The sequence below is a fragment of the Acidovorax sp. 56 genome, assembly GCF_002749705.1.
Lineage (GTDB): Bacteria > Pseudomonadota > Gammaproteobacteria > Burkholderiales > Burkholderiaceae_C > Acidovorax.
The window spans coordinates 1,285,001-1,340,683 of the sequence record NZ_PEEV01000001.1 but is presented as its reverse complement, the minus strand read 5'-3'; the positions used below and the strand labels follow the sequence as shown (position 1 = coordinate 1,340,683).

Genomic DNA, 55,683 nt, shown 5'->3' with positions numbered 1-55,683 from the left:
CCTGCTGCGCCCGCCAGCGCTCGACTATGGCGCGCTGGCGCCCGGCTGATGCGCCCTGGCCGCAGCGGTCGGTGCCTTTGAACAGGTTCTTATGCGGCAGCTGCGCTGGCCTCCGCCCCAGCAAACACTTCACGTGCTGCGGCCAGCCCGTTCAGTGCGGCCGGAAAGCCCGCGTAGACGGCCATCTGCATGAGGACTTCGACAATCTCTTCGCGGGTAACGCCGACGTTCAGTGCGGCCTGCAAATGCACTTTGAGTTGGGGTGTGGCGTTGCCTAGTGCCGTGAGCGCGGCCACCACGGCGATCTCGCGGCTGCGCAGGTCCAGGCCGGGGCGCGAATAAATGTCGCCAAACGGGAACTCGATCAGATAGCGGGCGAAGTCTGGCGCAATGTCGGCGAGGCTTGCCACGACGTGCTCACCGGCTTGGCCGTCGATTTCGCGCAGCTTGGCGAGGCCCTGGAGGTAACGGGGGTTGGTGTGTGGAGACATGGGGGCTTCCTTGGCGGGTGGACGATGGTGTGTGGCGAAGGGAAGCTTCCAGGCCCTGGTAATGCCCGATCTTGTCTTGCAGCACCTGCGCGGCTTGCTGCATCGCCGTGATCGTTGCCAGCACCTGCGCAAGATGCTGCTCCAGCAATTCGCGCCGCTGCGAGGCGGTTGCATTCCCCTCGCTGCGCAGCCGTGCGAAGGCCTGCATCTGCCCAATGGGCATGCGGGTCTCGCGCAGGCGCAGCAGGAATCCGATCCATTCCATGTCCGACGCCGCATAGCGCCGCTGGCCACCGGGCGCACGCGCCACAGGGGCAATCAAGCCTGCGCGCTCGTAGTAGCGCAGCGTGTGGACGGACAAGCCAGTGCGTTGAGCGACGTCGGTAATGGTGAGGAAGGATGCCATGGGAGGAATTCTCGAAGTTGGAGTGCACTCTAAGTCAAGCCCTTTGAACAGGCTCTTTGAGCTCCTTACCCAAATCAGCGCACCAGCCCTGACCCCTCGGCCCATCGCAGCCTGTCAACGCTTTGCAAGCCCAAGGGCAAACCGGGGCAGCGATGCCAGGGTGCGGGGCGCCGCTTTTCCCGTGTCAGTGGGTGTTGGCGGGCTACCGCTGTGGTGCAAAAGGGGTGGGGGGCGCCGCCCTTCCCAGGCTGCGCCAGTCTTTGCCCCTTGCGCCGAAGCCCTGCGGGCCTGCCCGCTTGCCACGCAAGGGCGCTTTACTGCGGCACCAGCCCCGCCGCCTTCACCAGCTCGGCGTGGACCTTGATCTCCTGCGCGATGGCGTCCTTGAGCTGCTGGCTGGTGCCTGGCGCCACCTCCATGCCGCTGGCGGCGAGCTTCGCCCGGGTGTCCGGGTCGGCCAGCGCGGCGTGGGCGGCGCGCTGCAACTTGTCGACGATGGGCTGGGGCGTCTTGGCCGGGGCCAGCAGGCCGACCCAGGCGGAGAGGTTCATCTCTGGCGCACCCGCTTCGGCCATGGTGGGCGTTTGCGCCAGGGTGCCGGTGCGTTGCGCGGCCATCAGCCCCAGCGCGTGCAGCTTGCCCGACTGGATGTGCGGCAGAGCCTCGGGCAGCACGGCAAACAGCATGTCCACCGTGCCCGCCAGGGCGTCGTTGATGGCCGGGGCACCACCCTTGTAGGGCACGTGCAGCAGATCGGTTTGGGTGCGAGTGGTAAACATCAGCCCCGCCAGGTGTTGTGGGCTGCCGTCGCCTGATGAGGCATAGGTCAGCTTGCCCGGTACCGCCTTGGCGGCGGCGATCACGGCGGCCACGGTGGGAAACTTCTGCTTGTCCTTGACCACCAGCACCATGGGCTGGTTCACGAACTTGGTGATGGGAACGAAGTCGGCCTCGGGGTCGTAGGGCAGGGTCTTGAAGATGCTCTTGTTCGTGGTGAGGAACGACGCGGGCGAGACCATGAGCGTGTAGCCGTCCGGCGCTGCGCGCGATACGAGCGGCGTACCGATCTGGCCTGAGGCCCCCGCCTTGTTGTCCACCACAAAGGCCTGGCCCAGTTCGGCCGCCATCTTCTGCGTGACCACGCGCGCAATCATGTCGGCACTGCCGCCTGCTGGCAGGGCCACGATGACTTTGACGGGGCGATCGGGGTAGTTGCTTTGGGCCGAGGCAGTGGCTCCCGAGCACAGGGCCACCAAGGTGCAGGCCAGGGCCGGGATGAGACGCAGAAAGGGCATGGAACAACTCCCAAAGGTAGACGAACACACAAGCCGGGTGCGCCCGCTGATGGGTGGGCTGGCGTCCCCCGTTGCGGAGAAACCGCGTGTTCCGCTCTCAAGCAATTCCTGCACCAGACAGGTTTCGCCTGCTGGGTCGTGCCTTCTGTGTGTCTTTGGATGCTTCTCTTTTGATAGCTACTAGCGCTTGTTGAATAAGCGCTTCAGCCCTTTTTGGCGTGCAGGTAGAGATCATCCGACCAGGTGGCCAACCACCCGGGCTTGAAGGCCACGAACACCGCACACAGCATGCCGGTGACCACCGCATCCCCCCAGGCCATCAGCCAGCGGGCGACCAGCGAGAGCTGATCGCCCACACCCGGCAGCGTATGGCCTGCCCATTGCGACAAGGTTCCCGCCACAAACAGGCACAGCGCCGTGCCCAAAAAACCCCGGCCCAGCACATACACGAAGGCGCGCACGCCCGCGAGCGGCCGTGCCCCCGCCAAGCGGCGCAGCACCACGCCCAGCAGCAGCGCCAGCGTGGCAGGCACCACGCCCTGCCACACGGCCATGCCCAGGGCGTCTTCCCACGCCAAGCCCGGCGAAAGCAATGCCGCGGTGGCGCCCACCGCGAGCAGCGTGGGCACCGCCAGCGGCCAGCCCAGCATGAGCAGCACCAGGCACGCGCCGGACCACTGCAGTTGCAGCGGCATGTGGTGCAGCGTGGGCAGGGCCCAGGCCCAGGGCAGCAAGACAAGGGTGGCGAGCAGCGGAGTCCACAGCGTGGCAGGTGCGCCCTGCGCCTCGTGCGCCAAGGGTTGGCGGCTGACCAGCAGCCGCCAGGGGCGGGCCAGCAGCGCGACAGCCAGGGCGATCAGGGCCAGAGCAGCTTCCATTTAAATACTATGATTTTGATAGCTTGTAGCGCTTGATGGATAAGCGCTAGGGGCTATTTTTAGTCATATTTGTGAGGCGCTACGCCGCCACCGGCTGCCCTAGCGAGCGCAGGATGTCCCGCACCATCTGCGCGCGGTCCTTGGGGTCTTTGAGCTCGCGCTCAATGCGCAGCTTTTCGTTGCCCGCCAGCTTGATGTGCTTGTTCTTCTGGATGAGCTCAATGATGCGCATCGGCTCGATGGGCGGCTGGGGCTTGAAGGTGATGTTGATCACCCCGGGGGCTGCATCCACTTTCACCACGCCGTAGGGTTGGCTCAGCACCCGCAGGCGGTGCACGTCGATGAGGGTCTGGGCCTGCGGCGGCAGCTTGCCGAAGCGGTCCACGATTTCTTCGAGCAGGCCGTCGATCTGGTCGGGCGTCTTGGCGGTGGCCAGCTTCTTGTAGAACGACAGGCGCAGGTGCACGTCGCCGCAGTAGTCGTCGGGCAGCAGGGCGGGGGCGTGCAGGTTGATGTCAGTCGTGACGGACAGGGGCGAGAGCAAATCAGGCTCCTTGCCGGCCTTGAGCGCCTTCACCGCTTCGTTGAGCATCTCGTTGTACAGCTGAAAGCCCACCTCCAGCATGTTGCCGCTCTGATTCTCGCCCAGCACCTCGCCCGCGCCGCGGATCTCCAGGTCGTGCATGGCCAGGTAGAAGCCGCTGCCCAGCTCCTCCATCTGTTGAATGGCGTCCAGCCGCTGCTGCGCATGTTTGGTCAGCCCTTCAATGTCGGGCACCATCAGGTAGGCGTACGCTTGGTGGTGGCTGCGGCCCACGCGGCCGCGCAGCTGGTGCAGCTGCGCCAGGCCGAACTTGTCGGCGCGGCTCATGATGATGGTGTTGGCCGTGGGCACATCGATGCCGGTCTCGATGATGGTCGAGCACAGCAGGATGTTGAAGCGCTGGGCCACGAAGTCGCGCATCACGCGCTCCAGTTCGCGCTCGGGCATCTGGCCGTGGGCCACGGCGATGCGGGCCTCGGGCAATATCTCTTCGAGCTTCTGGCGGCGGTTCTCGATGGTCTCCACCTCGTTGTGCAGGAAGTAGACCTGCCCGCCGCGCTTCAATTCACGCAGCACCGCCTCGCGGATCACGCCCGTGCCCTCGTTGCGCACAAAGGTCTTGATCGCCAGGCGCCGCTGCGGCGCGGTCGCGATGACCGACAGGTCGCGCAGCCCTTCGAGCGCCATGCCCAGCGTGCGCGGGATGGGCGTGGCGGTCAGCGTCAGCACGTCCACCTCGGCGCGCAGGGCCTTCATCTGCTCCTTGTGGCGCACGCCAAAGCGGTGCTCCTCGTCGATGATCAAGAGGCCCAGGTTGTGGAACTTGGTGGATTCGCTCAATAGCTTGTGCGTGCCCACCACGATGTCCACCGTGCCGTCGCCAATGCCCTTGATGGCGGCGGTGATCTCCTTGCCCGAGCGAAAGCGCGACACCTCGGCCACCTTGACTGGCCACTTGGAAAAGCGGTCCACCAGCGTTTGGTAGTGCTGCTCTGCCAGCAGCGTGGTGGGCGCGAGGAAGGCCACCTGCTTGCCGCCCGTGACGGCCACGAAGGCCGCGCGCAGGGCGACCTCGGTCTTGCCGAAGCCCACGTCGCCGCAGACCAGCCGGTCCATGGGGCGGGGGCTGATCATGTCCTGGATCACCGCGTGGATGGCGGCGTTCTGGTCGGCGGTCTCGTCAAAGCCAAAGTCGTTGGCAAAGGTCTCGTAGTCCTGCGGGCTGTAGCGGAAGGCATGGCCCTGGCGCAGTGCGCGGCGGGCGTAGATGTTGAGCAGCTCGGCCGCGCTGTCGCGTACCTGCTCGGCGGCCTTGCGCTTGGCCTTTTCCCACTGGCCGCTGCCCAGCTTGTGCAGCGGTGCCTCGTCGGCGCTCACGCCGGTGTAGCGGCTGATGAGCTGCAGCTGGCTCACCGGCACATACAGCACGGCCTTGTCGGCGTATTCGAGGTGCAAGAACTCCTGCATGGCGGGCGTGCCGTCGGGGTTCTTGTTGCCCACGTCCATGTTGACGAGGCCCCGGTAGCGGCCGATGCCGTGCGCGCTGTGCACCACGGGGTCGCCCACGTTGAGCTCGGCCAGGTCCTTGATCAGCGCCTCGACGTCGCTCACCTGCTCCTGCTTCTTGCGCCGGCGCGTTGTGGGGCCGGCGGCGAACAGCTCGGTCTCGGTCACGAAGTCGATGCCGTCCTCGATCCAGCTGAAGCCCACGGTGAGGCCGGCGGTGGCGATGCCCACCTTCTCTTCATGGGCGCCCTGGAACTCGACCAGCGAGTCGAAGGCCGGTGGGTTCACCCCGCTGGCGCGCAGAAAGTCGAGCAGGCTCTCGCGCCGGCCATCGCTTTCAGCCAGCAGCAGCACGCGGTGCTGGGTGTTGCGGATGTGGGCGTGCAGGCGGGCCAGCGGGTCTTCGGCCCCGCGCACTACTGACAGGTCGCCCAGCTTCTGGAAGTGCGGGTTGTCGGCAATGTCCTCCACTCCGGGGCGGATGGACAGCTGCGCATGCTCCTTGGCGCGCGTGTAGAACTGGTCGGCCGAGAGGAACAGCTCCTCGGGCGGCAGCGCCGGGCGCTCGGGGTCGCCCTGCACCAGGCGAAAGCGGTCTTTCGTGTCCTGCCAGAAGCGCTGGAAGGCCGGCTCCAGATCGCCGTGCAGCACCACGGTGGCCTCGCCGCCCAGATAGTCGAACACGGTGGCCGTTTCGTCGAAGAACAGCGGCAGGTAGTACTCGATACCGGCCGTGGCAACGCCCGCGCCCATGTCTTTGTAGATGCGGCTCTTGGTCGGGTCGCCCTCGAGCATTTCGCGCCAGCGGCTCCTGAACTTGGCGCACGCGTCGTCGTCCATGGGGAACTCGCGGCCGGGCAGCAGGCGCACCTCGGGCACGGGGTACAGGCTGCGCTGGCTGTCGGGGTCGAACGTGCGGATGCTGTCGATCTCGTCGTCGAACAGGTCCACGCGGTACGGCACCAGCGAGCCCATGGGAAACAGGTCGATCAGCCCGCCGCGCACCGCGTATTCGCCAGGGCTCACCACCTGCGACACGTGGCTGTAGCCCGCCAGCGTGAGCTGGGCCTTGAACTTGGCCTCGTCGAGCTTTTGCTTGACCTTGAAGTGGAAGGTGTACCCCGCCAGGAAGGAGGGCGGCGCCAGCCGGTACAGCGCGGTGGTGGCGGGCACCAGCACCACGTCGGCGCCGGTGTCCTTGTCCTTCTGGCTGATGCGCCACAGCGTGGCCAGGCGCTCGCTGATCAGGTCCTGGTGCGGGCTGAAGGTGTCGTAGGGCAGCGTCTCCCAGTCGGGGAACAGGGCGCAGCGCAGGCCAGGTGCAAAGAACGCCATTTCCTCGATGAGGCGCTGCGCATCGGTGGCATCGGCCGCCACGATGGCGGTGGTGCGCCCTGCCACCTTGTCGCGTTCGGCCAGGCGGGCCAGCAGCAGAGAGTCGGCGCTGCCCACGGGGCGGGGCAAGGAGAAACGTTTACCGGGAGTGAGTTTGGGGAGTTCCATGCGGGACGGTGTCTGCAGCCCCGGGGCACCCCCTGGGGCGCGGTGCGCGCACGGGCCGGGTGGATCGGGGAGTGGAGATTCTAGAATGAGCCCCTCATGACTGCACCGCTCCTGCCCACAGCCCCTGTTCCTTTGTCTGCCCACGGCCGTTTCTGGGGCCTGGTGCCCTGCGCGGGCATGGGCCTGCGTGCGGTGTCTGCAGGGGGCGTGGCGGGCGCAGTGCCTGCGGCGCAGACGCTTCCCAAGCAGTACCACTTGGTGGCTGGGCAGCCCATGGTGCTGCACACCCTGGCCGCATTCGCCGGGGTGGGGCGCCTGCTGGGCACCTTGGTGGCGGTGGCGGCGGGCGACCATTTTCTGGACGCTTATGCACATCCCTCTTTCTTTAAGGTGGAGTGTGGCGGCCCTACGCGGGCTGATACGGTGCTGGGCGGGCTCAAGGCATTGCGGGAGCGGGGCGCGCAGCCTGAGGACTGGGTGCTGGTGCACGACGCGGCCCGCTGCCTCATCACCACCGCCTTGATCGACACCCTGATCGATACCTGCGCCAACGATGGGGTGGGAGGGCTTTTGGCGCACAAGCTGGCCGACACCCTCAAGACCTCCATCGACGGCCCCGGTGGCGTGCGGGTGGCCACCACGGTGGACCGCAGCGACAAGTGGCTGGCGCAAACGCCGCAGATGTTCTGTATCGGCCCGCTGATGGCCGCCATCGAGCGCATTGGCCCCAGCGTGACCGATGAGGCCAGCGCCATGGAGGCCATGGGCCTGCACCCCCGGCTGGTGCCCGGTGGCGCGCAGAACTTCAAGGTGACCTACCCGGACGACTTTGCACTGGCAGGTGCCGTGTTGGCCCAGCGCGGCCACGGCACCACGCTGGAGCGCTTTGGTGGCCTGCGTGGGTTGCCCCCCATGGATGGGTGACACCCATTTGTGTTCAAGAACATCAAGCCGTTCACGCTGAGCTTGTCGAAGCGCCGCGCAAGGCTTCGACAAGCTCAGCCCGAACGGGTTGGTTTCTGATGGGCTGAGCGCGTATTCGTCTGAGTGGCGCTGCCCGCACAGCGGGCGCAGGTTGTTGTTTTCTTTTTGATTGGCCCTGCAACGGGCAGAGAGCGATGTGATGAATTTCAGGATTGGTGAGGGTTGGGATGTGCATGCCTTGGTGCCTGGCCGCCCCTTGGTCATTGGCGGGGTGACGATTGAGCACAGCATGGGCTTGCTGGGCCACTCGGACGCCGATGTGCTGCTGCACGCCATCACCGACGCCATCTTGGGCGCCGCTGCGCTGGGCGACATTGGCACGCACTTCCCTGACACCGACCCTGCATTTCGTGGGGCCGACTCGTCGGTGCTGCTGGCCGAGGCGGGTCGCCGCGTGCGGGCTGCCGGGTTTGAGATTGCCAATGTAGACAGCACCGTGGTGGCCCAGGCGCCGCGCCTGGCGGCCCATATCCCCGGCATGCGCGCCTGCATTGCGCAGGCGCTGGGCCTGGCGCCCGATCAAGTCAACGTGAAGGCCAAGACGGCCGAGCGCCTGGGGCCGGTGGGCCAGGGCCTGGCGATGGAGGCCCGTGCCGCCACCTTGGTGTACCGCCGCTGAGTAGATGGGGCGAGAGCTCGGTATTATTCCTTGCCAACAAAGTCTGAGACAGTCATACAGGGCGCGGTGGGGCGCGGCAGGACGATCTTTCGCTGCGAACGTCTGAAACAGGTGCTCCTTGGGGACTCACCTATAAGCAGTCGCGGCATCTATGTCTGAGACAGCGCGAAGTTCCGTTTCAGGCTCATAAGTGACGGAGCCGCGAGTGAGTACTATCGGCCAGGAGCAGCCGGTCACTGCAAATGAAAGCGGACGTTCAACGTCGAGGTGATTGGCGCCGGAGCGAAGCGAAGGGAATCACAAGCAGCTTGTGGCCATCCCGCGCGACTGCAGTGTTAGGCAAGTGCCTCATGTGCCCACGCCCTCTGCGTACTTAACTATGGTTCGGTGGCCCCATACACTTGATATGGCACCAACACTAAATTCTTTGGTTTTACTTTCGAGTTCTTGCAAGGCTGAAGAGCCGATATGAGCGGCGACATTACCAACAATTGGAGTGTTGTTCTCTTTGAAGCAGCCAATGTGTAGCAACGCGAAATGCTTGACGGCCAACGAGGGCGGCAACTCATCAGTGCTTGCGTGCTCCACAACTGCATCAAGAAGCCCGCCATAGAAATAACTTTTCTTTCCTTGCGCCCCGCAAAGAAAGGCAAAAGGCACGAACTTTCCGTCACTACGCGGGATAAAGCAAAAATCACCTGGCGCCAGTTTTGCTGTACTTACGGGGATCACGGCAGCCTCGCTTGCCTAACGTTTGACATGACGAGCGTCCAATAGTGATAGCTATTGAGCGCCCCTCTCGATGAAGGTTTGACCTCACTGACTCACCGCTTCTGTCCGTATAGTTTTGCGTATTCAGCGGCCAGCTGACGAGCTTTTTTTTGTTGCGCCGTGTCGAGGATTGTGAGCAGCTGAGCGCGGTTCTTGACGGACTGAGGATTTCCAGCGGAAGCCGGCATGTCGATCCAGGCAAAGGCCTGAACATAGTCCAACGGTACGCCTTGGCCTTGAGCAAAAAGTAGCCCGTATTCGTTCTGTGCTTGCGGCAAGCCTGCCTCCGCAGCTCTTCGATACCAGGACGCGGCCTTCTCGTAGTCTTGCGGCACACCGCTACCCTTTCGATACGCCTGCGCAAGATTGAACTGAGATTGAACATCACCCGCTTCTGCGGCCTTTTGGCCGTACTGGAATGCGACCTTCTGATCTGCAGGAACGCCATCCCCATCTGAATACATGAGGGCTAGGTTTGCCAGCGATGGCGGATAGTTTGCTGCCGCTGCTTCCTTGAAGAGAGAGACCGCCTTCTTCAGATCGCGTTCCACCCCGTGGCCTTGGTAATAAAGACTTGCCAATAGGTGCTTGCCGACCGCGTTTCCTTGGTTGGCGGCAGCCGAGAACTCTTTGAGAGCTACTGCGTAGTTGCCGGAGTTGTAGGCTGCAATCCCATCATTGATAGCGGCGGATACGGGCAAAGACATTGCGATTCCAAGGGCGAGGGCAAGCAGTCGGTGCATGGTGTTGGGTGAGATCTAACGGATACTTAAAGGCACGAGGATTTCTGAGCCCACGAGTTCGACAGTCACGACCTTCTCATCGAGGGCCTGAGTCGCAATGTTTTCCATATAAGCCACGGTGTCGCCTGGTCCGCGTGCAGTCACGGAGAGTGACGTGTCATTGGCAGTCAGCTCAAAGCTCATCTCTTCTTGGGCCGCGATGGAACTACTCCCAGCCCATTCAAGTGGACCGAAAAGTCGTTCCGCAAGCCGTGCATAGGCGGCTCCATCGAACTCTTCGTCTGCTTCAATTTCATCCACGGAACTAGGGCGGCCATGGGTCTTGATGAGAATGAAATCCAGGCTCATTGATTTGCTTCCTTTAGTGTCTGCCTCTGGCCGATAGTACGCATTCGCCGTAGATCAGTGGATGACGGAACCCGCTGCATAGTGATCGCTACTACTGGGTCATGTCTCTCAGACTCTATTGCCAGTGAACCCCTGGGCGATCCCGCATGAGGATCGCCCGTTGCGCTGCCGTGGCTGCCGTGGTCAGGCTTGGTCTTGCGCCCGCTTGCGGGGCAATTGGCGCTTGATGGCCGGGCGCTGCAGGCGCTGCTTGGGGTCTACGCCTGCGGGCAACTCGGTGGCCCGCTGTAGCTGGATGTGGGCCACCAGCCCGCCGGTGCTGGAGTTGGCCAGCGCAAAGATGCCGCCCATGCGCTGCACGGTCTTGTCCACAATCGACAAGCCCAAGCCCGCACCTGCCGCTGCTGTGCGGGCCGAGTCGCCCCGGAAAAACGGCTTGGTGAGGTTGGACAACTGCTCAGGCGGCACGCCCGCGCCGTGGTCGCGCAGCTTGAGCAGTACCCAGCTCTCGCGGCCCTTGGCGGCAATGTCTACGCTGGTCACGCCGGTGTCAGCAGCTTTGCCGTAGCGGCGGGCGTTTTCCAGCAGGTTCGAGATCACCCGTGCCAACTCCACTTCGTCGGCCAGCACGTTCAGGTCTTCGGGCACCTGCATGGTGATTTGCAGCTCCCGGTGGTCTTGCACGGCATAGACGCATGACGACACCACCGCGTGCAGGTTCACCGGGGTCAGCGTCACATGGTCGGGGCGGGCGTAGTCCAGGAACTTGTCGATGGTGGCGTCGAGCTGCACGATGTCGGCCACCATGTGCTCGCGGGCGATGTCGTCTGTCACGCTCATCTCGGTTTCCAGCCGCAAGCGGGCAAGGGGCGTGCGCAGATCGTGCGAGATGCCGGCCAGCATCACGGCGCGGTCTTGCTCCAGCTTGGCCAGCTTTTGCGCCATGCGGTTAAAGCCGATGTTCACCTCGCGGATCTCGCTGGTCACCACCTCTTCATCAAGGTGGCTGGCGGCAAAGTCGCCGTCGCGCACGCGGTTGGCGGCATACGACAGTTGCTTGAGCGGGCGGTTGATCAGCCGCGCAATGGCGGCAGCTCCGGCCAGAGACAGGGCTCCGGCGGTGATGAGCCAGATGAGCCAGGTGCGCCCGCCTGCAGGGCTGAAGCGCGAGCGGTCCATCAGCAGCCAGTTGGGGTCGCCATTGATGTTGAAGCCCACCCACAGGCCGTTCTCGCCATTCACGTTCTGGGCCACGATGGTGTCGGGGCCCAGGCGGGCGGTGAGTTCTTCGGTCAGGCGGTTGCCCAGGGCGTTGCCATCGAGCAGCGTGAACTTGTCGCCCGGCTCGCGGGGCAGGATGCGCACGCCTTCCTGGTCGGCCATGGTCTTGATGAGCGAGACGCGCGCGATGGCGTCCGAGTGCACCAGGGCGGCCCGGCTCAGGTTGACCAGCGAAGCGATTTGCTGGGCCGTGTGCAGGGTGCGGGGTTCAAACTCCAGCGCCCGCAAGGTTTGCAGCCATGCCAGGATGCTGCCCACCAGCAAGAGCGCCAGCAAAAAGAAAGTGCGCCAAAACAGATTCAGACCCACGCGAGCGCGTTGCTCGCGTGCGATGCGCAGCGACGACTCCAGTGGTGCAGGGCTGGTGGCGTCGGCGGGCGGTCCTTCGTGTGTGCGCCTGCGGGGCCTGGGCTTGCCTTCAGGCTTGTTCATCGTGAATTAGCTCGTTCCGTCCGGTACAAAAACATAGCCCACACCCCACACGGTCTGGATGTAGCGGGGCGCCGCAGCGTCCACTTCCACCAGCTTGCGCAGGCGCGACACCTGGACGTCCAGGCTGCGGTCAAAGGGCTCAAACTCGCGGCCGCGTGCCAGCAAAGCCAGCTTTTCGCGCGACAGCGGCTGGCGCGGGTGGCGCACCAGGGCCTTGAGCATAGCGAATTCACCGGTGGTCAATGGCAACTCTTCGCCGTTGCGCTGCAGGGCGCGGGTGCCCAGGTCAAAGGTGAAGGGGCCGAAGGTGACCACTTCGTTGTCGCCCGATGGGGCGCCTGGCGCTTCTTGTGCGGGGCGGCGGCGCAGCACGGCGTGGATGCGGGCCAGCAGTTCGCGGGGGTTGAAGGGCTTGCCCAGGTAATCGTCGGCGCCCACTTCCAGACCGACGATGCGGTCCACGTCCTCGCCCTTGGCGGTGAGCATGATGATGGGGGTGCGGTCGTTGGCGGCGCGCAGGCGGCGGCAGATGGACAGGCCGTCTTCGCCAGGCATCATCAGGTCCAGCACGATGATGTCTACGGTTTCGCGCAGCAGCAGGCGGTTCAGCGCCTTGCCGTCTTCTGCCACCATGACTTCAAAGCCTTCTTGCGTCAGGTAGCGGCGCAGCAGGTCGCGGATGCGTGCATCGTCATCCACCACCAAAACTTTGTCGGTGCGATTGGTTGTAGTGGCCATATTGCTCTCAAGTCCAATTTGTAACAGAGCCGATTCTGACCAAGTTGGGCGCCGAAGTTCGGCTTTTACCCCCGGGTTTGACCAACTGTTACAAGTTTTGCCCCAGCGTCAACCCTGTCTGACACAGCTTTGCGGCGCGCGCCTACACACTGAGGTCTGGCGTGCGGATAGGCGTTTTGGGCATGGTGCCCGGGCGGGCTGTTCACCGCACCTGAAAGGTCATGGGTCGATGAAAAATGCTATTCGTTTGGTAGCTGCCAGCGCTTTGCTGGCAAGCGCTGGGGCTGTTTTTGCTCAAAATGGAGCGGCCGTGGCAGTGGCCGCTGAGCCGCGCAATGTGGTGCAGTTGTCTGCCGCAGGGCTGGTGGAGGTGCAGCAGGATGTGCTGGTGATCACTCTCACGGCCAGCAAGGACGCTCCCACACTGGCTGTGGCCCAGACGCAGCTCAAGCAGGCGCTGGATGCGGCCCTGACGGAAGCCAAGGCCAGCGCGCAGGCCGGGCAGATGGACGTGACCACGGGCTCGTTCAGCCTGTCGCCACGCTATAGCAAGGATCAAAAAATCGTGGGTTGGCAGGGGCAGGCCGAGTTGACGCTGCAGGGGCGTGATTTCGCTCGCATCACTACCGTTGCAGGCAAGCTCCAGACCATGGCGGTGAGCAACGTGATGTTCACACTGTCACGGGAGTCCCGTGCCAAGGCCGAGAGCGAGGCCCAATCCCAGGCCATTGAGCAATTCAAGAGCCGCGCAGGGGAGTTGTCGAAAGCCTTTGGCTTTGCGGGCTATGGGTTGCGTGAGGTGAGTGTGTCGGGCCAGGGCGTTGGGGTGACGCTGATGGGCATGGTGGAGCGCTCAAAGATGGCCTCGTTTGCATCGGCTCCCGTGCCCGTGCAGCCAGGGCGTGAGCAGGTCAGCATCAGCGTGTCGGGCACGGTGCAGATGCGCTGACCGGGACGTTGGCCCGCGTGGTTTAGTCCAAAGCTGCGCGCAGCGCCTCATCCACCTCGGCACGGGTGGTGGGGCGCACGGCGCGGGCCCGTTCTTGCCCATCTTTCAAAACGATGAGCGTAGGCCACAGCTTGACCTTGTAGCTGCGCCCCAGGCGCTGGCCGGGCCCGTCTTCCACCTTGATGTGCTGCACTTGGGGCAGGCCTTGTAGGGCCTGTTCGATCAGCGGCTGGGCGCCCGTGCAATGCGGGCACCAGGGGGTGCCGAATTCGAGCACCGTGGTGCCCTGCAGCGCTTCCACCGCAGCGCGGGTGGGCGCCTCGGCCAGGTGTTGGGCGGTATAGGGCATGGCGCGGGTCCTCGGTTAAATGACGCCGTCAAACACCATCACATCCACCGCATCCCCCACCGCCACATTGCCCTGCTGGTGGTGCAGCACGATGAGCCCATTGGCCTGCACCATGGAGCTGAGCACGCCCGAGCCCTGGTTGCCGGTGGTGCGCACTTGCAGGCTGCCGTCGGGGGCGGTGGTGACGGTGCCGCGCTGGTATTCGGTGCGGCCGGGCTTTTTGCGCATGGCTTCGGTACTGATGGCGCGCAGCAGGGGCGGGGCAGGGCGGGTGCTGCCCATCATGCGCAGCAGGGCCGGGCGCACAAAGGCCAAGAAGGTCACCATCACCGCCACCGGGTTGCCCGGCAGGCCAAACAGAATGGCGCTGTCTGGGTTGGTGGTGCTATTTTTTTGATAGCTTTCTGCGCTTGTCAATGGTGCGCTAGAGGCCGATTTTGCTTCAAAACCTTGCGCAGCAATGCGCCCCACGGCCATGGGGCGGCCGGGGCGCATGGCGATGCGCCAGAAGGCCACGTCGCCCAGCTTTTTCATCATGGCGCGGGTGTGGTCGGCCTCGCCCACGCTCACGCCGCCGCTGGTGATGATGGCGTCGGCGCGCTGTGCCGCCTCAGTGAAGGCCGCTTCGAGCAGGGCCGGGTCGTCGCGCACCACGCCCATGTCGATCACCTCCACGCCCAGGCGGCAGAGCAGGCCAAACACCGTGTAGCGGTTGCTGTCGTACACGGCGCCTTCGCGCGGGGGCTCGCCCAGGCTCAGGATTTCGTCGCCGGTCGAGAAGTAGGCCACCCGCAGGCGGCGCGATACCGTCACCGTTTTCAGCCCCAGACTGGCCACCAAGCCCAGCGCGGCAGGGGTGAGTAGCTCGCCCCGCGCCAGGGCCACGCCGCCTTCCAGCAGGTCCTCGCCCTTGAAGCGGCGGTTATCGCCCAGGCGCAGCACATCGGCCGCTATGGTGATGTGCTCGCCCTGGGTGGTGGTGAACTCTTGCGGCACCACCGTGTCCAGCCCGGCGGGCATGATGGCGCCGGTCATGATCTTCACGCATTCGCCCGGCTGCACCTTGCCTGCCCAGGCCTTGCCCGCCAGGGCCGTGCCCACGTTGCGCAGCGTCAGCGGCTGGCCTGCCACCAGTTGGCTGCCCGCAAAGGCATAGCCGTCCATGGCGGAGTTGTCGTGGGGTGGCACGCTGATGGGCGAAATCACATCGCACGCCAGCACGCGGCCCAGGGCCTCGAAGATGCCGACTTCTTGTGTGCCCTCCACGGGCTGCACCAGCGCCTGCAAAAACGCGTTGACCTGGTCTGCGTGCAGGGCCTGGGGGTCGTAGCCTGCCAGTTCGGCGGCAATCTGGGCGATGGATTTCATGCGAAAACGGTGGTTGGGTCGGGGAGTCAAAACGGCGCGTTGCCCCTTGGGCGGGCCGTGCTCTAGGTTGCGGGCGTTGCGGTGGCGATGGTGACCGATGGGGTGGGCGCTGAGGGTAGCAAAAGCAGCATGTGCAGTTTGTCGTATGGCACACCGTTCACAACGATCGCGCCCGGCAGCAGGCCCCAGGCGCGAAAACCTGCCTGCTCGTACAGCCGCACCACATGGGTGTTGTTGGCCGTGACGGTGAGCACCAGTTGCGTCAGCCCCGGCACTTGCCGTGCCAACTGGATGCAGGCTGCCACCAGTTGCTGCCCAATGCCACGGCGCTGGGCCTGGGGCGACACCATCATGCCCACCACCACGGCGCAGTGCCGCTGCTTGGTGCGCTGCTCGCGCTCGCAGCCCACACAGCCCAGCAGGGCGCCGTTGTCGTCAAATGCACCCAGAAAGAACTGGCCCGATGCGGGGTCGCCAAACCGGCCCACATAGCTCTCGGCAGACCGGCCCACCGAGGATTCGTAGTCGGAGGTGAACGCATCGGGCGCGCTGCGCAGGGCTTCGTCGCGCAGGGCCTTGTAGGCCACGGCATCGCTGGCCTGCAGGGGGCGTATCTGCACGGCAGTGCGCTCCAAGGTGGCGCCTGGGTGTGGCATGGTCAGCTGGCGCGTTCCAGCGCCTGCAGCTCGGCCAGCGTGTTGGCGTTGAAGAACGCCTTGGGGTCGTCACCGGGTTGGTCAAACGGCACCACGGCACAGGGGTGCAAGGCCGTCCAAGCGTCAATCTTGCGGCCCCCAGCCTGGGTGAAGCGCACCAGGCTTTCCAGCAGGTCCACCCGCAGCAGGCAAAACACCGGCTGCGTGCGCACGGTGGTGTGGCCCGTGCCGTTGTCCTCAGGGGCCGCCGCCATGGCGATGTCTGCTTGTTGCTCGTCGGCCGCCTGCGCCATGCGGGCGGCCAAGTCCAGCGGAAACAGCGGGGTGTCGCACGGCACCGTCAGCAGCCAGGGGGTTTCGCAATGCTCCAGCCCAGTCAAAAAACCGGCCAGCGGGCCTGCGTAGTCGTTGCTGGCATCGGGCCACACAGGGGCGCCAAACGACTCATAGGCCGCCAGATTGCGGTTGGCATTGACCAGTGAGGCGCCCACCTGCATCTGCAGCCGCATCAGGGTGTGCAACGCCAGCGGCAGGCCGCGAAAGTTCTGCAGGCCTTTGTCCACCCCGCCCATGCGGGTGCCTCGGCCCCCGGCGATGACGAGGCCGGTGATGTTTTGGGTGTCAATCATGAATTGCTCTTTAGTTCTTCAAAGGACCCAGGCTGCTGCTTCCCGTGGCCTTGGCGCCAGAACTGTGCAGGCCAGGGCCGCCAAGCAAGGGCCGCCCCGCAGCGAGGGCTGCGTCCCCCTCCCGCGCAGCGAGAGAGGGGGAAGGCGCCGAAGGCGACTCAGGGGGTGCTTCACCTCATCCACCGATATAGCTCATCTCCACCCGCCGCGTGCCCGTGCTGGCATCGGCGGGCAGGCTGCTGCGCAATTCGGAATACCGGTCGCTGCGCTGCTCCCAGATGGGAGCGATGGCAGCGGCAATGTCGGCATCGCTGGCGCCGCTGCGCAGCAGGCTGCGCAGGTCATGCCCTTGGGATGCGAACAGGCACAGGTACAGCTTGCCCTCGGTGGACAGGCGGGCGCGGTTGCAGTCGTGGCAAAACGCTTGCGTCACGCTGCTGATGACGCCCACCTCGCCCAGCGCGCGGTCGTACTGCCCGCTGGCATCGGCGTAGCCCCAGCGCTCGGCCGTTTCACCGGGGCTGCTGGGCGACAGGGGCACGAGGGGCAGCTCGGCGCGCAGGCGCGCGATCAGCTCGGCCGAAGGCAGCACCTCGTCCATGCGCCAGCCGTTGGTGGCGCCCACGTCCATGTATTCGATGAAGCGCAGCGTGGTGCCTGTGCCGCGAAAGTGGCGGGCCATGGGCAAGATTTCATGGTCATTGGTGCCACGCTTGACCACCATGTTCACCTTGATCTGCGACAGCCCCGCCGCCTGCGCGGCGTCGATGCCTGCCAGCACATCGGCCACCGGAAAGTCCACATCGTTCATGCGGCGGAAGACGGCGTCGTCCAGCCCGTCCAGGCTCACCGTCACTCGGTTCAAGCCCGCCTCCTTCAATGCCTTGGCCTTGCGTGCCAGCAGCGATCCGTTGGTGGTGAGCGTGAGGTCCGGCGCCTTGCCGTCCACCGTGCGCAGCTGCGCCAGTTGGGCAATCAGCTCTTCAATGTTCTTGCGCAGCAGCGGCTCGCCGCCCGTGAGGCGAATCTTGCGCACCCCGTGCGCCAGAAACAGCGACGCCAGCCGCGTGATTTCTTCAAAGCTCAGCAGCGCGCTGTGGGGCAGGTAGGGGTAGTCCTTGTCGAACACTTCCTTGGGCATGCAGTAGTTGCAGCGGAAGTTGCAGCGGTCCGTCACGCTGATGCGCAGGTCGCGCAGCGGGCGCCCCAGGGTGTCCACCAGCAAGCCAGTGGCTTGCGAGGGGTGCAAAGGAACCAGGGCTGCCAAGTCAGCGCGGCGCAGGTCCACCAGGGGAATGACACGTTCAGCCATGGCCGAATTGTGCCCGAAGGCCTGTTTCCCACACCAGGCAAGTCCTTCATTGTCTTGATCCGTGTCAAGACGCGAGCGGGTTGTGCACTTGGCTGGATCTTCGCCTTGGGCTGCTGGCGGCATATTGATCTGGCGCAAGGGAGTAGGTTGACATTGTCATGACAATTCCATGACCTTCAAGGGTTTACCCCAGTTACTCTGACAGAAAGCAGGCACCGACATGACATGCAGCAATCCAACCGTGGTTCCGTGGTCGCGCCAACGTCGGCGCCTAGTGCAATGGGTGACGGCGGGCGTGGTGTTGCCCACCTGGGCGGCCACCGTGCAGGCGCAGATGGCGTTGTCTGCGGCCATCAACGTGTCGGGCTCGTTCCGGGCGATGTCGCAGCGCATGGCCAAGGCCTACTGCCAGCAGCATTTGGGCGTGATGCCCGATGTCGCCCTGGAAGCGTTGGCCAAGGCGCGCAAGCAGGCGCAGGCCGGGGCTGCGGACCTGGCCAAAGGGTCTACTGCGGGGGCCTGGCCTGCCGAGCTGAGCCGGCAGCTGGAAGAAGTGCAAAAGCAGTACAGCATCTTGAACACGCTCACGGCGGTGGCGCCTTCCAAGGCATCGGCAGTGGCAGTGGCCGAGCAGGCCGACCGCATGATGGCTGCGGCGCAGACCGCCACCGAGGCGCTGGAAAAGCTGGCCCGCGCACCCAGCGCCAAGCTCGTGGGTTTGGCAGGGCGCCAGCGCATGCTGTCGCAGCGCATGGCCAAGCACTATTTCTTGATGGCAGCGGGCGTGGAGCCCAAGGCATCGCAAACCCAAATGAATGCCGACGCAGCCGAGTTCAAACAGGCGCTGCAAGCCCTGGCGGCAGCGCCAGTGTCCACCGCCGCCATCCGCACCGAGCTGGACCTGGGCCAGGCCCAGTGGCTGTTTTTTGAAACCGCCATGCGCCGCAACCCCGATGCCCAGGGCATGTCTGCTGTGGCCACCACCAGCGAGCGTTTGCTGGAGGTGACGGACCGGCTGACCTCGCTGTACGACGCGGCCCTGCGCGAAGTGCTGGGCTGAAGTGCTGGGCTGAAGTGCTGGGCCGAGGGCGTTGGCGGTCTTGCGGGAGATCGCCAACAGGCTTTAGAACAGGTTCTTAAACGCAGCGCGCCCCGTCCACCTCAATGCACACGCCGCTGATGAAGGCGGCCTCATCGCTGGCCAGGTACAGCGCCGCATTCGCCACGTCTTGTGCGGTGGAGAAACGCCCCAGCGGGATGGTGGCCAGGAACTTGGCGCGGCGGGCTTCGTCCACCGGGCCGCCTGCAAACTCTGCTGCCAGCCCGGTGTCGGGGTTGAAGACGGGGTTCAGGCAGTTGACGCGGATGTTGTCGGGCCCCAGCTCGGCCGCCATCGACTTGCTGATGGTGATGACCGCGCCCTTGGAACCGTTGTACCAGGTCAGGCCCGGGCGGGGGCGCAGTCCGGCGGTGGAGGCAATGTTGATGAGGCTGCCGCCGCCTGCGCGGCGCAGTGCGGGCACTGCGTGGATGGCGCTGAGGTAGATGCTTTTGACATTGATGGCGAAGACCTTGTCGAACTCTTCTTCGCTCACCTCCAGCATGGGGCGGTTGCGGTGCGTCCAGCCCGCGTTGTTCACCATGGCATCCAGCTTGCCGAACAGGCGCTCGGCCTCTGCCACCAAGGCCTGGACTTGGGCGGATTGCGTGACATCGGCTTGGAAGAACGCGGCCTTGCCCCCGGCCGCCGTGATCTCGGCCACCACGCGCTGGCCGCCTGCGGTGTTGATGTCGTTGACCAGCACGCTGGCGCCTTCTTCGGCCAGGCGCTTGGCAATGCCTTCGCCAATGCCATTGCCAGCGCCGGTGACGATGATGGATTTGTTCTGCACGCGCATGCGGGGTCTCCTGGTAAAGGGTGGTTTGCTCTGCTTTTGATAGCTTCTTGCGCTTGATTGGTAAGCGCTAGAGGCTCTTTTTGCTTGAAGGGTGCGATGGGCTGGAGGGGCGCACATTGGCCGACCCGCGCCCATAGAACTGCGGGAAATACTCTTTGACCCCGTTGCCCTCAAAGTCCCACCCTGTGCACTGGCCCAGATGGCGGGGTGGGGTGTCCGGGTCGCCTCCGCCAAAGGCTGCGGGCAGGGTCTGGAAGGCGGCGGTGGCCATGTTGAACAGCAGCTCGCGCAGGTGGGTGCAGCTGGCCACGCCGCCCAGGTGTTGCGCAATGGCCTGCCGCCAGCCGCGCGCCATGCAGGCGCCCACCATGCCTTGCAATGCCGGGCGGGCCTGGGGGCAGTCTTGCAGCGGGTGGGCATCCATGGCGGCTTCGATGGCGTGCACCACCAGTTGCCGGTCAATGGTCACCCGCAGCCACATGTGGTGGATGGGGTCGCCCGCCAGGCGGACGCCCTCGCGCCGGAAGGAGGGCATGTCATGCGCCTTGCTGTCGTGCAGCTCGGCTTCGATGTCCCACAGTCCGTCTTCGCGCTCGTAGCCCTGGTACGTCACGCGGCGGATGTGGCTGGCTTTGCGGGGGGCGGGGGCGCTCAGGGGCATGGCAAGGCCGTGTTCAGTCGGTTCTGGCGCAGTGCAGTTCGGCTCAGCCGTGCTTGATGGCGACGGTCTTCAGGGTGGTGAAGCCATACAGCGCCTCAAACCCCTTCTCGCGCCCGTAGCCGCTGGATTTGACGCCGCCAAACGGCAGCTCCACCCCGCCGCCCGCGCCGTAGTTGTTGATGAACACCTGCCCGCTGTGCACCCGCTTGGCCATGCGGAACTGGCGGGCGCCGTCGCGCGTCCAGATGCCTGCCACCAGCCCAAACTGCGTGGCGTTGGCCAGTTCCACCGCGTGGTCTTCATCCTGAAAGGCCATGGCGCAGAGCACGGGGCCAAACACTTCTTCCTGCGCCAGGCGGTGGCCCACGGGCACATCGCGCAGCAGCGTGGGGGCTTGGTAGAAGCCGCCCTCGGGGGCCTCGTCCACCACCACGCCTTGCGCCACCATGGGGATGCCTGCGACTTGCGCGTCCGATAAAAAGTCCCACACGCGCTGCTGCTGGCTTTGGCGGATGAGCGGGCCCACGTCCAGGTCCATGGCGGCGGGGCCTACGCGCAGCTTTTCAAAGGCGTGGCCCAGGCGCTCCAGCAGGGGCTCGTAGATGAGCGAGTCGATCAGCACGCGCGATCCGGCCGAGCAGGTCTGACCGGCGTTTTGCACGATGGCGTTGAGCACCACCGGCACAGCGGCGTCGAGGTCGGCATCGGCAAAGATGATTTGCGGGCTTTTGCCGCCCAGCTCCAGCGTCACGGGGCAGTGGCGCTCGGCTGCCACCTGCTGGATGAGCGTGCCCACCTTGGGGCTGCCGGTGAAGCTGATGTGGTCAATGCCGGGGTGGCGCGCCAGTGCGTCGCCCACCTCGTGGCCGTAGCCGGTGACGATGTTGATGGCGCCCGGCGGAAAGCCCACCTCGGCCGCCAGCTGCGCCACGCGGATGAGCGACAGGCAGGCGTCTTCAGCAGGTTTGACCACGCACACATTGCCCGCCGCCAGCGCGCCGCCCACGCTGCGGCCAAAGATCTGCATGGGGTAGTTCCACGGGATGATGTGGCCGGTGACGCCATGCGGCTCGCGCCAGGTGAGCACGCTGTAGCCGTCCAGGTAGGGAATGGTTTCGCCGTGCAGTTTGTCGCAGGCACCGGCGTAGAACTCAAAGTAGCGCGCCAGCGCCAGGGCATCGGCACGGGCTTGTTTGGTGGGCTTACCGCAGTCGCGCTGCTCCAGCGCCGTCAGCTCGTCGGCATGTTCCAGCACCTTGGCCGAAAGCTTTTGCAGCAGCCGCCCCCGGTCTGCCGGGGCCATGCGTTGCCACACCGCGTGGTAACACTGGCGCGCAGCGTGCACGGCCGTGTCGATGTCGGCGGCATTGCTGCGCTGAATGTCGTCAAAGGGCTGGCCGTCAGAAGGATCCACCACCGCAAGCGTGCGGCCGGAGGCAGACGGAACGGAGGCGTTGGCGATGTAGTTCAGTTGCATGGTGCCATTCTGCATAGAAATCGAATGCGTGCTTACTATTAATCAAATGGGCCGCTAGCGCCTGTAAAGCAAGCGACAGCAGCTATTGTTTTGATAGTGAGGGTGGGTGAGGTCTCAGGCGTAGATGCGCCGCAGCCCGGCCAGGTCCATGATCTCCACCTCGCCGCGCTGCACGCGCACCAGCTGGCGCGCTTCCAGGTCTTTGAGGATCTGGTTGGTGGTCTGGCGCGAGATCGACAGCATTTGCGACAGCTGCTCTTGCGACAGCGCAATCACCCGGCGGGTCAGGCCCCCGGCGTTCCACTGGCCGTAGCCCTCGGCCATCATCACCAGCCTGCGGGCCAGGCGCTGCGGTGCTGGCAGCAGGGCGGCGTCTTCCAGTGCGATGAAGGCGGTGCGCAGCTTGTCGGTCACCAGCAGGGCCAGGGCGTGCCAGTGCTCGGGGTGGGTGCGCAGCCAGTCTTGCAGGGCGTCGTGGGGCACGTGCAGCAGGGTGCAGGGCTCGGCCGCCACGGCGTCGTGGCTGCGGGCGTTGCCGTCAAACACCGATATTTCGCCAAACCACTGGGGCGGCTCCAGCCGGGTGAGCAGGGCCGAGCGCGCGTCGTCGGCCCGCCCGCCGGTGCCTGACACGCTGAGCGCACCGCGCAGCACGGCATACAGCCCACAGGGCGCATCGCCCCGCAAAAACAGCGCCTGGCCTACGGCCAGCTGGCGGATGCGGCCCATGCGGATCAGGGCGTCAGAAAAATCAGCGGGCAGCTGGGCAAACCAGCGGCCCGATTGGAGTGCCAAAAGGTGGTCGGAGACTTCGGTCGTCATGCAGGTCAAGAAAAGCAGCGGGCTTTGGCGGGGCCGATGAGGCCGTTCAGGCCGTTAAGGCTAAAAATGGCGGGTAAGGCCGTGGTGTCGTGGGGGCAGAGGTGATGGCGGTGAGGAGGTCAGGAGCAGGGCGGGCGCCGATTTTTGTCGGCTGCACGACAGACGTTAGCGCCATTCACGCCAGACATTCGATCCTGCGCAAAACAACGAACGGAGACACCCATGAAAACCCTGATCGACCACCTGGCCCAGTACGCCGCCTACCACCGCGACCCCCGCAACATCCATACCCATTTTGTGGGCGTGCCCATGATCATGTTTGCGGTGGTGTTGCTGCTCTCGCGCCCCGTGTGGTGGGTGGCGGGGGTGCCCGCAAGCCCTGCGCTGGTTTGTGCGGTGGCGGCGGGCGCCTTTTACCTGCGGCTGGACTTGCGCCTGGGGCTGGTGATGGGGGCCCTGCTGGTCGCCATGCTGGCGCTGGCCCAGGCCATGGCGCCGCTGGCCACCACAGCGTGGCTGCTGTGGGGCGTGGGCCTGTTTGCCGTGGGCTGGGTGATCCAGTTTGTGGGGCACTACTACGAAGGACGCAAACCCGCGTTTGTGGACGACATCATGGGCTTGCTGGTGGGGCCGCTGTTTGTGGTGGCCGAGTGGGGCTTTGCGCTGGGCCTGCGCAAAGAGGTGCAGGCAGCCATTGAACAGCGCAGCGGCCCGGTGCGCCTGCGTGACCTGGGCCGGGCGGCTTGATGGGCGGCAGCCTTCTCCCTTCGAAGACGGAGTGTGGATGAAAATGCCCGCCAGCGCTCAATGGTCAAGCGCTAGCAGCTATGAATTTGGTAGCAATGGGTATGTGTCTGGATGCAGACAGCGTCAGCCCCGCTCGCCCACCAGCGTGAAGCGGCTGCGGTTGCGCTGCAGCCATTCGCCAGACAGCGGGCTGGCCTGCTGGCTGGGGTGAAAGTCGCGGCGCAGGTAGGCTTTCCAGGGGCGCCAGGTGTGGCGCACCAGCCCGGCGGGGCCCATCAGCGTGCGCCATGCGCTGGCCCAGGTGCTGGGCCGGTACAGGCTGCCATCGCGGTGCAGGTTGTGCACGGTTTGGCGCGTCACATCCAGCACAAACATGAGCGTGGTGCGCCGAAACCAGACAATGCGCCAGCGGTGGTCGCCGCCCAGCGCCTGGTAGATGTCAAACGCGGTGTTCTTGTGCTCGGCCTCTTCGGCGCTGTGCCACAGCCACAGGGTTTGCAGGCGCTCTTCGCTGCCTTCAAGCATGTCGGGGTGGCCCAGCAGCCATTCGGCCAGCACGGCTGTGAAGTGCTCATTGGCCGCTGTGACGGCCAGGGCGTGGCGCGGGTCCAGGCCTTCAAATTGTTTGCGCTGCTTTTCGATGGACTGGGCCCACAGGTTGCGCAGCCCGCGCTGCTCCAGGTGGCTGTTGAACAGGCCATGGATACGCCGGTGTGTGGCCTCTTGCCCGATAAAGCCGCGCACCTCGCTGGCATAGCGGGCGTGCTGTTCGGGGGGCATGGATTTGTGGCCATCTCGCACGGCATCGATGAAGAACTGCTCGCCCATCGGAAAGCTCATCGACAGCGCATTGAACAGCGCTGTGCGAAACGCATCGCCCCCGCACCAGTGCTGCGCCATGGGCCGGGCCAGGTCAATCAACAGGCGGCGAACGACCAGTTCGGTCATGGCAGTGTCTCCTTCAAACAGTAACGCACGCACCGCCATCGTGAAGAGGGCGGGCGCAGGCGTCAATCAATGTTTGCGCAAGACGCCGCGCCCGCCGCCTATGGCTTGATGCGAATCAGGCGGATCGCCCCCGTGCGCATGGAGGGGCTGTGCACCATCACCCCCCGTGGAACTTGACCACCAGCGGCACGATGAGCAGCGCCACGATGTTGATGATCTTGATCAGCGGGTTGATGGCCGGGCCTGCGGTGTCCTTGTAAGGGTCGCCCACGGTGTCGCCGGTCACGGCGGCCTTGTGCGCCTCAGAGCCCTTGCCGCCGTGGTGGCCGTCTTCGATGTACTTCTTGGCGTTGTCCCACGCGCCGCCGCCCGTGCACATGCTGATGGCCACAAACAGCCCCGTGACGATGGTGCCCATCAGCAGCCCGCCCAGCGCCTTGGGGCCCAGCAGCAGGCCCACCACCACGGGCACGACCACAGGCAGCAGGCTGGGGACCACCATCTCCTTGATGGCGGCGGTGGTGAGCATGTCCACCGCCTTGCCGTACTCGGGCTTGCCGGTGCCGTCCATGATGCCGGGGATGGTGCTGAACTGGCGGCGCACCTCCACCACCACGGCACCGGCGGCGCGGCCCACGGCCTCCATCGCCATGGCGCCAAACAGGTAGGGGATGAGGCCACCGATGAACAGGCCGATGATGACCAGCGGGTCTGACAAATCAAACGTGATGGCCCGGCCGTAGCTTTCGAGCTTGTGCGTGTAGTCGGCAAACAGTACCAGCGCGGCCAGCCCGGCCGAGCCGATGGCGTAGCCCTTGGTCACGGCCTTGGTGGTGTTGCCCACGGCGTCCAGCGGGTCGGTGATGTCGCGCACGCTGCTGGGCAGCTCGGCCATTTCGGCAATGCCGCCCGCGTTGTCGGTGATGGGGCCATAGGCATCCAGCGCCACCACGATGCCCGCCATGCTCAGCATGGACATGGCGGCCACCGCAATGCCGTACAGGCCCGCCAACTGGTAGGCCGAGAGGATGGCCAGGCACACAAAGATCACCGGCCAGGCGGTGGACCGCATCGACACGCCCAGGCCCGCGATGATGTTGGTGCCGTGGCCTGTGGTGGATGCCTGGGCGATGTGCTGCACGGGCGAGTATTGCGTGCCGGTGTAGAACTCGGTGATCCACACCAGCGCGGCCGTCAGCACTAGCCCGGTGGCGCAGGCGCCGAACAGCTTCATCTGGCTGCCGCTGGCGGCGATGGCGTTGTCTGGAATGATCCACACCGTGACGAAGTAGAAGGCAATGAGCGACAGCACCCCCGCAATCGCCAGCCCCTTGTACAGCGCGGGCATCACGTTCTTCATGCCCGGCGTGGCCTTGACGAAAAAGCAGCCAATGATGGACGCGATGATGGACACGGCCCCCAGCGCCAGGGGGTAGACCACGGCGCTCACGGCGGCAGAGCCCACCAGCAGCGCGCCCAGCACCATGGTGGCGATCAGTGTCACGGCATAGGTCTCGAACAGGTCGGCCGCCATGCCGGCACAGTCGCCCACGTTGTCGCCCACGTTGTCGGCAATCACGGCGGGGTTGCGCGGGTCGTCCTCGGGGATGCCGGCCTCCACCTTGCCCACCAGGTCGGCGCCCACGTCGGCGCCCTTGGTGAAGATGCCGCCACCGAGCCGCGCAAAGATCGAGATCAGCGACGAGCCAAATGCAAACCCGATCAGCGGGTTGAGCAGCGTGGCCAGATGGGCCGTGGGCGTGAGGTTGCCGTTGCCCGCCAGGAACCAGAAGAAGCCCGTGACGCCCAAGAGGCCCAGTCCCACCACCAGCATGCCGGTGATGGCACCGCCACGAAACGCCACGTCCAGCGCCGGGCCAATGCCCTGTGTGGCCGCCTGCGCCGTGCGCACGTTGGCCTTCACCGAGACATTCATGCCGATGAAGCCGCAGGCCCCCGAGAGCACCGCGCCCACCACAAAGCCTATGGCCGTGGTGCCGTCCAGAAAGATGCCAATGAGAACCGCCAGCACCACGCCGACGATGGCGATGGTCTTGTACTGGCGTGCGAGGTAGGCCGCAGCGCCCGCCTGGATGGCGGCTGCGATCTCCTGCATGCGGGCGTTGCCAGGGTCTTTGGCCAGGATCCAGCCCCGGGCCCAGATGCCGTAGGCCACGGCCACCAGTCCGCAGACCAGGGCGAGAAGAAGGGGAGGGGTCATTGCTGCGCTATCAGCCATTCGGTGCTCCTATGAATGCAGTTGCACGGATGGAAACACGACGCATCGGTGGTGCTTCCGCTGCGTTGCTTCTTCGGGCCCCGCGCTGCAGGGCCGATTGGCCAACGTGCCCAATTTACAGCCAAAGCCCCAAATGCAAGCGGGTAGAAAGGGGTGTGCCCCTAAAATCAGGGTTAATCCCGACGCAATATGGCATGCCATGCTTCGCGGGTTACCGTTGCTAACCACTATTTTTAAAGACATGTCCCTCAACAACGTCACCCCCGGCAAGAACCTTCCAGAGTCCTTCAACGTGGTCATCGAAATCCCGATGAATGCGGACCCGATCAAGTACGAAGTCGACAAGGAGTCGGGCGCCATTTTTGTGGACCGTTTCATGACCACGGCCATGCACTACCCCACCAACTATGGCTACGTGCCCCAGACCCTGTCGGGCGACGGTGACCCAGTGGACGTGCTGGTGATCACGCCTTATCCCCTGCACCCTGGTGTGGTGGTGACTTGCCGCCCTCTCGGCATCCTGATGATGGAAGACGAGGCTGGTGTGGATGGCAAGGTCATCGCGGTGCCCACTTCCAAGATCCTGCCCATGTACGACCACTGGAAGAACATTGATGACGTGAACGCCATGCGCCGCAACGCCATCGCTCACTTCTTCGAGCACTACAAAGACCTGGAAAAGGGCAAGTGGGTCAAGGTGCTGGGCTGGGAAGGCATTGATGCCGCCAAGAAGGAAATCACCGACGGTGTGGCCAACTACCAAAAGACGCAGGCCTGATTTCCTATCGCCCCTGGGTTATTGAGGCCCACAGGGAGGCTTTCGTCGGGGAGAGGCTGGGTTTTTACGCAATGATCTCACCCCTCACCAAAAAGCACGCTGGTTGCAAAGCCCGCGTGCTTTTTTCATGGGCCGCTTCGCAGGCTTCAGGAACTTCAGAGCCTTAACTAGGCCACCCGACATGCGCCGTATCCATCGCGGCGATGGATCTGTGAGGTGCCTGCCTGGCAGCAGACCTCGGTTTTGCGGCGCTCTTACGGGTTTCTCAAGGCTCGTCGAAACGCTGCTGAAATTGCAAAGTATTGTGACTTGCAACAAATGCAACCATTTTGTTTTCACTACGTTGAGGCCACGCAGTTAAATTGATGCGTGACAAGAACCCAGCCACCGCCGAGCGGGCTATGAACGTTGGCGTGCCCACGAGCGCAGTTACGGGCATGAGGCGCAACCGATCTCGATCAGCCTCTTTTGTGACGACCATCGGCCAGTCCAGCCGTCAACAGTCAACGGGTGGCGGCGGGTTTGTGCGCGGGAGAGCAGCAAAGGCATCAGAAATTTCACGAATATATTAATCATTTTATTGATATAAATGATATTTCGTTGTAAAATTAAAACCATCTAACGGTTCACGGAGACCCCAACCCGTGCATCCATGCACGGCGTGTTGTGGTCGCAGGGAGGGGCTCCCGTGTTGGGGTGACGTGGCGACTGAGTGGGTTTCTGCGGCGCAGATGCCGGATTGCAGACGCGATGAATGCCAGGGCCCTTTTGTGGGGCACTCAGTGGGGGTGGGCATGCCCTGTGGCAGGGGCGTAGCCAAAGGGTGGCGATGCTGCCCCCATTTTTAGACTGGAGTACCTCTTGAACAATCAATCAAACACCCTGGCTCAATCCCCGCAATCGCACCGCTCGGGGGAGGCCTTGCTGGGCGATCGCGTCATGCTCGCCGCTATTGGCTTAAGTGCGATAACGGCCATTGTGCTGGGCGCCAATTTTGTGGAATCGGGCCTAGCGTGGGGCGTTTCAGCCGTTTTGCTGGTGGTGGCCTTCTTTGTGTATGCCAGCAGCGCAGGCACCTTGGCTTCCCGGTTGGTGCTGACCTTTGTGCAGGCCTCTTTTGTGGCACTGCACATCCAGTTGGCCCAGGGGCAGACGGAGCTTCACTTCGGGGTGTTTGTGACCTTGGCCCTGCTGCTGGTGTATTTGGACTGGCGCCCGATATTGCTGGCGGCCTTGGTCTTTGCTGTGCACCACGTGCTTTTTGACCGTTTGCAAGCCGCCGGTTTGGGGGTGTATTGCCTCACCGAAGCCAGCTTTACCCGCACGGTGGCGCACGCCGTGTATGTTGTCATTCAAACCGGGCTGGAAATCCTCATGGCGGTCAGCTTGGGCCGCACAGCCAAGGCCGGGGTGGAGTTGCGCAATCTGGTGGCTGCCGTAGACCGCCCTGATGGCATCAGCCTGGATGCGGCCATCGCCATCAGCGCAAGCACGCCAGCCAGCATGTCTTTGCAGAGCACCCTGGCGCGCATGAACACTGCGGTAGCCTCCGTGCGCGAGGCCACGGCCAACCTGCAGATGGCCTCCTCGGAAATTGCCCATGGCAACCATGACCTGTCGAACCGCACCGAACAACAAGCCAGCGCCCTGGAAGAAACCGCAGCCTCCATGGAAGAGCTGGGCTCCACCGTGCGCCAAAACGCAGACAACGCCCGCACCGCCAACCAACTGGCCATGAGCGCATCGACCGTTGCCACCCAAGGCGGAGAAGTGGTTGCCGAAGTGGTGGAGACCATGAAAGGCATCAACGCCAGCAGCAACAAGATTGCAGACATCATCAGCGTGATCGACGGCATTGCCTTTCAGACCAACATCCTGGCGCTGAACGCCGCCGTGGAAGCCGCCCGGGCCGGAGAGCAAGGCCGAGGCTTTGCGGTGGTAGCCACCGAAGTACGCAACCTGGCAGGACGCAGCGCAGAAGCGGCCAAAGAAATCAAGAGCCTGATCATGGCCAGCGTAGAGCGGGTAGAACAAGGCACCCTGCTGGTAGACAAAGCCGGCAGCACCATGACCGAAGTCGTCACGGCCATCCGGCGCGTGACCGACATCATGGGAGAGATCAGCGCGGCCAGCAGCGAACAAAGCGCAGGGGTAGGCCAAGTGGGCGAAGCGGTGACGCAAATGGACCAGGCGACCCAGCAAAACGCGGCCTTGGTGGAAGAAATGGCGGCAGCGGCCAGCAGCCTCAACGGCCAGGCGGGCGAGCTGGTCAACGCGGTGGCAGTGTTCAAACTGGCGCACGATGCCAGCGGCACAAGCTACAGCGCCCCCAGCAGCAGCTACAGCGCCCGAACCAGCAGCCCCGGTGCCAGCAGCCTGGGCAAAACCCCCAGCGCCCGGCCTGCACTGAGCAAGCCCAAGGCGACAACGGCCAAAGCGCCAGCCCAAAGTAAGCCAGCGGCGAGCCTGGCAGCGCCCCAGGCGGCGGCGCCAGCACCCAAGGCAACGCCAGCGCCCAAGGCAGCGAAGGCCGGGGGCAATGACGATGAGTGGGAGAGCTTCTAAGTTGAGCTGAGCGGAGTTGGGTGTGCAAGGGCCTGGGGAGGGCATTGCCTTCCTGCCGCAACCATGCCAGCCGCTACCAAAGCACGCCTGAGGGCGTGCTTTTTTGTTTTAGACAGCCAGTTTTGCGAAACCTGAGGACTCCAGGGATTGGGGTGCTAGCGCCCCAACTTGGTGAGAGTTGCTCTGGGTGAAGCACTACCCAAGCACCGGGTTGGAGCGTACGATGGGTAGCGCATATTGATAAATGCGAATCGCTATTTTTAACAAATTTATCCGTCGTGTGGCTGCGACATTACACCTCTTTAGAGAATTAAATTTGTCAAAAAATAGTTAATTCAATAAATGTGATGCAAATGATATAAATTTGGAGCATAATTCACAATTGCATGTGTCAACTTGTGCTGATGCGGTGCCGTGATAGTGCTCTGCCTGTGCACTGTGGCCTCTGTGTAACGCACTCGATTGAAGACAACAAAAAAGATGCTTGCGGTGCCGTGAGGGAGGCCGCGTAGCTGCGGAGAAAAGCCTTTTGTGGAGAACCACTATGAACCACCTCAAAATCGGTACCCGCTTGGGATTGGCATTTGGCCTCATCCTCTTGATCACGGCCTTGATTGCCACTGTCGGCGTTTGGCGTCTTTCGACCCTCAAAGAAGCCACAGTGCGTATTTCGTCCGTGGAGATTGAACGCAATGAGCTGGCCATGGATTGGAAGGCAGCCATTGATCTGAACTGGGTGCGCGCCTCTGCTGCGCTCAAGACATCCGATGCGGGCTACATCGCTTCCTTGGGCGCCGAAATGGCCGCCACCACCAAGGAAGTGACCGAAGGGCAAAAGAAGCTGGAGGCCCTGATGCAAAGTGCCAAGAGCCAGGAGTTGCTGGCCAAGGTGGCTGCAGAGCGCAAGGTCTATGTGGATGCCCGGGCCAAGTTGCTGGAGCGCAAGAAGGCTGGAGAAGAGGTTTTTGCGCTGGTGGACAGTGAGTTGCGTCCTTTGGCGCAAAACTACATCAAATCGCTGGAAGACGTCACACAGTACACCCATGATGAGCTGCGGGCATTTGAGGCATCTGTCTTGAGCGCAGCTGTCGCCAGCCAGTGGGTGCTTAGCGTGTCGGCGGGTGTTTCGCTGCTCCTTGGACTGCTGTTTGCCGTGTGGGCTACGCGTTCCATCACCACCCCGGTGCAGCGCGCGGTAGAGGCGGCCGAAGAAATCAGCCGGGGCAATTTGTCGATCGACATTGACGCCCAGGGCAAGGACGAGCCTGCCCGCCTGCTGCACGCCCTGGCGGAGATGCAGCAAAGCCTCTCGCGCATCGTGGGCCATGTGCGTGAAGGCTCTGAGAACGTGGCGACGGCCTCGTCAGAAATTGCCCAGGGCAACAACGACCTGAGTGCGCGCACCGAGCAACAAGCCAGTGCCTTGCAGCAGACCGCCGCATCCATGGAGCAACTCAATTCCACCGTGCGCCAGAACGCGGACAACGCCCGCCAGGCCAACCAGTTGGCCATGAGTGCGTCCACCGTGGCTGTGCAAGGCGGCGATGTGGTGGGCCAGGTGGTTGAGACCATGAAAGGCATCAACGACAGCTCGCGCAAGATAAGCGACATCATTGGGGTGATCGATGGCATTGCTTTCCAGACCAACATCCTGGCGCTGAACGCCGCAGTGGAAGCCGCCCGTGCCGGAGAACAAGGCCGTGGCTTTGCCGTGGTGGCCAGCGAGGTGCGCAGCCTGGCCGGCCGCTCGGCCGAGGCGGCCAAGCAGATCAAGACGCTGATCAACGACAGCGTGGAGCGGGTGGAGCAGGGCACCGCGTTGGTGGATCAGGCTGGCAACACCATGACCGAGGTGGTGGGCGCCATCAAGCGCGTGACCGACCTGATGGGCGAGATCAGTGCGGCCAGCGGCGAACAAAGCCAGGGCGTGAGCCAGGTGGGTGAAGCTGTGACGCAGATGGACCAAGTCACGCAGCAGAACGCGGCCTTGGTGGAAGAAATGGCCGCTGCGGCCAGCAGCCTGAACAACCAGGCGCAAGACCTGGTGAGCACGGTGGCGTTTTTTAAGCTCTCGCCCGCCGATGAGCAAAGCGCCCGGGCCCACCGTGCGCAGGCTGTGGCGCCACGCGCGCACTCTGCGCCTGCACGCGTGGCGGCACCGGCGGCCAAAGCGTTGAAGGCCAAGGTGGTTGGCGCGCCCGCCCCCAAAGCGGCGACGCCCGCGCCCCAGGTGCCTTTCAGCAGCGCGGCCAAGCCCAAAGCTGCTGGGGGTGATGATGCCGATTGGGAGTCGTTCTGACAGTGCCTAGCCCTGAGGGCTCAGACCCTTGGGGTTTTGCTGGAGGCTGTATTCGCCAGCGTTGAAGGTTGTAAGGTCGGTGCATGATGCCCCGGCCTTTTTTTCTGTGCGACGGGTTGAATAGGACGCTACCCAGGTGCCGATCCGGTCGCTTGGCGAAAGGGCGTTCGCTCTTGCAGTGACTCCAGGTATTCGCCAATGCCTTCACCCTCACGCTCCAAAAAACGCTCGACCGCATCCGCAAAGGCGGGGTGTGCCAACCAGTGGGCGCTGTGGGTTTGCACCGGCAGCAAGGCCCGGGCCATTTTGTGCTCGCCCTGGGCGCCGCCTTCAAAGCGGTACGCGCCCTGCTCAATGCACCACTGCAAGGGCTGGTAGTAGCAGGCCTCAAAGTGCAGGCAGTCCACGCGCTCCAGTGCGCCCCAATAGCGGCCATAGGCCACAAGTTCTTGGTCATTTTGGCCGCTAGTGCTTGATTCATAAGCGCTGATAGCTATCAAACTGCTAGCAATAGGGGTGCCGTCTCGCTCGGCGATGAACAACAACCAAGCATCGGGCAGGTGCTGTGCCATCTCGGCAAAGAAGGTGCGGCTGAGGTAGGGCGGGTTGCCATGCTCCAGGTAGGTGCGCTCGTAGCAGCGGTAGAAAAAATCCCAATCTGCCTGGCTGATGGCACGGCCTTGCGAGCTGCGGAACTGCACGCCCGCATCGGCCACACGGCGGCGCTCCTGGCGGATCTTTTTGCGCTTGTCTTGGCTGAGGTGGGCTAAAAAGTCATCAAAACTGGTGAAGGGGCTGTGGGCGGGTGGCAAGGGGGTGCCGGGGCCTGCTGCATTGGTGGGTTCGGGGCGTGCGTTCTGCCAGTGGAATTGCACGGTGTGGCGCAGCATCAGGCCCTGTTCAGCGCAGATTGCGGTGTCTTGCTCGCTGGCGAACAGCACATGCAGCGAGGAGATGCCTTCGTCCATGCACCATTGCCGCGCTGCTTGCACCAGCAGCGCCCGGGCGGCATCGTCGCGCGCCAGCAAGCGGCTGCCGGGCACGGGGGTGAAGGGCACGGCCACCACGGCCTTGGGGTAGTAGGGCACGCCGTGCTGCTCGTAGGCATTGGCCCAGGCCCAGTCAAACACGTACTCGCCGTACGAGTGGTCTTTCAGGTACAGCGGGCAGGCGGCCATCAGCACGTCGTCCTCCCACAGCGAGATGAAGCGCGGCGTCCAGCCCGTGCGCGGGGCGGCGCTGCCGCTGCGCTCCAGGCCCGCAAGGTACTCGTGGCGCATGAATGGCGTGGCATGGGTTTGCTGGGCCAGCAGCGCATTCCAGGGCTCTGCGGGCAGGTCGAGCACGCTGGGGTGTACGCGGGCGATAATGTGCGACTCAGCCACGGCGTGCCTTGGGGGAGCAGGGACCCACACAGGGTGCTTGCCTCTGCTTTACAGGGCCTGCGTGGGCGTTGTCCAACCAGGCCTGCGGGGCCTTCTTCAGTTCCATGACGCTCTCCATTTGCACTGCACAGCTCAATTTTGTGGTGGGCGATATGCCCGGCAATGCGCAAAAAATCATTGCCGCCGCGCGCGAGGCCCATGCCCAGGGGGCGCAGTTGTTGTTGACCCCCGAGCTGGCAGTGTGCGGCTATGCCGCAGAAGACCTGTTCTTGCGCCCCGCCTTTTTGGCAGCCTGTGATGATGCCGTGAAAACCGTGGCCCGCGAGACCGCAGGGTTACAGGGCTTGGTCATCGTGCTGGGCCATCCGCAAGCCGTGGCACCGGGCGCCCCGGCCTTCAGCCCTTGCCACAATGCGGCCAGCGTGCTGCGCGATGGGCAGGTCGAGCAAACCTATTTCAAGCGCGAGCTGCCCAACTACCAGGTGTTTGATGAGCGCCGCTACTTTGTGGCCGAGCAAACGCCTTGCGTGGTGGACGTGGCCGGCGTGCGCGTAGGGGTGCTGATCTGCGAGGACGCTTGGTTCCCGGCGGCGGCACGCGATGCTGCAGCGGCCGGAGCGCAGCTGCTGGCGGTGATCAACGCATCGCCTTTTCACCTGGGCAAAAGCGCCGAGCGCGAGCAGACCATGCGCGAGCGCGTGGCCGAGACGGGCCTGCCCCTCATCTACGCGCACCTGGTCGGTGGGCAGGATGAGGTGGTGTTTGAGGGGCGCTCGTTCGCCCTCAACGCCAACGGCACGGTGGCGGGGCGGGCCCCGGGTTTTAAAGAAAATCTGTTTGTAGCGCGCGCCCAATCAGCGCAAGGCGCTATTGAATTGGTAGCGGATGTGGCCCCCGTGCCCAGCGCTGAGGCCGATCTGTGGGATGCCCTGGTCTTGGGCGTGCGCGACTATGTGGGCAAAAACCGCTTTCCGGGGGCTTTGCTCGGCTTGTCGGGCGGTATTGATTCCGCGCTGGTGCTGGCCATTGCCGTGGACGCGCTGGGCGCTGACAAGGTGCGTGCGGTGATGATGCCGTCGCCCTACACGGCCGACATCAGCTGGATTGACGCGCGCGACATGGCCGAACGGTTGAACGTGCGTTACGACGAAATTTCGATCAAGCCCCAGTTTGAGGCCTTCAAGGCGGCGCTGGCCACCGAGTTTGCGGGCTTGCCTGAAGACACGACCGAAGAGAACCTGCAGGCGCGCATTCGCGGCACTTTGCTCATGGCGTTATCCAACAAGTTTGGTGCCGTGGTGCTGACCACGGGCAACAAGAGCGAGATGGCTACGGGCTACTGCACGCTGTACGGCGACATGGCCGGGGGCTTTGCCGTCATCAAGGATGTGGCCAAGACGCGGGTGTTTGACCTGGCGCGCTGGCGCAATGCCAACGACCCGTATGGAACGGGCACCAACCCCATCCCCGATCGCATCATCACCCGCCCCCCCAGTGCCGAGCTGCGTCCCGATCAGAAAGACCAGGACAGCTTGCCGCCCTATGAGGTGCTGGACGCCATCGTGGCGCGGTACATGGAGAATGACGAGCCCATCGAGTCCATCATTGCCGCTGGCTTTGCCCGCGCCGATGTGGAGCGCGTCACCCGCCTCATCAAGCTCAACGAGTACAAACGCCGCCAGGCCCCTGTAGGGGTTCGCGTCACGCGCCGCAGTTTTGGCAAAGACTGGCGTTACCCTATCACCAGCCAGTTCAGGGCCTGACGGGCTCTGTCTGGTTCGTTTTTCAATCCCCCGGCCCAAAGCCTTTTTGACATTCCCAGGAGACCCACCCATGAAAATGATCACCGCAGTTATCAAGCCGTTCAAGCTGGAAGAAGTCCGCGAGGCCCTGGCCGAATGCGGCGTGACGGGCTTGACGGTGACCGAAGTCAAAGGTTTTGGCCGTCAAAAGGGACACACCGAGCTGTACCGCGGTGCCGAGTATGTCGTCGACTTCTTGCCCAAGGTGAAGGTGGAAGTGGCTGTGAAGACCGAAGATGTGGACCGCTGCGTGGACGCCATCGTGAATGTGGCCCGCACAGGCAAGATCGGTGACGGCAAGATCTTCGTCACGCCCGTGGAACGCGTGGTGCGCATTCGCACGGGGGATCTGGACGACTCCGCCATTTGATGCACTAGCCCTCTCTGCGGTAGCGGAGGGGTGCTTGCCGGAGTCTGCTCAATGGCAGTGGCAGTGCCCTGCTGCGTGGCGTGTGGCCCTAGGATGCCTCACCCGCACCCATCAATAGACTTTGAGAGTAGGCTCAGATGACCGAGCGCAGCGGGGTGGGTGCTTGGTCGGGCCCCGATGCTTGCACCAGATTGCGCAGCAGTGGCTCTGCCGACATGTCGGCTTGCAGCAGCTCCATCTGCCAGTCTCCCATGAAGCCACTGGCCACGCTGGTGCGCAAAAAGGCCAGCAAACCGTTGTAGTAGCCCGCCACGTTGAGCAGGCCCAGAGGCTTGCCGTGGTAGCCGAGCTGGCGCCAGGTCCACACCTCAAACAGCTCTTCAAACGTGCCAATGCCGCCTGGCAGCGCGACAAAGGCATCGCTGCGTTCGGCCATCATGGCCTTGCGCTCATGCATGGTTTGCACAATGTGCAGTTCATCGCACTGGCGATTGGCCAGTTCCTTGTCCACCAAGGCTTGCGGGATGACCCCCACCACACGGCCCCCTGCCAGGCGTGTGGCCTCGGCCACCACTCCCATGAGTCCGCCGCGCCCGCCACCATAAACCAGCTGCCCTCCATGCTCGCCAATCCATTGCCCTACGGCTTGGGCAGCTTGTGCAAATGCGGGGTTCTCGCCGGGGCGGGAGCCGCAATACACGCAAATGGAAAAAGCGGGGCTAGCCATGGAAGAACCTTTGAAAGAGGGCGGCGGCCCAGATGCCGCCACAGAGCAAGAGCGCCAACAGCACCGCAGCGCTGCCCATGTCCTTGGCGCGTTTGGACAAATCGTGCCACTCGGGGCCAATGCGGTCGATGGCGGTTTCAATGCCTGTGTTGAGCAACTCCACAATCATCACAATGATGACCGACCCCGCCAGCAGGGCTACCTCTACCCATGACTTGCCCAGCCAGCAGGCCACTGGCAGCAGCACAATGGCCGCGAGGGCTTCCTGGCGGAAGGCTGTTTCCTGCCAACCGGCCTTCAGGCCTTCGATGGAATAGCCTGCGGCGTGCCATACCCGGTTCAGGCCCGTGCGGCTTTTTTGGAGGTTGGCGGGGTTGGAGGAGTGGGGTGGCGTGGATGGCATGCGCAGGGATGTGTTAACCAGGCGCGCATGGATGCGCGCAGCTGGGTTTTTATTTTTTAGCTTGGACAAAATGCACCAGACGGGTGCCTGCCAATGCATCGTGCCAGAACTGCTGGGTGGGATGGAATCGGCTCAAAATGGCCCATACGGCCACCCAGCCTGCCAGTAGCACCAGCACTTCCAGCACCGGAATGCCGGTGGAGTAAGCCGCCAACGGAGGCAAAAACCACACCCAGCAGAGCACGTACCGCAGCAGGGCGCGTGTTTGCGTGATGGCTTGGCCAGAGGGGCTCACCACGCGGATGTGCCAGGTTTTTTGCGCCAGCGTTTGCCCTTTGGCCCAGAACCATGCGAAGTAGATCCCAAACACGATGAACAGAAAGCCCATGCGCAAGTAGCGATTGTCCAGTGCATGGCGAGATTGGCTGAGCGTATCAAACAGATACGACGCAATGAATACAACGCCAAACATCAAGATGCCTTCGTACAGCCAGCAGGCCATGCGCCGCTTCAGGCTGGGGGCTTGCTGTGGGGCGATGGTGAATGGAGACGAAGATTGGGGCACAGTGAAATCAGGACGGGCGGACATGCCGCAAGCGTATCACTGCGGTTGGTAGCCCAGATCTTCGGGGCGAGCGGGCGCGGTGGCAGGCTCTGGTGCACTGGATGTGGGGGCCAGCGGTGGCAGGGACGAGCCCGTTGCCGAGGGAATGGTGACAGGATTTGTCTCCACGACCACCGGTGCTGAAGGGCTGGAGGCGGTATCCGAGGGGGCCGCAACGGCTGCAGGTGTAACCATGGGGCGGGGCGTGTGCGGGTCCACCGGCGTGATTTTGGGCGGGTTGGCGCGTGCCGGGCCTGCCTGTGTTGCGGCTGGAACCTTGGCCAGCTTTTGCGGGGCCACCGGCCGCAAGGCGGTGGCCGCACCTGCGGGTTTGGCGGGCGCATCGGCCGCCAAGAGTCGTTTTTCTTCTTCGCTCAAGGCCTGGTAGGCCTCCCACTGTGCCCGTTTTTCGCTGGGGTCCAGGCGTTGCGCATCGGCGTAGTTCAATCGCGCCTGGCTGCGCTGGCGTCCACTCAAATTGGCCCACTCGGTCATCCGGTTGTGGAGTTTTTCCTGCTCTTCGGTCGGAAGGGCTGCAAAGGTTTGGGACAGAGCCAGCCAGCGGCGTTTTTGGCTCTCGCTCAATACCGCCCAGCGCTCTGCCAATGGGTAGAGGGCCAATTTTTGCGGTGTGGTCAGGGTTTCCCAGCCGGGTCCGGAGGCAATTTCAGAAAGCGTGTCCGGGGTGCGGTCCGCGTTTGCCATGTTCGCCGGGCGTGCATTGATGGGCTTGGGATTGGGAGCGGGCAGCAGCGTACTGGGCGCCATTAGCACATATTGCGCCACTGGAAAGCTGCCTGCCGCCACGGCGCCCAAAAGCACCAAAGCCAGCACGATGGCTGGCATGTTGGTGGGCGCAACGGTCTTGTCTGTGTGCATGCAGGGCGCGTAGTGTGGGGTATCCGACAGGTTCAGTTGCGCGCGGTGGCCGAGGTTTTGAGGAATTGCATGAACCCAGGATCGGTATAGGCCTCTGGCGGCAAGTCATCCGTCAAAAGGGCGGCATCCACTTCGGCCACCTCATTCAGGCCATTTTCATCTTGCGCGATGTTGATGGCGAAAAGTCCAATCACCAGTGCCATCAGGGGAATGGCCGACACCATGGCATTCCAGCAGCCGCCGTCGCCGCCGCGACCCAAAATCGCGCTAGAGCCAGATCGCAGAACGACCGGCGCAGGCGCTGCCTTGCGGACAGGCGCAACCACCTTGCGCTTGGCCAGGGCTTGCACGCGTGCCGCGCGCAGGCGCTCGGTAATGTCGTAAGGCAAGTCATCGGTGCCCTGCGCCATTCTGGCCGCAATGCGGCGCGCAAATTGGTCTGCAGCTGCTTCGGTAGCGTGGTTTGGTGCGGTGTTCATAACTCGATTCCTTTGGCCTTCAGTGCCTTGCTCAGGGTCTGGATGGCTCTGAAGCAGTGCGTTTTCACGCTGCCTTCTGAGCAACCCATTGCAGCAGCTGTCTCTGCAACATCCATTTCTTCCCAGTAACGCATGAGGAATGCTTCCCGTTGACGTGCTGGCAATTCTTGGATCTCTGCCTCAATTTCCCGAAAGGTCTGCGCTCTGGTGGTCTCGTCTTCTGCACTTGCGGCGCGCTCACCGTTGTCGGGGCCTGAGTATGCCTCTAGCAGATCAAAATCCATGCCATCTTCGCCGGGGCCTTCGAAGTCGCTCATGTTCGAAAACAGTGCGTTGCGCGTTTTTTGGCGCCGGAACCAGTCCAGGGTGCAGTTGGACAGGATGCGCTGAAAAAGCATGGGCAGCTCTGCGGCAGGCTTATCCCCATAGTGCTCCGACAGCTTGAGCATGCTGTCCTGCACGATGTCCAGGGCCGCTTCCTCATTGCGAACGTGGTAAAGCGAGCGCTTGAAAGCGCGCTTTTCTACACTTTTGAGGAAATCGGAGAGTTCTTGTTCAGTTGCCAAGACAAATGGGCCCGGGAATGGTGCGCGATCTGCGACCAAAAAGGAGGGTCTACGAAGCTGCGCAGCTTTCGATTATCGCATTTTTGATGTTTTTTTTGAAATGCATCGTGTGTATGTGTGTTGCAGTGCGATAATCTGAAAGCAATTCAAAAGGCAAACGGGTCACGGTCCGGCGCGGTAATCATCCCGCCCATGTCCTTGGCCTCAAGTTCCAAGCTGGCTTCACAAGAGCACTCGCAAGGAGCACCCAAGGTTTTTCGTCAGAGAAATTCACAAAGGTTGATCATGGAAATTTCCAAAGCAGAACTCAACGTGGCCGCTGCCGCCGCGCAAGCCTCCACCGCTGGCTCGCTGGAGTTGATGGGTTCCGAGATTCTCGTCAAATCGCTGCAAGCAGAGAATGTGCAATACATCTGGGGCTACCCCGGTGGTGCTGTTCTCTACATCTACGACGCCCTCTACAAGCAAGACACCATTCAGCACGTTCTGGTGCGCCATGAGCAGGCTGCTGTGCATGCCGCTGATGGCTACGCCCGTGCCACTGGGGAAGTGGGCGTGGCGCTGGTGACTTCGGGCCCTGGTTTGACGAATGCCGTGACTGGCATTGCCACGGCGTACATGGACAGCATCCCCATGGTCATCATCTCTGGTCAGGTGCCCACAGCGGCGATCGGACTGGATGCCTTCCAAGAATGCGACACGGTGGGTATTACCCGCCCCATTGTCAAACACAATTTCCTGGTCAAAGATCCCCGTGATCTGGCCATGACGCTCAAAAAAGCGTTCCACATCGCACGCACAGGCCGTCCGGGGCCTGTGGTGGTGGACATCCCCAAGGACGTTTCCTTCAAGAAGGTGCCTTACACGGGCTACCCGCAGAGCGTGGAAATGCGCTCTTACAACCCTGTGCGCAAGGGCCACAGTGGTCAGATCCGCAAAGCCTTGCAACTGCTGTTGGCGGCCAAGCGCCCCTACATCTACACAGGCGGCGGTGTGCTTTTGGGCAACGCCACCAACGAGTTGCGCACGCTGGTGGACATGCTGGGTTACCCCGTCACCAACACGCTGATGGGCCTGGGTGCCTATCCTGCTTCAGACCGCAAATTCCTGGGCATGCTGGGCATGCACGGCACCATCGAAGCCAACAACGCCATGCAGAACTGCGATGTGTTGCTGGCGGTTGGGGCGCGCTTTGATGACCGAGTGATCGGCAACCCCAAACACTTTGCCCAGAATGACCGCAAGATCATTCACATCGATATCGACCCCTCCAGCATCTCCAAGCGCGTGAAGGTGGATGTGCCCATCGTGGGCGATGTGAAGGATGTGCTGACCGAGTTGATCTCCATGATCCGCGAGAGCAGCACGCGTCCCGACGCAGGCGCCCTCTCTGCATGGTGGGACACGATTGAGGCCTGGCGCAGCCGCAACTGCCTCAAGTACGACATGGGCTCGCCCGAGGTGATCAAGCCGCAGTACGTGGTGGAAACGCTCTGGAACATGACCAAGGATGCGGATGCCTACGTCACGTCCGATGTGGGGCAGCACCAGATGTGGGCGGCGCAGTACTACCGGTTTGACGAGCCACGCCGCTGGATCAACTCCGGCGGCCTGGGCACCATGGGTGTGGGCATTCCTTACGCTATGGGCATCAAGCTGGCCAAGCCGGATTCTGAGGTGTTCTGTATCACGGGTGAAGGCTCGGTGCAGATGAACATCCAAGAGTTGTCTACCTGCCTGCAGTACAACACGCCGATCAAGATCTGCGCGTTGAACAATCGGTACCTGGGCATGGTGCGCCAGTGGCAAGAGATCGAATACTCGGGCCGCTACAGCCACAGCTACATGGATGCGCTGCCTAACTTTGTGAAACTGGCAGAGGCCTATGGTCACGTGGGCTTGCTCATCGAGCGCCCTCAGGATGTGGAGCCCGCCTTGCGCGAAGCCCGCAGGCTCAAGGACCGCACGGTGTTCCTGGACTTCCGTACCGATCCCACGGAGAACGTGTTCCCCATGGTGCAAGCCGGCAAGGGCATTACCGAAATGTTGCTGGGGTCGGAAGACCTTTAAGCCAAATCGGCCTCCAGCGCTTATTTGACAAGCGCTAGCAGCTATCTAATGGATAGCATTTCTTGACGAATCTATTGCCTGCCAAGTCTGCGCATTACCGTGCGCAGGGGAGGGCAGCGAAAAGAGGAATCCATCACCATGAAACACATCATTGCCGTTTTGCTGGAAAACGAACCCGGTGCGCTGTCGCGCGTCGTGGGTCTTTTCTCTGCCCGTGGCTACAACATTGAATCCCTCACCGTGGCGCCCACAGAGGATCCATCGCTTTCGCGCATGACGATCCAGACCACGGGTTCCGACGACGTGATCGAGCAGATCACCAAGCACCTGAACCGCCTCATCGAAGTGGTCAAGGTGGTCGATCTCACCGAAGGCGCCTACACCGAGCGCGAGCTCATGATGGTGAAGGTGCGTGCGGTGGGCAAGGAGCGCGAGGAGATGAAGCGCATGGCCGACATTTTCCGTGGTCGCATCATTGATGTGACCGAGAAAAGCTACACCATCGAGCTGACGGGCGACCAGTCCAAGAACGATGCGTTCCTGCAGGCCATCGACCGCACCGCCATTCTCGAAACTGTCCGCACTGGTGCCAGTGGCATTGGCCGCGGCGAGCGCATTCTGCGCGTGTGACGGATTGGCCTTCGATCGGTTTGCGTCGTGGGGTAGCGTGCCGTGCCAAAGCACTGTCTGCGACTCCCCGCCTAGCCAGCCGGCCGAATTCAAATCCGATGTAAGACAATCGACTGTTTAGTTTTCAACCCCAACAACGTATTTCAACCGGAGCGACCCATGAAAGTTTTCTACGACAAAGACACCGACCTGAGCCTGATCAAGGGCAAGACCGTGGCCATCATTGGTTACGGCTCGCAAGGTCATGCCCATGCACAAAACCTGAACGACAGCGGCGTGAAGGTCGTGGTCGGCCTGCGCAAGGGCGGTGCCTCGTGGGACAAGGTTGGCAAGGCTGGCCTGAACGTGCTGGAAGTCAATGACGCGGTGAAGGCGGCCGACGTGGTCATGATCTTGCTGCCCGATGAAGACATCGCAGCCGTGTACAAGAACAACGTCGAACCCAACATCAAGCAAGGCGCTTCGCTGGCCTTTGCCCACGGTTTCAACGTGCACTACAACCAAGTCGTGCCCCGCGCCGACCTGGACGTGTGGATGGTCGCCCCCAAGGCCCCAGGCCACACCGTGCGCAACACTTACACCCAAGGTGGCGGCGTGCCCCACCTGGTCGCCGTGCACCAGGACAAGTCCGGCAAGGCCCGTGACCTGGCCCTGAGCTACGCTGCGGCCAACGGCGGCGGCAAGGCCGGCATCATCGAGACCAACTTCAAGGAAGAAACCGAGACAGACCTGTTCGGCGAACAAGCTGTGCTGTGCGGCGGTGCGGTGGAACTGATCAAGATGGGTTACGAAACCCTGGTCGAAGCTGGCTACGCCCCTGAAATGGCCTACTTCGAGTGCCTGCACGAGCTGAAGCTCATCGTGGATCTGATCTACGAAGGCGGCATTGCCAACATGAACTACTCGATCTCGAACAACGCCGAATACGGCGAGTACGTGACTGGTCCTGAAGTGATCAACGAGCAATCGCGCGCCGCTATGCGCAATGCGCTCAAGCGCATCCAGAATGGCGACTACGCCAAGATGTTCATCCAGGAAGGCCGCCTGAACTACCCATCGATGACAGCCCGCCGTCGCAACACGGCCGACCACAGCATCGAAAAGGTGGGCGGTCAACTGCGCGCCATGATGCCCTGGATCGCCAAGAACAAGCTGGTCGACCAGACCCGCAACTGATTCTTCCGGTGTGAAGCATCCAAAGGCCACCTCGGTGGCCTTTTTCATTGGCGCCGTCGGCAGGGTTGGCAGAGGCTACACTGCCTCTTTCGTCTGGCTGGCGGAGGTGGTCTGGCGATAGGTGTGGCGCTTTCGCGTCCTTGGATTGATTTGCTATAAATATAATAGCTGTTTGCGCTTGCCTATAAAGCGCTGGAGGTCTGTTTGATGCATGATGGCAATAAGCCCAGCGACAACGCCGGTGTCATGGTTCGCAAGCGTCGCAAGGGCATTTACATCCTGCCCAATCTGTTCACGCTGGCGGCGTTGTTCGGTGGCTTTTATTCCATCGTCATGGCGATGAATGGCCGCTTTGATATGGCTGCTGTGGGTGTTTTTTGTGCGATGGTGCTGGACAGCCTGGATGGGCGGGTCGCTCGGATGACCAACACCCAGAGCGCGTTTGGCGAGCAGATGGACTCGCTGTCTGACATGGTGTCGTTTGGTGCCGCACCGGCTTTGATTGCCTATGAGTGGTCGCTGCAAGGCCTGGGACGTTGGGGTTGGATTGCAGCGTTTGTGTACTGCGCCTGCGCCGCGCTGCGTTTGGCGCGCTTCAACGTGAACACCGGCGTGGTGGACAAACGCTATTTTCAGGGGCTGCCTTCACCCGCTGCGGCGGCCCTGGTGGCTGGCTTTATCTGGCTGATGACCGAGTTGGGCGTGCATCCAGGCGAAGATGCATGGCTGAGTTGGTCGCAGATCACCTGGGTGATGTTTGCGTTCACCCTGTACTCGGGCCTCACCATGGTGACCAATGTGCCGTTTTACAGCTTCAAAGATATCCAGATGAAAAAGAGCGTGCCCTTTGCCGCCATCGTGTTGATTGCGCTGGGTATTGCCATCATCAACATCCACCCACCGATTGTGCTGTTTGGCGTGTTTGTGTTGTACGGCGTGAGTGGCTATGGCGTCTATGCATGGCGCAAAGCCAAAGGGCAGCACAGCAGTGTGATCAGCACCTCTACCGATGAGCCGGACGAGCGTGGACTTCACAAGTGAAAGTGCCCGTGGTTGCGGACTTGTGCTACATTGCAACGCATGAATATGTTCGCTCTGGCTCTACTGCTACCTCCCCACGGGCGGAGACAGTAGGCGCACGCGCACACTTTTCCACAAAGGCCCGTATGCAACCGCAGCGGGCCTTTTTCATTGGGCGACAGTTTTTGAGCGTTGCGGGCTAACCCCACCAGTACCAGGAGAAACGACATGGCAGACAAACTCATCATTTTTGACACCACCTTGCGCGATGGCGAGCAGTCCCCCGGCGCGTCCATGACCAAGGACGAGAAGCTGCGCATTGCGCGCCAGCTTGAGCGCCTGAAGGTGGATGTGATCGAAGCCGGATTTGCTGCCAGCTCCAACGGCGACTTTGAGGCGGTGCAGGCGATTGCCAATGCCATCAAGGACTCCACGATTTGCTCGTTGTCGCGTGCCAACGACCGTGACATCGCGCGCGCTGCAGAGGCGCTCAAAGGGGCCAACTCTGCTCGCATTCACACCTTCATCGCAACGTCTCCATTGCACATGGAGAAGAAGCTGCGCATGACGCCCGAGCAAGTGCTGGAGCAGGCCAAGCAGTCTGTGCGATTCGCACGCAACCTGGTGGCCGACATTGAATTCAGCCCCGAAGACGGCTACCGCAGCGAACCCGACTTTTTGTGCCGTGTGCTGGAGGCTGTGATTGCCGAGGGCGCCACCACCATCAATGTCCCGGACACCGTGGGTTATGCCATTCCAGAGTTGTACGGTAACTTCATCAAGACGTTGCGTGAACGCATCCCGAACAGCGACAAAGCCGTCTGGTCGGTGCATTGCCACAACGACTTGGGCATGGCAGTGGCCAACTCGCTGGCCGGTGTGAAGATTGGCGGTGCGCGCCAAGTGGAGTGCACGATCAATGGCCTGGGTGAGCGCGCAGGCAACTGCTCGCTAGAAGAGGTGGTCATGGCGATCAAGACGCGCCGCGACTATTTCAACCTGGATCTTGGCATTGACACCCAGCACATTGTGGCGGCCAGCCGCATGGTGAGCCAAACCACGGGTTTTGTGGTGCAGCCCAACAAGGCTGTGGTGGGTGCGAATGCCTTTGCGCACGCATCGGGCATTCACCAGGATGGCGTGCTCAAGGCCCGTGACACCTACGAAATCATGCGCGCGGAAGATGTGGGCTGGAGTGCCAACAAAATTGTGCTGGGCAAGCTCAGCGGCCGCAATGCATTCAAGCAGCGGCTTCAAGAGCTGGGCGTGAGTCTGGACAGTGAGACAGAAATCAACACGGCCTTCACGCGCTTCAAGGAGCTTGCCGATCGCAAGAGCGAGATTTTTGACGAGGATATTCTGGCCCTGGTAAGCGATGAAAGCGTGACCAGCGAGCGCGAGCAGTACGGGTTTGTGTCACTGTTTCAGCAAAGCGAGACGGGTGAACAGCCCAGAGCGCGTGTCGTGTTCACTGTCGACGGCGCTGAAGTGCATGGCGAGTCGGTCGGCAATGGCCCTGTGGACGCCTCTTTGAAAGCCATTGAGTCCCACGTCAAGAGTGGCGCAGAGATGGTGCTGTACTCGGTCAACGCTATCAGTGGATCGACAGAGAGCCAAGGCGAAGTGACGGTGCGATTGCAGAACAGCGGCCGGGTTGTGAATGGGGTAGGGGCGGACCCAGACATCGTGGTGGCTTCCGCCAAGGCGTACCTGAGCGCTCTGAACAAGTTACAAAGTAAAGCGGACAGGGTGGCAGCGCAGGGTTGAGTAAGCAATTTATAATTCAACCAATTTCATTAAAAGTCGTGCAAGGTATTGATCTTGCGCGACTTTTTTTGATTCTGTACACTGCAACACATTTACTAACGTTTGGAGCACTTGGATGCACCATCGCCTTCGCACCGCAGTGAGCCGGGCTCTCTCTGTAATCAGCCTTGTTGTCATCAGTTCTGCGTTGGTGGCTCCGGCAGCCGATGCCGCTGAGCGCAAGCGTGTGACCGTCAAAAAAGCGGCTCCTTCCGCTACGGCTGCTACCAAAAAGACGGCAGACACCCGTCGTGTTGCGGCCGTGTCGCGCACTGCCGACCGTCCCGCCAAGGGGCGAACCCGCGTTGCTGCGCTAGCTGCCGAGCGTTCTTCCAAGGTGCAGGCCGCATCGCGCGCCGCTATCGTGCCTGCCAAGTTGTCGTTTGGCCAAATGGCCGGACTGCACGAGGTCTCTGATCCTCTGGACCTCAAGTCCAGCGTGGCTTTGGTGATTGATCAGGACACCCATGAGGTCCTGATCAGCAAAAATGACCATGCCGTGTTGCCTATTGCCTCGCTGACCAAGCTGATGACTGGCTTGATCATCAGCCAGGCGCACCTGCCCATGGATGAGCCCATCACTATCACGCAAGATGATGTGGACACTGAAAAGGGCAGCCGCTCCCGTCTGAGCGTTGGCACCACGCTGACCCGTGGCGAGATGATGCATCTGGCCTTGATGTCTAGCGAGAACCGCGCTGCACATGCCTTAGGGCGTACCTACCCTGGTGGGCTGAGTGCCTTTGTGGGCCTGATGAATGCCAAGGCGCGCGCTATTGGCATGGCCGATACGCGTTACGTTGAGCCTACGGGGCTGTCCAGCCAAAACCAATCCAGTGCCCGTGATTTGGCCACCTTGGTCAATGTGGCCCATGGCGACCCTATGCTGCGAGAGCTTTCCACATCACCCAGCTACGAAGTGGCGGTGGGGCGCAAGACGCTTCAGTACAACAACACCAATGGTCTGGTGAAAAATCCCACATGGGATATCGGGCTGCAGAAGACGGGTTACATCTCCGAAGCTGGGCGCTGCCTGGTCATGCAGGCCGAAATTGCAGGTCGCAAGTTGATCATGGTATTTTTGGATTCTGCGGGTAAGTTCAGCCGCCTGGGTGACGCAGAGCGTGTGAGGCACTGGGTGGAGTCCGCTTCATCGTTTGGTGGCAGCGGCTCTAAAGTCGTGGCGAAGGGTGGGCACGGCTGAGCGTTGCCAGGGAGAGTCTTCCCCGACTTGGGATTCATTGAGTTGAGCCTGTGCGCTGAGAGCGGCAGGCTCGATTCATTTGTTATCGACCATTTTTGCTTTGCATTCCTTGCCAGTGCGCACCGAGGCCCATGGATGTGGGTTGCGCGCTCAGCCTTTGGTGCGGACGATGGTCTGTTGTGGTGTTGCCAGTGATTGGCTGCGCTCTGGTGAGTAGCCCAGAGCCAATGAGATTTCTTGGGCCGTCGATTGAAGTTTGGCGAGCCAGCCCTCATCCAGTCGGTCTGCGGGGGCGGAGATCGAGAGGCCTGCTACCAGCTTGCCCTGGTCATCGTAGACCCCAGCGGCCATGCACCTCACCCCCAGCTCCAGCTCCTCATTGTCCCGGGCAATCCCATATTGGCGCGCCTTCGCGAGTTCTCTCTCAAGGATGGGCAGCTGGGTAATGCTGTTGCGGGTATGGCCTGCCAGGCCCGTGCGGGTGGCGTAGGCTCGTACACGCTGTGGGTCGTCCAGCGCAAGGAACAGTTTGCCGGTAGATGTCAGATGCAGAGGGGCTCTCCCGCCAATGGCCCGGACCACCTGCATGCCTGAGCGCTCGCTGTAGGCTCGCTCGATATAAACAATTTCGTCGCCTTGCCGCATGCTCAGGTTCACGGGTTGTTGGATCAGTTTGTGCAAGTTGCGCATAGGGGCCAGCGCCGCATCGCGCACACTTAGCCGTGCTTTGACCAGGTTACCGAGCTCTAGCAGGCGCATGCCCAACCGGTAGCTGCCAGACTCTGGTCTGTCTACAAACCTGCCGATGGTCAGGTCATTCAGGATGCGATGGGTGGTGGATGGGTGCAACCCTGTCTTCTCGCTGATCTCTTTAAGAGAGATCGCGTCCTCTCGTGAGGCCAGGACATCAATCAACGTGAACATGCGTTCGAGCACCTGAACGCTGGGCTTTGCTGGGACGTCGGGGTCTGATTTTTTCATGGGCGGTAATGCAGCATATGCCGTGGCATCTTACCTTGTGAAATGCGAAGCGAAGGCCCTATTTGGCTGGGCGTCTGTTGGCAATTTCTCAAGGGGCGCGCTGCAGTCTTTGCGCTACGGGGGGCAAAGTGCGATGTGCAGTGAATGCACAGCTAATAGCTTAGACTGAAATGGCGCATGGGCTTCACATCTGGGGGCTCCTAAGGCTTGAACGGGCAGGCGCTCCAAAGAGGTATTCCACCCATTCCTGCCGATTGCGTTTCAGCGCATCCTCTTGTGAGGCTGCCCATAGGCTTCAGAGGCTGCCTGTGCGTTGCCAGCCTTGGTCTTCCAGAGTTTCGTGGGGCATGAAGCGAGCCTTGTAGTTCATTTTTTGGCTTTGCTCGATCCAATACCCGAGATACACGTAGGGCAAGTGGAGTGCCCGGGCTTGCTCTATTTGCCACAAGACGTTGTAGGTGCCGTAGCTGCAGTTGGGCTCTGGCTCATAAAACGTGTAAACGGCAGAGATTCCGTCGTCTAGCACGTCCAGTATGGACACCATTTTGAGGGCCCCTGGATTGCCATCCGGCATGGGTTCTCTGAACTCTACGAGGCGGGAGTTCACCCTGCTTTGCAGCAGGAATTGGGTGTATTGGTCAATATTGTCCTGGTCCATGCCGCCACCCGCATGTCTTCCTTTTTGGTAGCGTTGGTACAGCTGGTAGTGCTCTGGTACAAAGCAAAGCCGAAGCACTTGGGCCTGAAGCGCAATGTGGCGAGCGTGAGCACGTTTTTGGCTTCTGTCGGGCTTGAACTCTGCTGCCAAAACCCGCAGGGGCTTGCATGCATGGCAGCCATCGCAATACGGTCGATAGGTGAACATACCGCTGCGCCGAAATCCTTTGGCCACCAAGTCGGAGTACAGCGTGTTCTGAATCAGGTGGCTGGGGGTTGCGACTTGAGAGCGTGCCAGTCGATCTGGGAGATAGCTGCAAGGGTAGGGTGCTGTCGCGTAGTACTGCAGGGCTTGCAGTGGGAGTTCGTTCAGGTGCGTCATGCCGGGATGGTCAGTTGGGCAACAACTGTGACCAGTATACGGACTTGAACTCCCATGGGATCTCTGGCTGTCTGTGCAGCTTTTGAATGCCCGTAAGGAACAGGTCTCGGGGCATCTCCTTGGCACCAAGCGATGCCAGGTGGCGGGTGTTTTGCTGGCAGTCAATCCACGGAATTCCATGCTCGCGCGCAATGCAGACCAGTGCCGCCAGCGCAATTTTTGAGGCATCGGTGGCATAGGCAAACATTGACTCTCCAAACACAGCCTTGCCCAAGGCGATGCAATAAAGGCCGCCCACCAGTTTTCCGTCGATCCAGGTTTCTACACTGTGGGCGATGCCTTCGTTGTGGAGTTGTTCGTACGCTTGCACCATGGATGGCAAGATCCATGTGCCGCTTTGGCCGGTGCGTTCGCGGGTGGCGCAGGCATGGATGACGGAGGAGAAGGCGCTATCGACTCGAATGGAGCAGTGGGGGGCATCGCGAAATTTGCGCAATGTCTTGCGCAGAGAGGGGTGCAGTTTGAAGTCGCTTGTATTTAAAACCATGCGTGGGTCGGGAGCCCACCAGAGAATCGGCTGCCCTTCGCTGAACCAGGGGAAGGTGCCTTGCGCATAGGCCTTGCGAAGGGTGGATGTGTTCAGTGCACCGCCTGCCGCGAGTAGTCCGGGGGCTGGGGTGCCCATTCCCCATGCGCAATCCGGAGTGGGCATGGGATCATTGGGTTCTAGCCAGGGTAGGTGTGATTCCATCGGGCGAAGGGGGTTTGTGCGGGAATGTGGGAAGTATTGCCAGATGATCGAAGAATAATGGAATGCGTGCAGCAGCGATGGGGCAAAAAAAAACCCTGCACCGTGGGGTGCAGGGTTTATATTGGCTCCTCGACCTGGGCTCGAACCAGGGACCTACGGATTAACAGTCCGGCGCTCTACCGACTGAGCTATCGAGGAATAATCGGTATGTATTGCTTTACTTAGATGTGTAAAGCATTTGAATTCTTGGCTCCTCGACCTGGGCTCGAACCAGGGACCTACGGATTAACAGTCCGGCGCTCTACCGACTGAGCTATCGAGGAACAAGACTTAGATTATATACATAAAAATATCGCTATTTCAACACGTCGAGCACTTTGTGCAAAAACAAGGTGCAGGCCAGGCTCAGGGCTCAGGCCTTCTCCACAGCCAAACGAGTACCACCACCATGCATGTGATGGCTGTGGCCGCAGCCCAGCGTGCTGTGCGGCTGAGTAGCAGGATCACGGTGCTGGATGACATCACTGCGGTCGCAGCCCATTTGGCGTGGCGGCTGACACAACCTCCATTGGCCCAGTTGCGCAGCATGGGGCCAAACAGGCGGTGATTCCACAGCCACCGATACAGGCGCGGCGAACTTTTGCCTGCGGCCCAGGCCGCCATCAAAATGAACACCGTAGTGGGCAAGCCGGGAATAAAGATACCCAGAATGCCCAGCCCCAAATTGGCCAAAGCAAAAAGCAGAAGTAGCCACCGGGCGACGAGAGGCAAGGGCCTTGGTTGGACCGGAACTGCTTCGCTTTTTCTTTGAGGCTCCATTGGCGCATTGTGCATGCCTGCACAGCACGGGCTGTGTTGACACACCGCTCCTGCTCAAGGCCCTTGGTCACAGGCCGCGGTTGTGATGCTTTCGTGCGAGTTGAGTCGCTGTGAGGGTGCTAAACCTTGTCCAGCGCCTGCACCAGGTCCGCCTGCAGGTCGTCGATGTGCTCGATGCCCACCGACAGGCGCACCATGCTCTCGCTCACGCCCGCCTTGGCCAGCTCTTCGGGGTTGAGTTGGCGGTGCGTGGTCGATGCGGGGTGTGTGGCCAGCGACTTGGCATCGCCGATGTTGACCAGGCGGGTGAAGAGCTGCAGCGCATCCAGAAAGCGCGCCCCTGCCGCCCGCGGGTCGGCGTCGGCGCTCTTGAGCCCGAAGCTCAGGATGCCGGATGCCTTGCCGCCCGACTGCCGCTGCACCAGCGCGTGGTCCGGGTGGTCCGGCAGGCCGGCGTAGCGCACCCATTCCACCTTCGGGTGGCTTTGCAGGTACTTCGCCAGCGCCAGTGTGTTGTCGCAGATGCGGTCCATGCGCAGGGCCAGGGTCTCGATGCCTTGCAGGATCAAAAACGCGCTCTGTGGCGACAGCGCCGCGCCGGTATTGCGCAGCGGCACCACGCGCGCGCGGCCGATGAAGGCGGCGGGGCCCAGGGCTTCGGTGTAGACCACGCCGTGGTAGCTCACGTCGGGCTCGTTCAGGCGCGGGAAGCGGGCCTTGTGTTCGGCCCATGGGAACTTGCCGCTGTCCACGATGGCGCCGCCTACGCTGTTGCCGTGGCCGCCCAGGTACTTGGTGAGCGAGTGCACCACGATGTCGGCGCCGTGCTCGATGGGGCGCAGCAGGTAGGGGCTGGGCACCGTGTTGTCCACGATCAGCGGAATGCCGTGCGCATGGGCCACATCGGCCAGCGCGCGGATGTCGGTCACGTTGCCCAGCGGGTTGCCGATGGACTCGATGAAGATCGCCTTGGTGCGTGCGTCGATGTGCTGCGCAAAGCTGGCCGGGTCGCGCGGGTCGGCAAAGCGCGTGGTGATGCCCTGCTGGGGCAGCGTGTGCGCAAACAGGTTGTAGGTGCCGCCGTAGAGCGTGCTGGCCGACACGATGTTGTCGCCCGCCTCGGCAATGGTCTGGATGGCGTAGGTGATGGCCGCCATGCCCGAGGCCACGGCCAGCGCCGCGATGCCGCCTTCGAGCGCCGCGACGCGCTTTTCCAGCACGTCGGTCGTCGGGTTCATGATGCGGGTGTAGATGTTGCCCGGCACCTTCAAATCAAACAGGTCCGCGCCGTGCTGCGCGCTGTCGAAGGCGTAGGCCACCGTCTGGTAAATGGGCACGGCCACGGCCTTGGTGGTGGGGTCGGGCGAGTAGCCTGCGTGGACGGCAAGGGTTTCGATCTTCATGCGGAGGGGTCTCCCGTTGGGTGGAATGAGAACGCTGACACGGGCGCCTGCGGCAAAGTTGCGCGCGGGCGGCAGCGGCCATTCTTGCACCGGGACGGTGCGCATGGGTCGAATCGTTGGCTATGAGCTTATGCGCTCAGCGCAGGCTGACTGCAGGCGCATTACGGCCTGCGGATTTTGAATAAAAATAGGCTCTTCTAGCGAATGCTAGTGATGAATCTTTAACAGGCGCGCTGCGCCCCCATCTCCCAAGCATGACGCCCTTGCGTTCGCCCCAGGAGAAGGCCATGCGACAGCAACAGATGACGCGCTTGATCCACAGCCTGCCCCAGCTGACGCACCACCAGCGCCTGCAACTGGCAAGCCGCCTGCAGGCGCTGATGGATCGCAGCCAAACCAGTGCCCTCATTGAGGCGCACGCCAGCGATGGCCGGGCTTGCCCCCACTGCGCCAGCTCCCGGCTCGTCAAGAACGGCTCGGCCAATGGGCTGCAACGCTTCAAGTGCCGACAGTGCAAGCGCACCTTCAACGCCCTGACGGGTACGCCGCTTGCGCGGCTGCATCTGCGGGATAAATGGATGGGCCAGGCACAGGCCCTGGGCGAAGGGCTCTCACTGAACCAAACAGCCCAGCGATTGGGTGTGGCGCAAAGCACCGCCTTTCGCTGGCGCCACCGCTTCCTGGTCTGCCCCAAGAATCTGCAGGCACGCCAACTTCTGGGCATTGCCGAGGCAGATGAGTCCTACTTCCTGGTCTCCTGCAAGGGACACAGGGGGTTACTGCGCCGTCCTCGCAGACGTGGTGGAAAGGCGCTGGCGGGCTGCAAGGGCTCGGAGTACACCCCGGTGCTGATGGCGCGAGACCGAGCTGGAGCAACGGCAAACTTCATCTTGCAAACAAACCAAGCGGTGAGTGTGCAAGCGGCGCTCAAGCCCTTGCTGGCGCCAGACGCCATCCTGTGCACCGATGGCAGCGTCACGCTGGCCAGCGCTGCGCGGGCTCTGGGAGTGCAGCACCAAGCGGTGAACGTGAGCAAAGGCCAACGGGTAAAGGGGCCCTGGCATGTGCAGAACGTCAATGCCTATGTCAGCAGGCTGCGAGGGTGGCTGCAACGATTCAAGGGTATTGCGACGAAGTACCTTGATTCGTATTTGGGGTGGTTCAGGCTGTTGGACCGATCAGGCCCCAAGGGGCTGCAGCCCGCGCTGGTGCTGGCGGCGGCCATGGGAAACTAAAGCGTCACTAGCATTCGCTAGAAGAGCCTTAAAAAGTGCCTGTACCGCTTGATGGGCAAGCGCCAGCAGCTACTATTTCGATAGCGAATTGCCCGTGGGCCGCGTGCGGTAGAACTGCAGGGGCACGGCCAGCGCCTCGGTCTCCTTGGCGTGCTGGTTGAGCACCGACTTCTTCATCTTGCCCACCACGTGCATCTCGCACGGCTTGCAGTCAAAGCGCAGGGTGAGCTTTTCCTTGCCGTTGATCAGCATCAGCGGCTCGGCCTTGATGGTGCCCTGCACGCCCGTCACGCCCTTGGCCTGCTTGGGGCACAGGCTCATCGAAAAGCGCACGCAGTGCTTGGTGATCATGAGGCTGACTTCGCCTTCCTCCTCGTGCGCCTCGTAGGCCGCATCGATCACCTTCACGCCGTGGCGCACATAAAAGTCATGCGCCTTCTGGTTGAACACGTTGCCCAGGAACGAGAGCGTGTCTTCGGGGTAGGGCACGGGTGGGTCGACCGGCACCGCGCGCTGCAGGCGCGCAAAGTTGCGTGCGCGGCAGTCTTCCAGGTCGGCCAGCGCGTCGCGGCGCAGCGCGTTGAGCACCGACGCGGGCACGAACCAGGGCTCGGACAGCTGCAGTGCGATGTCGTGCACCGCGAAGATGGTGGCGCCGAAGCGGCCCAGCTGCTCGCGCAGGCTGGCTTCGGCCTTGGCGGCGTCGGTGGCGCTCTGGTGGGGTTGCTCCACGTCGGCGCAGCCCACGTTGCCGTCTTCGTCGGTCAGCATCAGGCTGAAGCCGGCCGGCGTTTCGCTCAGGTGCGCCCACAGGCCGATGCGGCGGTCGCTGGACTTTTTCTCCAGCGTGCGCACCCAGTCCATGTCGCGGTTGCGGTTGACCTCGGTGCCCTTGCGCAGGTCCTTGAAGCCGTCCATCGGGTCCTTGGGGTACACGCGCCACTGGCCCACGCTGCGTGCGGACACGGGCTCGGCCACGTTGATGGCCATGCCCACCAGCTCCTTGTGCAGGTCGTAGTAGCACAGGCCATCGCCGTTGTGCAGCACGGTGGCCGGGTCGCTCACCTCCAGCTCGACGAAGTCCGGGCCCACCTTGGTCACCCAGCCGATGGCCTGGCCCGGGTTCTTGGGGGTGTCGAATGCGCCGATGTCTTCCTTGCGGCCGGTCACGAAATAGTCGGTGAACTCGCGGTTGAAGTTCTGCAGCGGGTCGGGCGTGAAGGTGAAGGTGGTGGCGCCGCTGGACGAGCGCGACAGCGGCCGGCCCGCGCTCTCGCGCTCTTGCAGGATCTCGTCGATCAGCGTGCGGTAGTGGGCGGTGATGTTCTTCACGTAGCCCATGTCCTTGTAGCGCCCCTCGATCTTGAAGCTGCGCACGCCGGCGTCGATGAGCGCGCGCAGGTTGTCGCTCTGGTTGTTGTCCTTCATCGAGAGCACGTGCTTGTCGTGCGCAATGAAGCGGCCCTGCGCGTCGGTCACCTGGTAGGGCAGGCGGCAGGCCTGGCTGCAGTCGCCCCGGTTGGCGCTGCGGCCGGTCTGTGCATGGCTGATGTTGCACTGGCCGCTGTAGGCCACGCACAGCGCGCCGTGGATGAAGAACTCGATGTTGGCGCGGCCCGGCGCATCCACCGGCCCCAGCGCCTTGTGCACCGCGGCGATCTGCTGCACCGTGAGCTCGCGCGCCAGCACGATCTGCGACAGGCCCGCGTCCTGCAGGAAGCGCGCCTTCTCGGGCGTGCGGATGTCCGTCTGGGTGCTGGCGTGCAGCTGTATGGGCGGCATGTCGTCCATCGCCAGCAGGGCCATGTCCTGGATGATGAGCGCGTCGGCCCCGGCCTCGTACACCTGCCAGGCCATGCGGCGCGCGGCTTCGAGTTCGTCGTCGCGCAGGATGGTGTTCAGGGTGATGAAGATGCGGCTGTTGAAGCGGTGCGCGTGCTTGACCAGGCGCTCGATGTCCCGGATGTCGTTGCCCGCGCCGGCCCGTGCGCCGAAGGCGGGGCCGCCGATGTAGACGGCGTCGGCGCCGTGGTTGACGGCTTCGATGCCGATGTCGGCGTCGCGCGCGGGCGAAAGCAGTTCAAGCTGGTGGGGCAGG

The 55,683-nt window shown here is 62.7% G+C and carries 52 protein-coding genes and 2 tRNA genes (2 of these 54 only partly in view); 18 read left to right on the top strand and 36 right to left on the bottom strand.

The window, feature by feature from the left end; genetic code table 11:
* A protein-coding gene (locus CLU88_RS05805) for a hypothetical protein (protein WP_099655774.1) crosses the window boundary here: on the top strand, window positions 1-49 show its 3' end. The gene continues 170 nt to the left of window position 1, outside the view; 49 of the gene's 219 nt are visible here — the last part of the coding sequence; its start codon lies off the left edge, out of view; its stop codon occupies window positions 47-49.
* 40 nt (window positions 50-89) lie between these two features.
* Here CLU88_RS05805 and CLU88_RS05800 read toward each other — a convergent pair whose 3' ends face one another.
* The 5 genes from CLU88_RS05800 to mfd all read right to left on the bottom strand — a co-directional run bounded on the left by CLU88_RS05800 (window position 90) and on the right by mfd (window position 6,623).
* Complete coding sequence (locus tag CLU88_RS05800; RefSeq protein ID WP_099655773.1) at window positions 90-491, bottom strand: carboxymuconolactone decarboxylase family protein; 402 nt, start codon at window positions 489-491, stop codon at window positions 90-92.
* Window positions 418-897: a MerR family transcriptional regulator gene (locus tag CLU88_RS05795; RefSeq protein ID WP_099655772.1), complete on the bottom strand. Its 480-nt coding sequence runs from the start codon at window positions 895-897 to the stop codon at window positions 418-420. Before CLU88_RS05795 ends, CLU88_RS05800 begins: the two co-directional genes overlap by 74 nt.
* 314 nt (window positions 898-1,211) lie before the next feature.
* Window positions 1,212-2,192, bottom strand: coding sequence for a tripartite tricarboxylate transporter substrate binding protein (locus CLU88_RS05790; protein ID WP_099655771.1), 981 nt, complete (start codon window positions 2,190-2,192; stop codon window positions 1,212-1,214).
* Between the two features lie 203 nt (window positions 2,193-2,395).
* On the bottom strand, window positions 2,396-3,070 hold the full coding sequence (locus tag CLU88_RS05785; protein WP_233205383.1) for a hypothetical protein: 675 nt from the start codon (window positions 3,068-3,070) through the stop codon (window positions 2,396-2,398).
* A gap of 79 nt (window positions 3,071-3,149) precedes the next feature.
* Entirely contained in the window at window positions 3,150-6,623 is a 3,474-nt protein-coding gene (gene mfd, locus CLU88_RS05780) for a transcription-repair coupling factor (RefSeq protein ID WP_099655770.1), read from the bottom strand.
* A gap of 96 nt (window positions 6,624-6,719) precedes the next feature.
* Between mfd and CLU88_RS05775 the strand changes: the two genes are divergently transcribed.
* A complete protein-coding gene (locus tag CLU88_RS05775) occupies window positions 6,720-7,547 on the top strand; it encodes a 2-C-methyl-D-erythritol 4-phosphate cytidylyltransferase (RefSeq protein ID WP_099655769.1) in 828 nt (275 codons plus the stop codon).
* Window positions 7,548-7,746: 199 nt separating this feature from the next.
* Window positions 7,747-8,226 carry a 2-C-methyl-D-erythritol 2,4-cyclodiphosphate synthase gene (ispF, locus tag CLU88_RS05770; protein WP_099658678.1) on the top strand — a complete coding sequence of 160 codons (480 nt, stop codon included), beginning with the start codon at window positions 7,747-7,749 and terminating at the stop codon, window positions 8,224-8,226.
* A gap of 348 nt (window positions 8,227-8,574) precedes the next feature.
* Here the strand turns inward: ispF and CLU88_RS22710 are convergent, their stop codons facing one another.
* The 5 genes from CLU88_RS22710 to ompR all read right to left on the bottom strand — a co-directional run bounded on the left by CLU88_RS22710 (window position 8,575) and on the right by ompR (window position 12,539).
* Window positions 8,575-8,958 carry a hypothetical protein gene (locus CLU88_RS22710; RefSeq protein ID WP_143225952.1) on the bottom strand — a complete coding sequence of 128 codons (384 nt, stop codon included), beginning with the start codon at window positions 8,956-8,958 and terminating at the stop codon, window positions 8,575-8,577.
* Between the two features lie 92 nt (window positions 8,959-9,050).
* Entirely contained in the window at window positions 9,051-9,740 is a 690-nt protein-coding gene (locus CLU88_RS05765) for a tetratricopeptide repeat protein (RefSeq protein ID WP_099655768.1), read from the bottom strand.
* A gap of 15 nt (window positions 9,741-9,755) precedes the next feature.
* Entirely contained in the window at window positions 9,756-10,088 is a 333-nt protein-coding gene (locus CLU88_RS05760; protein ID WP_099655767.1) for a hypothetical protein, read from the bottom strand.
* A 183-nt stretch (window positions 10,089-10,271) separates the two neighbouring features.
* Window positions 10,272-11,801 carry a sensor histidine kinase gene (locus CLU88_RS05755; protein ID WP_099655766.1) on the bottom strand — a complete coding sequence of 510 codons (1,530 nt, stop codon included), beginning with the start codon at window positions 11,799-11,801 and terminating at the stop codon, window positions 10,272-10,274.
* A gap of 6 nt (window positions 11,802-11,807) precedes the next feature.
* On the bottom strand, window positions 11,808-12,539 hold the full coding sequence (gene ompR / locus CLU88_RS05750; protein ID WP_010460834.1) for a two-component system response regulator OmpR: 732 nt from the start codon (window positions 12,537-12,539) through the stop codon (window positions 11,808-11,810).
* A gap of 229 nt (window positions 12,540-12,768) precedes the next feature.
* On the opposite strand from ompR, the gene CLU88_RS05745 reads away from it, so the two are divergent.
* Window positions 12,769-13,488, top strand: a complete 720-nt coding sequence (locus CLU88_RS05745; RefSeq protein ID WP_099655765.1) for an SIMPL domain-containing protein — start codon at window positions 12,769-12,771, stop codon at window positions 13,486-13,488.
* Between the two features lie 22 nt (window positions 13,489-13,510).
* Here CLU88_RS05745 and CLU88_RS05740 read toward each other — a convergent pair whose 3' ends face one another.
* The 5 genes from CLU88_RS05740 to moaA all read right to left on the bottom strand — a co-directional run bounded on the left by CLU88_RS05740 (window position 13,511) and on the right by moaA (window position 17,802).
* Window positions 13,511-13,837: a thioredoxin family protein gene (locus tag CLU88_RS05740; protein ID WP_099655764.1), complete on the bottom strand. Its 327-nt coding sequence runs from the start codon at window positions 13,835-13,837 to the stop codon at window positions 13,511-13,513.
* Between the two features lie 15 nt (window positions 13,838-13,852).
* Window positions 13,853-15,205, bottom strand: coding sequence for a gephyrin-like molybdotransferase Glp (gene glp, locus CLU88_RS05735; protein ID WP_099655763.1), 1,353 nt, complete (start codon window positions 15,203-15,205; stop codon window positions 13,853-13,855).
* A 62-nt stretch (window positions 15,206-15,267) separates the two neighbouring features.
* Window positions 15,268-15,861, bottom strand: a complete 594-nt coding sequence (locus CLU88_RS05730) for a GNAT family N-acetyltransferase (RefSeq protein ID WP_099655762.1) — start codon at window positions 15,859-15,861, stop codon at window positions 15,268-15,270.
* Between the two features lie 2 nt (window positions 15,862-15,863).
* Entirely contained in the window at window positions 15,864-16,490 is a 627-nt protein-coding gene (mobA, locus tag CLU88_RS05725; protein WP_099655761.1) for a molybdenum cofactor guanylyltransferase MobA, read from the bottom strand.
* Window positions 16,491-16,665: 175 nt separating this feature from the next.
* Complete coding sequence (gene moaA, locus CLU88_RS05720) at window positions 16,666-17,802, bottom strand: GTP 3',8-cyclase MoaA (protein WP_099655760.1); 1,137 nt, start codon at window positions 17,800-17,802, stop codon at window positions 16,666-16,668.
* 220 nt (window positions 17,803-18,022) lie between these two features.
* Here moaA and CLU88_RS05715 point away from each other — a divergent pair, with 220 nt between their 5' ends.
* Window positions 18,023-18,862: a type IV pili methyl-accepting chemotaxis transducer N-terminal domain-containing protein gene (locus CLU88_RS05715; protein WP_099655759.1), complete on the top strand. Its 840-nt coding sequence runs from the start codon at window positions 18,023-18,025 to the stop codon at window positions 18,860-18,862.
* Window positions 18,863-18,938: 76 nt separating this feature from the next.
* Here CLU88_RS05715 and CLU88_RS05710 read toward each other — a convergent pair whose 3' ends face one another.
* From CLU88_RS05710 to CLU88_RS05695, 4 genes are all read right to left on the bottom strand, one after another.
* Window positions 18,939-19,700 carry an SDR family oxidoreductase gene (locus tag CLU88_RS05710; protein WP_099655758.1) on the bottom strand — a complete coding sequence of 254 codons (762 nt, stop codon included), beginning with the start codon at window positions 19,698-19,700 and terminating at the stop codon, window positions 18,939-18,941.
* Window positions 19,701-19,767: 67 nt separating this feature from the next.
* Complete coding sequence (locus tag CLU88_RS05705) at window positions 19,768-20,361, bottom strand: DUF2889 domain-containing protein (RefSeq protein WP_099655757.1); 594 nt, start codon at window positions 20,359-20,361, stop codon at window positions 19,768-19,770.
* 43 nt (window positions 20,362-20,404) lie between these two features.
* Window positions 20,405-21,838 (bottom strand): aldehyde dehydrogenase family protein, encoded by a 1,434-nt coding sequence (locus CLU88_RS05700; protein WP_099658677.1) that lies wholly within the window; start codon window positions 21,836-21,838, stop codon window positions 20,405-20,407.
* Window positions 21,839-21,952: 114 nt separating this feature from the next.
* Window positions 21,953-22,660 (bottom strand): Crp/Fnr family transcriptional regulator, encoded by a 708-nt coding sequence (locus CLU88_RS05695; protein ID WP_099655756.1) that lies wholly within the window; start codon window positions 22,658-22,660, stop codon window positions 21,953-21,955.
* 222 nt (window positions 22,661-22,882) lie between these two features.
* On the opposite strand from CLU88_RS05695, the gene CLU88_RS05690 reads away from it, so the two are divergent.
* A complete protein-coding gene (locus CLU88_RS05690) occupies window positions 22,883-23,407 on the top strand; it encodes a DUF962 domain-containing protein (protein ID WP_099655755.1) in 525 nt (174 codons plus the stop codon).
* Between the two features lie 123 nt (window positions 23,408-23,530).
* On the opposite strand, the gene CLU88_RS05685 is transcribed toward CLU88_RS05690, so the two are convergent.
* Window positions 23,531-24,355: a metal-dependent hydrolase gene (locus tag CLU88_RS05685; RefSeq protein WP_099658676.1), complete on the bottom strand. Its 825-nt coding sequence runs from the start codon at window positions 24,353-24,355 to the stop codon at window positions 23,531-23,533.
* A gap of 157 nt (window positions 24,356-24,512) precedes the next feature.
* Window positions 24,513-26,594 (bottom strand): sodium-translocating pyrophosphatase, encoded by a 2,082-nt coding sequence (locus CLU88_RS05680; RefSeq protein ID WP_099655754.1) that lies wholly within the window; start codon window positions 26,592-26,594, stop codon window positions 24,513-24,515.
* Between the two features lie 241 nt (window positions 26,595-26,835).
* Between CLU88_RS05680 and ppa the strand changes: the two genes are divergently transcribed.
* The 3 genes from ppa to CLU88_RS05665 all read left to right on the top strand — a co-directional run bounded on the left by ppa (window position 26,836) and on the right by CLU88_RS05665 (window position 32,236).
* Window positions 26,836-27,372, top strand: a complete 537-nt coding sequence (gene ppa / locus CLU88_RS05675; protein WP_099655753.1) for an inorganic diphosphatase — start codon at window positions 26,836-26,838, stop codon at window positions 27,370-27,372.
* Between the two features lie 939 nt (window positions 27,373-28,311).
* Window positions 28,312-29,937: a methyl-accepting chemotaxis protein gene (locus CLU88_RS23450; RefSeq protein WP_099658675.1), complete on the top strand. Its 1,626-nt coding sequence runs from the start codon at window positions 28,312-28,314 to the stop codon at window positions 29,935-29,937.
* A 544-nt stretch (window positions 29,938-30,481) separates the two neighbouring features.
* Window positions 30,482-32,236: a methyl-accepting chemotaxis protein gene (locus CLU88_RS05665; RefSeq protein WP_099655752.1), complete on the top strand. Its 1,755-nt coding sequence runs from the start codon at window positions 30,482-30,484 to the stop codon at window positions 32,234-32,236.
* 128 nt (window positions 32,237-32,364) lie between these two features.
* Here the strand turns inward: CLU88_RS05665 and CLU88_RS05660 are convergent, their stop codons facing one another.
* Window positions 32,365-33,621 (bottom strand): GNAT family N-acetyltransferase, encoded by a 1,257-nt coding sequence (locus tag CLU88_RS05660; RefSeq protein ID WP_099655751.1) that lies wholly within the window; start codon window positions 33,619-33,621, stop codon window positions 32,365-32,367.
* Window positions 33,622-33,725: 104 nt separating this feature from the next.
* Between CLU88_RS05660 and CLU88_RS05655 the strand changes: the two genes are divergently transcribed.
* A complete protein-coding gene (locus CLU88_RS05655; protein ID WP_099658674.1) occupies window positions 33,726-35,384 on the top strand; it encodes an NAD+ synthase in 1,659 nt (552 codons plus the stop codon).
* A 70-nt stretch (window positions 35,385-35,454) separates the two neighbouring features.
* The gene (locus tag CLU88_RS05650; RefSeq protein WP_099655750.1) at window positions 35,455-35,793 is read left to right on the top strand and encodes a P-II family nitrogen regulator; all 339 of its coding nucleotides are present in this window, start codon (window positions 35,455-35,457) and stop codon (window positions 35,791-35,793) included.
* Between the two features lie 133 nt (window positions 35,794-35,926).
* On the opposite strand, the gene CLU88_RS05645 is transcribed toward CLU88_RS05650, so the two are convergent.
* The 6 genes from CLU88_RS05645 to CLU88_RS05620 are packed head-to-tail and all read right to left on the bottom strand — an operon-like array spanning window position 35,927 to window position 39,451.
* Window positions 35,927-36,520: a TIGR00730 family Rossman fold protein gene (locus tag CLU88_RS05645; RefSeq protein ID WP_099655749.1), complete on the bottom strand. Its 594-nt coding sequence runs from the start codon at window positions 36,518-36,520 to the stop codon at window positions 35,927-35,929.
* Window positions 36,513-36,923 (bottom strand): diacylglycerol kinase, encoded by a 411-nt coding sequence (locus tag CLU88_RS05640; RefSeq protein WP_099655748.1) that lies wholly within the window; start codon window positions 36,921-36,923, stop codon window positions 36,513-36,515. Before CLU88_RS05640 ends, CLU88_RS05645 begins: the two co-directional genes overlap by 8 nt.
* Before the next feature lie 49 nt (window positions 36,924-36,972).
* Complete coding sequence (locus CLU88_RS05635) at window positions 36,973-37,512, bottom strand: RDD family protein (RefSeq protein WP_099655747.1); 540 nt, start codon at window positions 37,510-37,512, stop codon at window positions 36,973-36,975.
* Window positions 37,513-37,524: 12 nt separating this feature from the next.
* Complete coding sequence (locus CLU88_RS05630; protein WP_099655746.1) at window positions 37,525-38,406, bottom strand: DUF3106 domain-containing protein; 882 nt, start codon at window positions 38,404-38,406, stop codon at window positions 37,525-37,527.
* A gap of 32 nt (window positions 38,407-38,438) precedes the next feature.
* The gene (locus tag CLU88_RS05625; RefSeq protein WP_099655745.1) at window positions 38,439-38,885 is read right to left on the bottom strand and encodes a DUF3619 family protein; all 447 of its coding nucleotides are present in this window, start codon (window positions 38,883-38,885) and stop codon (window positions 38,439-38,441) included.
* Window positions 38,882-39,451, bottom strand: coding sequence for an RNA polymerase sigma factor (locus CLU88_RS05620; protein WP_099655744.1), 570 nt, complete (start codon window positions 39,449-39,451; stop codon window positions 38,882-38,884). The genes CLU88_RS05625 and CLU88_RS05620 overlap by 4 nt, the downstream gene beginning before the upstream one ends.
* A 285-nt stretch (window positions 39,452-39,736) precedes the next feature.
* Here CLU88_RS05620 and CLU88_RS05615 point away from each other — a divergent pair, with 285 nt between their 5' ends.
* From CLU88_RS05615 to CLU88_RS05590, 6 genes are all read left to right on the top strand, one after another.
* Entirely contained in the window at window positions 39,737-41,521 is a 1,785-nt protein-coding gene (locus CLU88_RS05615) for an acetolactate synthase 3 catalytic subunit (protein WP_099658673.1), read from the top strand.
* A gap of 138 nt (window positions 41,522-41,659) precedes the next feature.
* The gene (gene ilvN / locus CLU88_RS05610) at window positions 41,660-42,151 is read left to right on the top strand and encodes an acetolactate synthase small subunit (RefSeq protein WP_007857867.1); all 492 of its coding nucleotides are present in this window, start codon (window positions 41,660-41,662) and stop codon (window positions 42,149-42,151) included.
* Between the two features lie 159 nt (window positions 42,152-42,310).
* Complete coding sequence (gene ilvC, locus CLU88_RS05605) at window positions 42,311-43,327, top strand: ketol-acid reductoisomerase (RefSeq protein ID WP_056067358.1); 1,017 nt, start codon at window positions 42,311-42,313, stop codon at window positions 43,325-43,327.
* Window positions 43,328-43,534: 207 nt separating this feature from the next.
* Complete coding sequence (pssA, locus tag CLU88_RS05600) at window positions 43,535-44,368, top strand: CDP-diacylglycerol--serine O-phosphatidyltransferase (RefSeq protein WP_099655743.1); 834 nt, start codon at window positions 43,535-43,537, stop codon at window positions 44,366-44,368.
* A 207-nt stretch (window positions 44,369-44,575) separates the two neighbouring features.
* Window positions 44,576-46,114, top strand: a complete 1,539-nt coding sequence (locus CLU88_RS05595; RefSeq protein WP_099655742.1) for a 2-isopropylmalate synthase — start codon at window positions 44,576-44,578, stop codon at window positions 46,112-46,114.
* A 115-nt stretch (window positions 46,115-46,229) separates the two neighbouring features.
* Entirely contained in the window at window positions 46,230-47,357 is a 1,128-nt protein-coding gene (locus CLU88_RS05590) for a serine hydrolase (protein WP_099655741.1), read from the top strand.
* Between the two features lie 150 nt (window positions 47,358-47,507).
* Here the strand turns inward: CLU88_RS05590 and CLU88_RS05585 are convergent, their stop codons facing one another.
* From CLU88_RS05585 to CLU88_RS05555, 7 genes are all read right to left on the bottom strand, one after another.
* A complete protein-coding gene (locus CLU88_RS05585; RefSeq protein ID WP_099655740.1) occupies window positions 47,508-48,338 on the bottom strand; it encodes an IclR family transcriptional regulator in 831 nt (276 codons plus the stop codon).
* 295 nt (window positions 48,339-48,633) lie between these two features.
* Window positions 48,634-49,377 carry an arginyltransferase gene (locus CLU88_RS05580; RefSeq protein WP_099655739.1) on the bottom strand — a complete coding sequence of 248 codons (744 nt, stop codon included), beginning with the start codon at window positions 49,375-49,377 and terminating at the stop codon, window positions 48,634-48,636.
* A gap of 10 nt (window positions 49,378-49,387) precedes the next feature.
* Window positions 49,388-50,128: a leucyl/phenylalanyl-tRNA--protein transferase gene (aat, locus tag CLU88_RS05575; RefSeq protein WP_099655738.1), complete on the bottom strand. Its 741-nt coding sequence runs from the start codon at window positions 50,126-50,128 to the stop codon at window positions 49,388-49,390.
* 122 nt (window positions 50,129-50,250) lie between these two features.
* Window positions 50,251-50,326: transfer RNA gene (locus tag CLU88_RS05570), tRNA-Asn, on the bottom strand.
* Between the two features lie 49 nt (window positions 50,327-50,375).
* Window positions 50,376-50,451 (bottom strand) — tRNA-Asn (locus CLU88_RS05565).
* An 82-nt stretch (window positions 50,452-50,533) separates the two neighbouring features.
* Window positions 50,534-50,947, bottom strand: a complete 414-nt coding sequence (locus tag CLU88_RS05560; RefSeq protein ID WP_099655737.1) for a YbaN family protein — start codon at window positions 50,945-50,947, stop codon at window positions 50,534-50,536.
* 119 nt (window positions 50,948-51,066) lie between these two features.
* Window positions 51,067-52,350 carry an O-acetylhomoserine aminocarboxypropyltransferase/cysteine synthase family protein gene (locus tag CLU88_RS05555; RefSeq protein WP_099655736.1) on the bottom strand — a complete coding sequence of 428 codons (1,284 nt, stop codon included), beginning with the start codon at window positions 52,348-52,350 and terminating at the stop codon, window positions 51,067-51,069.
* A gap of 287 nt (window positions 52,351-52,637) precedes the next feature.
* Between CLU88_RS05555 and CLU88_RS05550 the strand changes: the two genes are divergently transcribed.
* Window positions 52,638-53,585 carry an IS1595 family transposase gene (locus tag CLU88_RS05550; protein WP_099658672.1) on the top strand — a complete coding sequence of 316 codons (948 nt, stop codon included), beginning with the start codon at window positions 52,638-52,640 and terminating at the stop codon, window positions 53,583-53,585.
* Window positions 53,586-53,657: 72 nt separating this feature from the next.
* Here the strand turns inward: CLU88_RS05550 and CLU88_RS05545 are convergent, their stop codons facing one another.
* Window positions 53,658-55,683: the 3' portion of a U32 family peptidase gene (locus CLU88_RS05545; protein ID WP_099655735.1), read on the bottom strand. It continues 8 nt past the right edge of the window; 2,026 of the gene's 2,034 nt are visible here — the last part of the coding sequence; the start codon falls outside the window, past its right edge; it ends in the stop codon at window positions 53,658-53,660.

Bases quoted from the DNA above. Each gene is read 5' to 3' on its own strand.
- CLU88_RS05595 (WP_099655742.1), top strand. From the start codon at position 44,576: ATGGCAGACAAACTCATCATTTTTGACACCACCTTGCGCGATGGCGAG.
- CLU88_RS05745 (WP_099655765.1), top strand. From the start codon at position 12,769: ATGAAAAATGCTATTCGTTTGGTAGCTGCCAGCGCTTTGCTGGCAAGC.
- CLU88_RS05585 (WP_099655740.1), bottom strand. From the start codon at position 48,338: ATGAAAAAATCAGACCCCGACGTCCCAGCAAAGCCCAGCGTTCAGGTG.
- CLU88_RS23450 (WP_099658675.1), top strand. From the start codon at position 28,312: ATGCTCGCCGCTATTGGCTTAAGTGCGATAACGGCCATTGTGCTGGGC.
- ilvC (WP_056067358.1), top strand. From the start codon at position 42,311: ATGAAAGTTTTCTACGACAAAGACACCGACCTGAGCCTGATCAAGGGC.
- CLU88_RS05715 (WP_099655759.1), top strand. From the start codon at position 18,023: ATGACATGCAGCAATCCAACCGTGGTTCCGTGGTCGCGCCAACGTCGG.
- moaA (WP_099655760.1), bottom strand. From the start codon at position 17,802: ATGGCTGAACGTGTCATTCCCCTGGTGGACCTGCGCCGCGCTGACTTG.
- mfd (WP_099655770.1), bottom strand. From the start codon at position 6,623: ATGGAACTCCCCAAACTCACTCCCGGTAAACGTTTCTCCTTGCCCCGC.
- CLU88_RS05710 (WP_099655758.1), bottom strand. From the start codon at position 19,700: ATGCGCGTGCAGAACAAATCCATCATCGTCACCGGCGCTGGCAATGGC.
- CLU88_RS05700 (WP_099658677.1), bottom strand. From the start codon at position 21,838: ATGCAACTGAACTACATCGCCAACGCCTCCGTTCCGTCTGCCTCCGGC.
- CLU88_RS05630 (WP_099655746.1), bottom strand. From the start codon at position 38,406: ATGCACACAGACAAGACCGTTGCGCCCACCAACATGCCAGCCATCGTG.
- CLU88_RS05795 (WP_099655772.1), bottom strand. From the start codon at position 897: ATGGCATCCTTCCTCACCATTACCGACGTCGCTCAACGCACTGGCTTG.
- CLU88_RS05590 (WP_099655741.1), top strand. From the start codon at position 46,230: ATGCACCATCGCCTTCGCACCGCAGTGAGCCGGGCTCTCTCTGTAATC.
- CLU88_RS05800 (WP_099655773.1), bottom strand. From the start codon at position 491: ATGTCTCCACACACCAACCCCCGTTACCTCCAGGGCCTCGCCAAGCTG.
- CLU88_RS05635 (WP_099655747.1), bottom strand. From the start codon at position 37,512: ATGTCCGCCCGTCCTGATTTCACTGTGCCCCAATCTTCGTCTCCATTC.
- mobA (WP_099655761.1), bottom strand. From the start codon at position 16,490: ATGATTGACACCCAAAACATCACCGGCCTCGTCATCGCCGGGGGCCGA.
- CLU88_RS05560 (WP_099655737.1), bottom strand. From the start codon at position 50,947: ATGGAGCCTCAAAGAAAAAGCGAAGCAGTTCCGGTCCAACCAAGGCCC.
- CLU88_RS05755 (WP_099655766.1), bottom strand. From the start codon at position 11,801: ATGAACAAGCCTGAAGGCAAGCCCAGGCCCCGCAGGCGCACACACGAA.
- CLU88_RS05645 (WP_099655749.1), bottom strand. From the start codon at position 36,520: ATGGCTAGCCCCGCTTTTTCCATTTGCGTGTATTGCGGCTCCCGCCCC.
- CLU88_RS05640 (WP_099655748.1), bottom strand. From the start codon at position 36,923: ATGCCATCCACGCCACCCCACTCCTCCAACCCCGCCAACCTCCAAAAA.
- CLU88_RS05555 (WP_099655736.1), bottom strand. From the start codon at position 52,350: ATGAAGATCGAAACCCTTGCCGTCCACGCAGGCTACTCGCCCGACCCC.
- ppa (WP_099655753.1), top strand. From the start codon at position 26,836: ATGTCCCTCAACAACGTCACCCCCGGCAAGAACCTTCCAGAGTCCTTC.
- CLU88_RS05730 (WP_099655762.1), bottom strand. From the start codon at position 15,861: ATGCCACACCCAGGCGCCACCTTGGAGCGCACTGCCGTGCAGATACGC.
- aat (WP_099655738.1), bottom strand. From the start codon at position 50,128: ATGGAATCACACCTACCCTGGCTAGAACCCAATGATCCCATGCCCACT.
- CLU88_RS05695 (WP_099655756.1), bottom strand. From the start codon at position 22,660: ATGACGACCGAAGTCTCCGACCACCTTTTGGCACTCCAATCGGGCCGC.
- CLU88_RS05690 (WP_099655755.1), top strand. From the start codon at position 22,883: ATGAAAACCCTGATCGACCACCTGGCCCAGTACGCCGCCTACCACCGC.
- pssA (WP_099655743.1), top strand. From the start codon at position 43,535: ATGCATGATGGCAATAAGCCCAGCGACAACGCCGGTGTCATGGTTCGC.
- CLU88_RS05685 (WP_099658676.1), bottom strand. From the start codon at position 24,355: ATGACCGAACTGGTCGTTCGCCGCCTGTTGATTGACCTGGCCCGGCCC.
- CLU88_RS05760 (WP_099655767.1), bottom strand. From the start codon at position 10,088: ATGAGCCTGGATTTCATTCTCATCAAGACCCATGGCCGCCCTAGTTCC.
- CLU88_RS05785 (WP_233205383.1), bottom strand. From the start codon at position 3,070: ATGGAAGCTGCTCTGGCCCTGATCGCCCTGGCTGTCGCGCTGCTGGCC.
- CLU88_RS05680 (WP_099655754.1), bottom strand. From the start codon at position 26,594: ATGGCTGATAGCGCAGCAATGACCCCTCCCCTTCTTCTCGCCCTGGTC.
- ilvN (WP_007857867.1), top strand. From the start codon at position 41,660: ATGAAACACATCATTGCCGTTTTGCTGGAAAACGAACCCGGTGCGCTG.
- CLU88_RS05765 (WP_099655768.1), bottom strand. From the start codon at position 9,740: ATGCACCGACTGCTTGCCCTCGCCCTTGGAATCGCAATGTCTTTGCCC.
- ompR (WP_010460834.1), bottom strand. From the start codon at position 12,539: ATGGCCACTACAACCAATCGCACCGACAAAGTTTTGGTGGTGGATGAC.
- CLU88_RS05705 (WP_099655757.1), bottom strand. From the start codon at position 20,361: ATGCCCCTGAGCGCCCCCGCCCCCCGCAAAGCCAGCCACATCCGCCGC.
- CLU88_RS05665 (WP_099655752.1), top strand. From the start codon at position 30,482: ATGAACCACCTCAAAATCGGTACCCGCTTGGGATTGGCATTTGGCCTC.
- CLU88_RS05580 (WP_099655739.1), bottom strand. From the start codon at position 49,377: ATGACGCACCTGAACGAACTCCCACTGCAAGCCCTGCAGTACTACGCG.
- CLU88_RS05650 (WP_099655750.1), top strand. From the start codon at position 35,455: ATGAAAATGATCACCGCAGTTATCAAGCCGTTCAAGCTGGAAGAAGTC.
- CLU88_RS05775 (WP_099655769.1), top strand. From the start codon at position 6,720: ATGACTGCACCGCTCCTGCCCACAGCCCCTGTTCCTTTGTCTGCCCAC.
- CLU88_RS05550 (WP_099658672.1), top strand. From the start codon at position 52,638: ATGCGACAGCAACAGATGACGCGCTTGATCCACAGCCTGCCCCAGCTG.
- glp (WP_099655763.1), bottom strand. From the start codon at position 15,205: ATGAAATCCATCGCCCAGATTGCCGCCGAACTGGCAGGCTACGACCCC.
- CLU88_RS05615 (WP_099658673.1), top strand. From the start codon at position 39,737: ATGGAAATTTCCAAAGCAGAACTCAACGTGGCCGCTGCCGCCGCGCAA.
- ispF (WP_099658678.1), top strand. From the start codon at position 7,747: ATGAATTTCAGGATTGGTGAGGGTTGGGATGTGCATGCCTTGGTGCCT.
- CLU88_RS05740 (WP_099655764.1), bottom strand. From the start codon at position 13,837: ATGCCCTATACCGCCCAACACCTGGCCGAGGCGCCCACCCGCGCTGCG.
- CLU88_RS05655 (WP_099658674.1), top strand. From the start codon at position 33,726: ATGACGCTCTCCATTTGCACTGCACAGCTCAATTTTGTGGTGGGCGAT.
- CLU88_RS05790 (WP_099655771.1), bottom strand. From the start codon at position 2,192: ATGCCCTTTCTGCGTCTCATCCCGGCCCTGGCCTGCACCTTGGTGGCC.
- CLU88_RS05625 (WP_099655745.1), bottom strand. From the start codon at position 38,885: ATGAACACCGCACCAAACCACGCTACCGAAGCAGCTGCAGACCAATTT.